Genomic DNA, 56,874 nt, shown 5'->3' with positions numbered 1-56,874 from the left:
GCCGAAAAAGCGCTGGAGCCCTTTGTGGAACGGGTGAAAACGCTGCTGGGTGAGCGGGTTAAAGATGTTCGCCTGACGCATCGTCTGACTGACACACCGGCGATTGTGACCACAGAAGCGAACGAAATGACCACTCAGATGGCGAAGTTGTTCGCTGCGGCGGGCCAGGACGTCCCTAAGGTAAAATACCTGTTTGAACTCAATCCGGATCACGCACTGGTTAAACGTGCCGCGGATACCCAGGATGATGCCCGCTTTGCGGAGTGGATCGAAGTATTACTGGACCAGGCGATGTTTGCTGAACGCGGTACGCTGGACGATCCTAACCTGTTTATTCGCCGCTTAAACCAGTTGCTGCTGGGCTAAAACCTCGCACTTGCCGCCAGAGGACTGGCGGAATGCGTCAGCATTTTGCCCGGGATGCAACAGTCCGGGCGGTAAAGGTCGTCACTGTTCGCCTTTACTGCCCGGAAAAAGGGGCTGAGTGGCATTTTTTCATTATTAAATTCTGTATCAGCCGCCAGAATGCGCAGGACAATCGACGAAAAAGGTGTTTTTACCGGGTTTATGACGTTTATCTCTCTGAAGTCGTTGTAAGGGATAACCACCACGTTCCTTGTGGAGAGCAGACCATGATGGTATGTTCTTGCCCTGGATAACATGAACATTAAAGCAATTCGCAAGGGGATTTACGCAATGCGTATTATTCTGCTCGGTGCTCCGGGTGCAGGTAAGGGGACTCAGGCTCAGTTCATCATGGAGAAATACGGTATTCCGCAAATCTCTACTGGCGATATGTTGCGCGCGGCCGTTAAGGCTGGCAGTGAACTGGGTAAGCAAGCTAAAGAGATCATGGACGCCGGTAAACTGGTGACTGATGAGTTGGTCATTGCGCTGGTGAAAGAGCGAATTGCTCAGGATGATTGCCGTAACGGTTTCCTGCTGGACGGTTTCCCACGTACCATCCCTCAGGCTGATGCCATGAAAGAGGCGGGGATCCGTGTCGATAACGTACTGGAATTCGCTGTTCCGGACGAGCTGATTGTCGAACGCATTGTTGGTCGCCGTGTGCATGCGCCGTCAGGCCGGGTTTATCATGTCACTTTCAACCCGCCGAAGGTGGAAGGGAAAGATGATGTGACAGGGGAAGAGTTAACCACCCGCAAAGACGACCAGGAAGAAACCGTACGTAAACGTCTGGTTGAATACCATCAGATGACCGCGCCGCTGATTGCCTACTACAGCAAAGAGGCTGCTGACGGTCATACTGCGTATCACAAAATCGACGGCACACGCAAAGTGTCAGAAGTCAGCGCCGAACTGGCAAAAATCCTCGGTTAAGATGTTGTGGCCAGGTCAGCCTGGCCCTGTTGTAGCAATTGGTTTTCCCTCCGTCATTTTCCGCTAGAATAAGTCTCGTTTTCATCACCTGATATGCCCGTATAAGGAATAACAATGAGGCAAGACAAACCCGGTGTGCTGCTGGTCAATCTTGGCACCCCAGATGCTCCGACCGCATCAGCGGTTAAACGCTACCTTAAACAGTTCCTCAGCGACCGTCGGGTCGTGGATACGCCACGTTGGTTGTGGTGGCCAATTCTTAATGGTGCCATCCTGCCAATCCGTTCGCCTCGCGTTGCGAAACTCTACGCTTCCGTGTGGATGGATGAAGGCTCGCCGCTGTTGGTTTACAGCAGACGTCAACGCGATGCGCTGGCTGCGCGGCTGGATATGCCGGTCGAGCTGGGGATGAGCTATGGCAATCCGAGCCTGAAGAGCGCCCTCGATAAACTGATGGCGCAGGGGATCACCCGGCTGATCGTGTTGCCTCTCTATCCCCAGTACTCCTGCTCAACCGTGGCGGCGGTGTGGGATGGCATCACCCAGGTTTTTGCCGGTTACCGCAGTCTGCCATCGGTGCAGTTTATTCGTGATTATGCTGAACATCCGGCCTATATCGCCGCGCTGAAAGCCTCTGTCGAACACTCTTTTGCCCAACATGGCAAGCCGGATTTGCTGGTCACCTCTTTCCACGGTATTCCGCAACGTTTTGCCGACCAGGGCGATGACTATCCTCTGCGTTGTCACAACACCTTCGACGCGCTGGTGGCTGCGCTGGGACTGAACAGTCAGCAGGCGATGCTTACCTTCCAGTCGCGCTTTGGTCGCGAGCCCTGGCTGATGCCTTACACCGACGAAACCATGAAGGGACTTCCGGCAAAAGGCATTAAGCATGTGCAGATTATGAGTCCGGGTTTTTCTGCCGACTGCCTGGAAACGCTGGAGGAGATCAGCGGAGAGAACTGCGAATTGTTCCTCCATGCTGGCGGGACGAAATTCGAGTATATACCGGCTCTTAATGACAGCCCGCTGCATATCGATATGATGGTGGAGCTGGTTAACAGTCAGCGCTGAGCCAACCGCAGGGATGCGCACCCAATGGCGCATTCCTGTGTTATCATTTCGTGATTGTTCTCTTTTCTGTCATCTGCATAATGAAATTTCCCGGCCAGCGTAAATCCAAACACTATTTCCCCGTCAGCGCCCGCGATCCTCTCTTACAGCAAATTCAGTCTGAAAATCCGGAAACCAGTAGCAGCTGGATAGTCGGAATTGATCAGACGCTGGTGGATATTGAAGCGAAAGTAGACGATGCATTTATCGCCCGCTACGGCCTGAGTACCGGGCATTCAGTGGTGATTGAAGATGATGTGGCAGAAGCGCTTTACGCTGAGCTGACGCGTGAAAATCTGATAACCCATCAGTTCGCGGGTGGCACGATAGGCAACACCCTGCATAACTACTCTGTTCTGGCCGACGATCGCTCTGTGCTGCTGGGCGTGATGTGCAACAACGTACAAATTGGTGGTTATGCCTACCGCTATCTCTGCAACACCTCAAGTCGAACCGATCTTAACTACCTGCAAGGTGTGGATGGGGCTATTGGACGCTGTTTCACCCTGATCGGTGAGCATGGCGAACGCACCTTTGCCATCAGTCCGGGGATGATGAATCACCTGCACAAAGCAAGCATTCCTGAAGATGTGATTGCAGGCGCAGCGGCGCTGGTGTTAAGCGCTTATCTGGTGCGCAGCAAACCCGGAGAGCCAATGCCGGAAGCCACCATGCAGGCGGTTGCCTTTGCTAAAAAACACAATGTTCCGGTGGTACTCACGCTGGGCACCAAATATGTCATTGCCAGCGATCCGGCTTTCTGGCGTGATTTTCTGCGCGATCATGTGTCGGTGGTGGCGATGAATGAAGAGGAAGCTGAAGCGCTGACCGGGCTGGACGATCCGTTACAGGCTGCCAACATGGCGCTGGACTGGGTGGATCTGGTGCTGTGCACGGCAGGACCCAACGGGCTGTACATGGCTGGTTTTACTGAGGAAGAAGGTAAACGCAAAACGCAACATCCGTTGCTGCCGGGGGCGATTGCCGAGTTTAACCAGTATGAGTTCAGCCGCGCCATGCGCCAGAAAGACTGTCAGCAGCCATTGCGGATCTTTTCGCATATTGCACCCTATATGGGCGGCCCTGAAAAAATTATGAATACTAACGGTGCGGGAGACGGGGCACTGGCGGCAATGTTGCATGACATCACCGCCAATAACTATCACCGGCTCAATGTACCCAATTCCAGTAAGCATGGCCGCCAGTATCTGACTTACTCTTCGCTGGCGCAGGTGTGTAAATACGCCAATCGCGTAAGCTATCAGGTGCTGAACCAGCACTCACCGCGTTTGACCCGTGGCCTTCCGGAGCGGGAGGACAGCCTGGAAGAGTCCTACTGGGAGCGGTGAGGGGCCGCGCTCTGTGATGACGCGGGCAGTCAGATCGGGCACGCTTTCGGAGCCGCATCTGAATCGATTTGCATCAGCGTCAACATGCTGTTGGCAATCTCCCGCTCGCCCATGACCACCTGGTCGGCACCCCGGGCGGTGATGTAGTCCACTTCATCGTCATAATGAGCGCGGGCGATGATATCGATGGTCGGACGTTTCTCTCTGGCTGCGGTGACAATCTCTCCGGCTTCGTAGCCATTCGGAATGGTCAACAGCAGCCAGCGGGCGCAGTCAAGCCGCGCCAGCTCCATCGTTTCAGCGCGCGCGGCATTGCCAAGCACCGCACTGATACCCTGTTCCCTCAATGCTTCCACCCTTGAGCGGCTGTTTTCCACCACCACGATGTCAATGCCGCTCTCCATTAACTTGCGTCCCAGCATGCTGCCGACACGGCCAAAACCTACCACCACGGCATGGTGACAGATATCCACCGGGATCTGCTTTTCTTCCTCTGCTTCCAGTTCAGGCTGTTGTTCGTCGGTAACTGCCGTCCTGTCGGCATAGCGCTGCAACAGAGCAAACAGGACAGGATTCAGCATGATTGACAGGATTGCCCCGGCCAGCACCAGGTTACGCCCTTCTTCTGACAGCAGATTAAGTGAAATGCCAAGCCCGGCAAGGATAAAGGCGAACTCCCCAATCTGCGCCAGACTGACAGAGATAGTGAGCGCTGTGCGCCGCGAGTGGCCAAACAGGCGCACCAGCAGCAGGGCGGCCAGAGATTTACCCAACATAATAATTGCCAGCACACCGGCGACGGCCAGCGGCTCATTCAGCAGGATCATTGGATCAAACAACATACCCACGGAGACAAAGAACAGAACCGCGAAGGCATCGCGTAGTGGCAGGGTGTCATGCGCGGCACGGTGGCTGAGTTCGGATTCATTCAGCACCATGCCAGCGAAGAAGGCACCGAGGGCGAAAGAGACATCAAACAATTCAACCGCGCCAAAGGCGATCCCCAGCGCCAGCGCCAGCACGGCAAGGGTAAACAGCTCACGGGAGCCGGTCGCGGCGCTGCGGGCAAGGATCCAGGGAACGGCCCGGCGGCCGACTACCATCATCAGCACCATAAAGGCCACGACTTTGCCGATGGTGATCAGCAAATCAATCAGGATGTTGCTGAAGGTGGCACTGCCTTCTTCAAACATCCCGGCGATAGCAGGCAGCAGAACCAGAGCCAGTACCATGACCAGATCTTCCACAATCAGCCAGCCGATGGCAATCTGGCCGTTTTTGCTGTCGATCAGCTGACGCTCTTCCAGTGCGCGCAGCAGCACCACGGTGCTGGCGGTGGACAGACACAGGCCAAACACCAGCCCGGTCAGCCAGGACCAGCCCATAGCCCAGGAAAGTGCCATTCCCAACAGTGTGGCAACGGCAATTTGCGCAATCGCACCGGGAATGGCGATCGCTTTCACTGCCATTAAATCTTTCAGTGAGAAATGCAGACCCACGCCAAACATCAGCAAAATAACGCCCAGTTCGGCCAGCTCCGGAGCCAGATTGGTATCGGCGACAAACCCTGGCGTAAACGGCCCGGCCAGCACCCCCGCCAGTAAATAACCCACCAGCGGAGAGATGCGCAGCTTGTTCGCCAGCATCCCCAGCAGGAAGGCCAGAACCAGCCCGCCGACAATGGTGGTAATGAGTGGGGTGGTGTGATGCATATCTCTCTCCCTGGTACGGTAAATGTGTCCGGATGTAATAATTAATTGTATGGCATAACGCCGCCGGTCGCGTGTAAGGATTGGTAAAGATGGCAAAAAAAACAGAACTTCACGCAGAGATGAACTGTGATGTGTATTTTCAGCGGTTATCTGTTTGAGGATTTGATTTATTACAGAAATAATACGGCATGGATATCAGTAATCCATGCCACTGTGGCTTATTTCGGGTGGTTGTCAGGCAGGAATAGGGTGAGAATGCCAAGAAGTGGCAGATAAGCACAAATTTGGTAGACATAATTGATGCTGGTGTGGTCAGCGACAACCCCCAGCACCGCTGCGCCGAGGCCGCCCATGCCAAAAGCAAAACCAAAGAACAATCCCGAGATCATACCTATACGGCCAGGCATCAGCTCCTGGGCGTAGACCAGGATGGCCGAAAACGCTGAGGCAAGGATAAAGCCAATAATTACTGAAAGTACCCCGGTCCACATCAGAGAGGCATGTGGCAGCAGCAGAGTAAAAGGAGCGACACCAAGAATTGACACCCAGATCACCCGTCTGCGTCCCACTTTATCTCCCACCGGGCCGCCGATAATGGTGCCTGCTGCCACGGCAAGCAGAAATGCAAACAGGTGGAATTGTGCATTCTGCACCGACAGGCCGAATTTATGCATCAGGTAGAAGGTGTAATAGCTGCTCAGGCTGTTGAGATAGAAATACTTAGAGAAGATCAGCAGCAGCAGGATGGCGACGGCAAAGGCGACTTTACCGCGTGGCAGGGTGTTCTTTTCCGGAGCGGACTGGCTGGCTTTAGCCACCCGATGCCGGGCCTGATACCAGCGGCTGACCTGTAACAGCAGCACAATAGCCAGTAGCGCGGCCAGAATGAACCAGGCGACGTTTCCGCGTCCATAGGGGGCAATGATCAGTGCCGCCAGCAGTGGGCCGAGAGAGCTGCCAAAGTTACCGCCAACCTGAAAAAGTGACTGCGCCAGACCATGACGACCACCTGAGGCCATTCTGGCCACGCGTGAAGACTCAGGGTGAAACACCGAGGAGCCAGTGCCAACCAGCGCAGCCGCCACCAGAATGGTGTAAAAATTACCGGCCATCGCCAGCAGAGCCAGCCCACACAGGGTAAAGGTCATGCCAATCGGTAAAGACCAGGGCTGGGGATGTTTATCGGTATAATAGCCAATTAGCGGTTGTAATAACGAGGCCGTGACCTGAAACGTCAGGGTAATCAGTCCTATCTGTACAAAACTGAGCGAGAATTCACCCTGTAACAAAGGATAGATGGCGAGGATCAGCGACTGCAACATGTCATTAAGCAGATGAGCCACGCTGATCGCGCCAAGAATGCTGAAAACCGTGCGTTGTGCGGCAACCGGGGAGGAGGGATAAATCTGTTCACTTGCCATTAAGTTAACCTGCCGTTAATTTTGATTATCACTTTATGCTAATAGTTTTTGACGTTTTTTAACAAGGAAAAGATGATGTCGGTTATGAAAAAAAATGCGCTGGCCCTGCTGGCGTTGACCATTTTCACCACGCCGCTGGCTGCACAGGCCTGGGTTAAAGATAAGGTGTATAAATTTACCGTACTGCACACCAACGATCACCACGGGCGCTTCTGGCAAAACGACCGTGACGAATATGGTCTGGCGGCGCAAAAAACCATGATGGACAAAATCCGTTATGACGTTCAGGCACATGGCGGAGCGGTGCTGGTTCTCTCCGGAGGCGATATTAATACTGGTGTGCCGGAGTCTGATCTGCAAGACGCAGAACCGGATTTTCGCGGGATGAATCTGGTGGGTTACGACGCGATGGCAATCGGTAACCACGAGTTTGACAATCCTTTATCCGTACTCCGCCAGCAGCAAAAGTGGGCTAAATTCCCGCTGCTTTCAGCCAATATTTACCAGAAAAGTACCGGTAAACGACTGTTCCAGCCTTATGCATTATTTACCCGCATGGGGCTGAAAATTGCCGTAATCGGTCTGACGACTGATGACACGGCAAAAATTGGCAATCCGGAATACTTCACTGATATGGAATTTCGTAAGCCCGCGACGGAGGCCAAAGCGGTAGTCGAACAGCTCCGTGCTAAGGATAAGCCGGATGTGGTCATCGCCGTCACGCACATGGGGCATTATGACAATGGGCATCATGGTTCAAACGCGCCAGGAGATGTGGAGATGGCGCGTGAACTGCCCGCTGGCTATCTGGATATGATTGTCGGCGGCCACTCTCAGGACCCGGTCTGTATGGCACAGGAAAATGTCAAACAGGTGAATTATGTGCCCGGTACGCCCTGCAAACCGGACCGTCAGAATGGTACCTGGATTGTTCAGGCTCACGAATGGGGCAAATATATTGGTCGGGCTGATTTTACCTTTACTAACGGCAAGCTGACGCTGGAACATTACGAACTGGTGCCGATTAATCTGCGGCATAAAGTCACCAATGCGGATGGCAGCAGCAGCCTGGTGAACTACACCGAAAAGATAGCCAAAAATCCGGCGATGCTGAAATTACTGACACCTTTTCAGAAAAAGGGCGAAGCGCAGCTGGGCGTGAAGATCGGTAGCGTCAACGGGGATTTGCATGGTGAGCGTAATAAGGTGCGTTTCGAGCAGACCAACCTGGCGCGAATGATTCTGATGGCGCAGATTGAACGGACCAGTGCCGATTTTGCGGTAATGAGCGGTGGCGGGGTGCGCGATTCGGTGATGACCGGGCCCATTACCTATAAAGATGTGCTGAAGGTACAGCCGTTTGGCAATACGCTGACTTATGTCGATATGAAAGGCAGTGAAGTGGAAAAATATCTGGCGGTGGTTGCCAACATCAGCGTTGACTCAGGTGGCTATGCGCAGTTTGCCCGCGTCAGTCTGGTGGCTGATGGTAAAGGGGTCAGTGATGTCAAAATCAACGGCGAGCCACTCCAGGCCGACAAAACATACCGCATGGCGACGTTGAGTTTTAATGCCACTGGCGGTGACGGCTATCCGCCGGTTAATCACCTGCCTGGCTACGTCAACACCGGATTTGTTGATGCGGAAGTGCTCAAGCAGTATATCCAGAAGCATTCACCGCTGGATGCTGCGGCCTATGCGCCGAAAGGTGAGATTGTTTATAAATAATTAAATATAAGTGTGGTTTTCTTTCAATGCGATTGAAAACCGCCGGTTTTTAACCTCATTAAAACCCTTCTGCAAAACGGTACGTAAAACGACTGATATCAAACCGCAATGTAAGCATCCCTGTATTCCGCCAGCGGTGGGGATACAAAGGCCTGCTGCCTGAGAATGCCAGCGGCGTTAATTGCACTGACAATGACGCGATGATTGTTGATACCTGCTCAGGGCGGCTGAAACAAAAGCGCCCGGATGAATATGCTTCGTTGGTGGACTACTGCATAAAAGACATTTCAAAGCGGGAGCGGGGCCGAAAGCTGAAGCTGTCACAGGGCATAATCCGCATAAAGTTTCAGATGGCTGAGAGGTTTAACGGCGGGTGTCTGTCGATGCTGGAAGTTGAGCTGAAGATGGAAAACACTTTTTAGAGATGAAAACCCACGCCGTTGTGGGCAGATATTCTAAGATAATACTTTTACTCACCTTAGCATTGACAGGATGAATGCTGATAACAGACAAATCAGGTAAAGCACAGATGCAGTCATCCACATTGCAGATAAATATCTCATCCAGGGTTGAATTTTTAAATTGTTCTCTTCAAAAAAATTATAAGCAGGGTCGTTGTGCCTGAGTAAGAAAATCTTCTTTTTTTTACTCAATTTTATAAAAAATCTGCTCACCTGAAACACACCAAAAAAACCCATCATATAGTTAAATGAGTTTGGAGCAGGGAATGTGTATTTTTCCTTAAAAAGCGAAACTAAATTTTCATAATTATTTTTGTTAGCCAGGTAAAGAAAAAACGATAGAAAAATAAGCCCACTGGCAAACAGACCTAAAAATAATCCTGTCCTGGCTAACAGATGTTCAATCACAAATTTACTCCAAAAACATATTGACCAGTTTCTCGCCTGCTGCGCTACCAGCGTAGCCGCCTGCGATAGATCCGACTGCTGCGCATGCTACGCCACCCACTCCCTCTGTTGCCACCCCTACTGCTGCACAAACCCCAATCATTGCGCTACTGCCCCAGGCACCACCAGCCATACCCCCACCAGTGCTGAAAGCAAACTTTGCATATTCTTTAAAAGCAATTGTCCTACATTCCCCTTCTCGCCCTGTAGTACAGGCATTAATCACCTCATTGGTCGTCCCGGCAAACGAAAACCCAATGCCGATATAGCCCCCGCTTTTAAGGAAACGAGCCGCCCTTGCTGCATTACCCACATAGTACGAATAACCGGGAATACCACCCAGCCCCGCCGTTGACCACTCATGCACAATCGATTTACTGGAGAGGTTTAACGCCCGCTTCAGATTCTCATACTGTCGGAACTTAACAGCATATCGTGCAAGGGATTTTAACAGCGGCTTGTTGACCAGCTCCTTTAACTGATTCAGCAGCCGATTACGCTCAACAAAAAATTGTCGGCTAATCAGCGTTCCCTGAGTGCGGAACTGATTCTGGTAGCTGGCCTCAATCTTTTTTAGCGTTTGCTCTATTGCCCTGAAATAGCGTTCACCGGCATCGCCTGCGGTGCTGAAAATCTTATCTCCGGCACCTGTCAGTGCGGCAATCAGCCCGTAATGCTTCTGCATAAAACTGGCGTCGTCACTATTAACACCGGTAAAGGCGAGGTTGGTTTTGTTCTTCGCCTGCCTGAGCGAATGCAGCATATGCATAGTGAGCTGAGTGGGCGTATCCGGGTCAGCCACAATCAGAATCTGTCCGGGCTTAAGATACTGCGTATCCGTATTGAGTTGCATAAACAGACTGACAGCGGGGGAACGCATATCCCTGAACAGTTCCCGCGCCTGGTAACCCAGCGTACCGGGTCGCTCCACCACACAATATCCGGGGGCTATGTTACGCGCCATGCTTCCGTGCTCCGTTCGTTATTAATTAACGTTGATGATCGCCGTCAATGGCAGTATCAGAGGTGTCGAAAAAACTGCGGTAAATATAAATAATTCCGGTGCGTTACGCAAAAAGTGTCGTCACTCAGCCTGGAGTGGTTGCCACGACACAGCGCTTAACATCAAAACCTTGTCGCTGACGGAGTTTTTGCTTTATTTATAACAGAAAAGTTGCTCCAGCCAGCTCTGACAGAGGCAATTCTGACAGCAGCGTGGGCAGCAGAGAATCCCACTGGGATTGCAATATCGACGGTCAGGGCAATCTGGTAAGGCGTGTTTTCATCAGCGCCAAATTTTTTCGCAACTTCGGCCACCGTTCGCAGCGTATCAGGGCGTGTGTACGGGCCGATAATTACCTTATCGGCAGAGGTTTTTATCGTGTCCATGCTGTGAGCACCAACCACAACGCACCTCGCTTTTGTCAGTTCTGTTGGCTCCGGGGCGATTCAAAGAATCGTAGCCCCGGCCATTTCAATGGCATTCATAATTAGCTCAATACTGCCCAGAGGCGATTACGCATGCCATAAGATTGCTGAGGTTGTCTTTGTTAAAAAATAAATTTAAAGCTTTGTTATTCAACGGAGTTAATGACAGTCAGGCAGCGGCGCTTCACGGCACCAGTAGCCTTCACCGCTGTTAAACCTGTATGCCGCCATCTGACCTTTGTTGCCAGACGGCACTATTCTGAAGAGTGATGAACATGCTGGCTGTCACCGTGTTTATGGCGGATAAATCTGCCGCGCAGCGTGTCATACAACCAGTTGTAGCCGATGGTATAAGGCAGAAAAAACAGAAAAAAAGCCACTTCAACCATAAATGCATGCCACAACGTGATATCCAGCATTCTGGCAGCAATCGGTAAACCGATACAGATAAAACCGCCTTCAAATCCCAGGGCATGAGTAATGCGCAGCGGCCAGCCACGACGGGCGTCTGCTCGTTGGAAAATTCGGTCAAAGGCGGCGTTGTAGATCACGTTCCAGCCCATTGCCACAGTTGACAACATAATGGCTAACGCCCCCATCTGAAAAAGAGGTTTTCCCATAATATATGCCGCCAGAGGTGCCACTAATAAAATGGCTAACACCTCGAAGCCCACTGCGTGACAGATGCGTTCTTTGATTGTCCGGGTATACATATCGACTCCTTAACTGAATCCGCGACTATTTTCTGGCGGTTATCTGCTAAGGTAAAATGAGGTTCTATCTAAAAAAGCGATACATCTGTGCGATATTCACCGGAATCATTGTTAGCATTTGTGCAGACCGTGGAGAGTGGGTCTTTCTCTGCCGCCGCACGAGTGCTGCGTAAAAGTCAGTCCACGGTCAGTACCGCCGTGGCAAATCTGGAAACTGACCTCGGTTTTACCCTGTTCAGCCGTGATTCCCGGCTGCCTGTGCTGACAGAAAATGGTCGTCGGGCACTGGTGCAGGTCAGGGAGATCCTCGCCGCCATTGCGCAGCTGGATGAGCTGGCCGTCAGACTGGCAGAGGAGTCAGAACCCTGCCTGAGCCTGGTGATGTCTGATTTCTGGCAGGCTGATTATCATGAGTCTCTGCTGAAACGTTTTGCCGTACGCTATCCGGAAATTGAGTTTGATTGCATGATTGCCGAGGACAACGATGTCATTGACCTGCTGCTGGCGGGCAGAGCACATGTTGGCATCATCCGCGCGCAACCCGACTATCCGCCAGATATCGTCAGTTCCCGCTTGCAGGTGGAAGCACAAATGGCGTTGTACCTGCGTTATGATCACCCTCTGGCACAACAGCAACAGGTCAGCGAGACCAGTCTTAAACGGGTGCGACAACTCTGTCTGAATACCTGGGTAGAAAATGCGCGTTATCAGCTTGGTAAAGGGGTCTGGTCAGCGCCGTCCTACTTACTTTTGCTGGAAATGGCAGAGCAGGGATTTGGCTGGAGTATTCTGCCGCGCTGGTTGGTGCAGCAGTTCGGACATCAACTGCTGTGCGAACTGCCCGTTAAGGGCTGGCCGCAGCGGATTTCGGTCGACGCCGTCTGGTCACGTCGTACTCCACCCGGACCGGCTGGTCGCTGGATGATCGACCAGTTGCTGGCGCAAAAAGCCGATGAGCCGTGACATGATGGCGCTCAATACAGTGTAGCGTTGCAGTTAATCCCGTCTGGCGATATCACTGAATGAGGCGTTTACCTGCTGCGCCAGCGCTTCAGCGGCCAGTTCAATCTCCAGCCCGCGTTTACCGCCGGAGACAAAAATGGTCGGGAAACTCAGTGCAGAGCGATCAATCACCGTAGGCAGACGTTTTTTCTGACCCAGCGGGCTGATGCCGCCCAGCAAATAACCAGTGGTTCGTTGGGCAATCTGCGGACTGGCCATTTCAACCTTTTTCACTGCGAATGCTTTTGCTACCTGTTTCAGGTCCAACTGTCCGGCAACAGGTGTGACGGCAACAGCCAGCGTTTTATTGTCACCATTGAGGGCCACCAGCAGCGTTTTATAGACCTGGCTGGCATCCTGATTCAGCCGTGTTACTGCCTCATCGCCAAAATGAGTTTCGTTGCTGTCATGCTCATAAGAGTGCAGACGAAAACTGACTTTATGTTTTTCCAGAAGTTTTACTGCTGGCGTCATCAAAACCACCCCGTTGATAATTAACCTGATAAACAGAGTCTTTGTTGTTGAAAAAAAGTACTGGCGAAAATCCAGGCTTTACGCGACAATCTGCTACCGCCAGCAACCTGATTGCCGGTGGCTAACTAAAATCATTAAAAATTTCTCTTTGACAGGCCGATATTCATATTGGCCTTTTTTTTCAGGTTTTTTTCAGCATCTCCGGCAAATTGCCGTCACCGTAGAGATGTAATGCACCCACAGCCACGACATACTTTCCTGGCGGTAAACTTTGCAATATCTGGCACCAGCGCTGATTGCGCTGCAACATCAGTATGTCGTTCAGCCCTGCATTAAAGGTGGCAGGCAGAGCGCTTTGCGGGCGGGATGGGGGACTTTCCAGCCACCAGCCGATCATCATTTGCAGCAGGCGGGCATTGGTGTGCCAGCGTGTCAGCGTATCTTCCAACAGCGAACGGCCATTATCCGGCAACGCTTTCAGCAGCGCCAGCTGGGTTTCCGCACCCTCCAGCTCAATCACTTTTTTTTGCTGCGAACGGGCGGCTTTCAACAGCTGATAATCGATACCACAACCGGCATCCAGTCCGAGTCTCTGCGCCTGCTGTGCCTGAAGCATCAGCGCTATCTGCCAGGCAGGCAGCAGGTCGATTCCTTCACGCTCAATCATCACTTCATTACAGCAGCGGTTCAGGGTCTCCAGCTGTGAGGTGGTAAGACGTTCTGTCAGCGGTGGGCACTGTTGACGCTCACTGAATGGCGACGCGCCTGTAGCGATATCTGCTTCAACAATCAGCGCATCTGCCTGTTCCAGCTTTAAAAGCAGGCCGCGGGGCAACGGCACCATATTTTGCGTACCCATGTGAATACTGCCCACCAGATGCAGCCGCCTTTGCCCGAGGGTGATATCCACTGCCGGCCAGCTGTAGCCTGTCGCAAAGAATTTTTGCCACAGAAAAGCGACCCTACGCCATAGTTTTGCCATACTTTCCGCCTTAGCCGTTGTCGCACTATGCTAACGCGTTAACGGATTGAGGACCAGGCCGCAGCCGCTGGCTGGAATTACTTATCCGACGGTGGCTGGTAGCGAATCAGCCGGTTAGCGTTGCTGACAACAGTGACTGATGACAGGGCCATCGCCGCCCCCGCCACTACCGGACTCAGTAGCGTACCGGTCAGTGGATAAAGCACCCCGGCAGCAATTGGAATACCACAGGCGTTATAGATAAATGCCCCCAGCAGATTCTGTTTCATATTCCTGAGTGTGGCTTTGGCGATGGCCAGACCATCTGCCAGCGCCGTCAGATCGTTGCGCATCAGCGTCATACCGGCGGTTTCAATTGCCACATCGCTGCCGCCACCCATGGCAATACCCACATCAGCCTGGGCGAGCGCCGGGGCATCATTGATGCCATCACCCGTCATTGCCACCTGATTGCCCTGCTGTTGCAGAGTGTGAATCGCCTCTGCTTTACCTTCTGGCAATACGCCGGCAATGACCTTATCCAGTCCGGCCTCATCTGCAATCGCTCTGGCGGTAAGCTCGTTATCACCGGTCAGCATCACCAGTTGATAACCCCGCTGCTTCAGACGTTTCAGCGTTGATACCGTGTCGGCCCTTAACGGATCGCGCACTGAAAACATGGCTTTTATTTCACCATCAGCGGCAAGCAGAACCGGGGTGATCCCTTGCGCAGACTGCGTAGCTATCTGCGCTTCAGCCGCTGTGATGTCAATCTGCTGCTGTAACAGCAGCGTGCTGTTTCCCAGCCACAGTGCGGTGCCGTCTGCCTTGCCGCTGACTCCCAGTCCACGCAGGGTACGAAACTCTGTTATTTCCCCCAGGGGCAGGTCTGCGGCGCGATTGAGGATAGAGCGGGCCAGTGGATGCTGTGAACCCTGCTCCAGCGCGGCAGCCCAGCTCAGCGCCTGCTGTTCGGGGGTGCCGTTGTAGAGTGATATATCCACCACTCTGGGCGTGCCTTCGGTCAGCGTTCCGGTTTTATCAAACACCAGCATGGAAACAGTACTGGCTTTTTGCAGGGCATCGGCGTCGCGGACCAGCACGCCTGCCTCAGCAGCACGTCCAACCCCGGCGATAATCGACATCGGGGTCGCCAGACCCAGCGCACAGGGACAGGCGATAATTAATACCGTGGTGGCGATGACCAGCATATAAACCATCTGTGGTGCCGGGCCAGTGAAATACCAGACGGCGGCGCTGAGCAGGGCAATCGCCACCACGGCAGGCACAAAAATGGCTGAAATCTGGTCTGCCAGCTGGCCTGTTCGGGGTTTGCTGCTTTGAGCCTGACGAACAAGCGTAATAATGCGCGACAGCGTGGTATTTTTTCCCACGGCGCGGGCAGTGAACAACACGCTGCCATCCTGCATAACGGTGCCTGCATGAACGTTGTCTCCGGCAGATTTATGCAGCGGCTGAGCTTCGCCAGTTAACATTGCTTCATCAAACCAGGCTTCACCCTGCGTGATAATGCCATCTACCGGCACTCTGTCGCCGGTGGTCAGGCGCAATGTCATTTCTGGCTGCACTTCGCTCAGGTCGGTAATTTTATCTCCGTCCGCTGTCACCACGCAGGCCGTCGGCGGTGTCAGGTCAAGTAAGCGTTCCAGTGCCTGTGAGGAGCGCTGGCGAGCACGCTGTTCCAGCATATGACCCAGGTTAATCAGCCCGATAATCATGGCGGAGGCTTCGTAATAAAGATGGCGGGATTCTGGCGGGAATGCCCCGGGCCACAGATTAACAGTAATGGAAAAGAGCCATGCGGCTGAGGTCCCCAGCGCCACCAGTGTGTCCATGGTGGATGTGCCTTTCAGCAGGCTGCGCCAGGCACTGCGATAAAAATGTCCCCCAGCGACCACCATCACCAGCAGGGTCAACAGGCCCACTACCAGCCAGCCGTGGCGATTACTGTCAGTCAGCATCATGTGATCGCCTGCCATACCCCAGATCATCAGTGGGATACCCAGCGCCAGTGCCAGCGTCGCCTGCCAGCGGAACCGGCGGATGGCCTTATCCGCCGTCTGCTGCTGTTTTTCCCGGCGCTGACGCTCATCTCCGATAATTTCTGCCTGATAGCCAGCGTTTTGCACCGCCTGAATCAATGCGGAGGGGGAGGGCGCACCCAGCACCAGAGCACTGCGTTCAGCCAGATTGACGCGTGCCTGGCTGACCCCGGACACCTTATGCAGTGCCTGCTCTACCCGACTGACGCAGCTTGCGCAGCTCATGCCATTAATCAACAGATGAAAACTCTCACTCTCCTGTGCCGGAAGCTGATTAATAGCCGCTGTCAGCGCTTCCGGCTGAGGTTCTGATACTGTCAGCGGATCAGGCTTTGGGTGTGAAGCGTCCTGTGCCGGGACGGCGTGGTATCCGGCCTGCTCAACGGTGGCGATCAGATCTTGCTGACTGGCTGCACCGCTGATGCGGGCTTCAGTGGTGGTGACCTCGGCCTGCTCAACGTCGCCACGCTGTTCCAGCGCCTCTTTCACCCGTTTTACACAGTGGCCGCAGGATAATCCCTCCAGCATCAGTACCGTAATCTGTGTCATGGTAAAACTCCTTGCATTCAGGTTTGACCCCAGCGGGGTTTTGGAATAGTTATGGAGCTTAAACCCTCCTTTGAGGGGAAGGTCAAGGAGATAAAATGAATATCAGCGATGTGGCTCGTAAAACCGGGCTGACTGCCAAAGCTATCCGGTTTTATGAGCAAAAGGGGCTGGTTACCCCACCTTTACGCAGCGAAAATGGCTATCGCAGTTACACGGCAAAGCATCTTGAAGAATTAACATTATTACGTCAGGCCCGCCAGGTTGGATTCAATCTGGAAGAGTGCCGGGAAATGGTCTCACTGTTTAACAATCCCCGGCGTCACAGTGCCGATGTTAAAGTCCGTACGCTGAAAAAAGTGGCGGAGATTGAGGCGCACATCCAGGAGCTGACACTGATGCGCCAGCGTTTGCTGGCGCTGGCTGAAAGTTGCCCCGGCGATGAAAGCGCTGACTGCCCGATAATTAATCAGCTGTCAGGATGCGGTAATGATAAAAACTGCGTTTGAGGCCGTTTATATCGTTGAAGGCTGGCCCTGCTATTGTCATCCGCCGACTGCCCGACTGCCCGACTGCCCGACTGCCCGACTGCCCGACTGCCCGACTGCCCGACTGCCCGACTGCCCGACTGCTCAGGGGACGGGACTATGTTCTGCAAACCGGATTATCTGCAGAGTGATACCTTCCACCGCCACCACGACCACCTGCGTGCCCGCCGGGTAATCCTCCGCTGCCTGCACCCGCCAGCTGCTGTCGCCAATTTTTACATGGCCAAACCCGTCAACCAGGGGGTGATCCAGTGTCAGTCTGCGGCCTGTTAACTGACCTCCGCGCTGATTAAGGAAAGAATCAGGCTGTTTACGCTGACGGCTCTTCAGCCAGTAATACCAGCCCAGGGCGGAAAGGACGGTCAGTATGGCAAAGCTGATGCTTTGCCATTCCCATGACAACGGCACCAGCCACACCAGCAGGCTGACCAGCAGGGCTGCCATGCCGCTCCACAACAGATATCCACTGGTGCCCAGCATCTCTGCTACCAGCAGTAGCAGACCGCCGATGGCAAGCCAGAGTAACCAGGGATTTGCGAATAATTCAGCCATCAGCGTTGCCGATCTTTTTTGGTTTCGCTCAGTAGCTCTGATATCCCGGCGATGGAGCCCATCAGGCTGCTGGCATCCAGCGGCATCAACACCATTTTACTGTTATTCGCCGTACCGATATGTTGCAGGGCATCGGTATATTTCTGAGCCACGAAGTAGTTAATGGCCTGAATATCGCCAGCGGCAATGGCCTCTGAAACCATTTTCGTGGCGGCGGCTTCAGCTTCGGCACTGCGTTCCCGTGCTTCGGCCTGTAAAAATGCGGACTGTCGTTCCCCTTCAGCTTTAAGGATTTGTGCCTGTTTTTCCCCTTCGGCACGGAGAATAGCCGCCTGACGTACGCCCTCAGCTTCAAGAATATCGGCGCGCTTGGTACGTTCAGCCTTCATCTGCGCATTCATTGATGCAGTGAGTTCGGCTGGTGGTCGCACATCGCGAATTTCGATACGGGTAATTTTTACGCCCCAGGGATTGGTCGCTTCATCAACAATTCGCAGCAGTCGGGTGTTGATGTTGTCACGCTGCGACAGCATTTCATCCAGCTCCATTGAACCCAGTACGGTGCGCATATTGGTCATGGTGAGATTGACAATCGCCAGTTCCAGATTGCTTACCTCATAGGCAGCCCTGGCTGGATCCACCACCTGAATAAAACAGACGGCGTCAATGGTGACACTGGCGTTGTCCTTCGAGATGATCTCCTGAGACGGTATATCCAGCACCTGTTCCATCATGCTGATCCTGCGCCCCACGCGGTCCATAAAGGGCACCAGCAGATTCAGACCCGGCTGCAACGTTTTGGTATAACGGCCAAAACGTTCCACCGTCCACTGATAGCCCTGGGGAACAATTTTAATGCCTGACCAGACAAGGATTAGCGCCAGGATGATAATAACGGGTATGACAGTGAGCATATAACCTCCGGATTGTTGATATTACAGGCCGAATAACTCCCTTCGGCCGTTTGCTACATATTTTTATTGGCGGGCAGCATGGCTGCTGCCATCCGCTGGGGCAGACAGAGCCTAATAGAGCAGAGAGTAAAGCTGTCGACGATATTTAGCGGCCAGTGCATCTCCTGTACCCAGCGCGGCGAGAATTTCCTGGAGCATTTTACGCGCCTGACCTTCCGCAGCACTCAGATCTTTTTTCAGAAAGCCGAACAGCAGTTCCAGCGCTTCCTCATTACGGCCAACCTGGTGCAGTTGCAATGCCAGCTTTGTCGCCAGTTCAGCGTTTTCAGGCTCCGCTAAAATCTGTTGCTGGAGCAGCTGGATTTCTGGCGTATCAGCCGCCTGCTTCAGCAGATCAATCTGCGCAATCAACCCCTGATAACGGGTATCTTTATCCTGTAAGGGCACCACATCCAGTACGGCCTGCGCCTCATCGCTGCGGTTAAGCGCAATCAGGGCTTCGGCCAGCAGAAAGCCCATCTCGCTGTTCTGCCTGCTTAACTGCCATGCCTCTTTCAACAGCGGCAGTGCTTCCAGCACTTTGCCTTCGTCCATCAGTTGCATCCCCTGACGGGCTTTCAGCTCTTCTTCCTTAGGCAGAACTTTGTGTAAAAGTGCACGAATGGCTTCTTCCGGCTGCGGCCCCTGAAAACCATCCACCGGCTGACCGCTCTGGAACAGATAGACGGTGGGAATTGAGCGCAGACCAAACTGTTGAGCTACCGCAGGTTCAGCATCGCAGTCCAGTTCCGCCAGGATAAACTGACCGGCATATTCCTGCGCCAGCCTTTCCAGCACCGGCGTCAGCTCCTGACAGTGCTGGCTGCGGCCTGACCAGAAATAAAACAGCACCGGAACCTGCATCGACTGTTCCAGCGTCTGATGCAGATTGCTCTCGTTAATGGTGATGATGGCAGCTTGTGATGACATGGATTGGTCTCTTATACAGGGTTTCTTACTCTATTGGGGCAGCGGTCCGTGCTTCAAGGTTTATTCGCGTTATCTGCTTATTTACCGCGCAAAATGCGATCCATTATCCAGCCGGGAAGTAAGCGGCGCAAAAAAGTCATGGCATGAGCGACCAGCGTCACGGGATAACGTAAACGTGCTTTTTTGCTCTCCAGCGCATGACGTAGTTTAGGCAAAATTGCCTCGGGGGGGAGTGAAAAGCGGGCAGCGATGCCGGGATTTTTTACCGGTTTGTCCCGGTGTGCCTGATGCACATTGTTGGTGAAGCGAGTTTCAATTGGGCCGGGTTCAATCAGGCTGACCTGAACGCCGCTGCCATACAGCTCCATGCGCAGGGCATCCGACCATGCTTCCAGCGCGTATTTGCTGGCGGCATAGGTTCCTCTGCCTGGGGTGGAAATCAGTCCAAGCACAGAGCTGGTATTAATAATCCGTGCATTACTACTGGCCCGCAGAGCGGGAAGTAGCAGGGTGGTCAGCTGATGGGTGCCAAACAGGTTAGTGGCAAATTGCTGTTCCATTTGTTCCCGGGTAATGGATTCCAGCGGGCCGTAAACGCCATAGCCGCCGTTGTTAAACAAGGCAAACAGCTGATTGTTACTGAGTTCAAGGATCTGCCGGGCAGCACGCGTCACGCTGTCGGCATCGTTAAGATCCAGCTCAATGCCGGTAAATCCCAGTTGATTCATGCGCTCCACGTCCTGAGGTTTACGGCAGGCGGCGAAGATATGGTAACCGCGCCGTAGCAAATCACTGGCGGCAACCAGCCCAATGCCGCTGGAACATCCGGTTATAACGACTATTTTTTGCATAACTTTACCTGTTGGTTTCCTGCAAAGCGGAGGACTCATGCTTAACTAGTGGAGCCAGTGTTTTTGCCATCAGTTCAGCAATAAATGGCTGGGCGTCGGCAGCAGGGTGAATGCCATCCGGCTGCATCCATTCGGGCTTGAGATAGACCTGTTCCATAAAAAAGGGCACCAAAGGAACGCTAAGCTCCTGAGCCAGTTTCGGGTAAATACCACTGAAGGATTCGGTGTATCGTCGCCCATAGTTGGCCGGCAAACGGATTTGCATCAGCAGCGGCTGGGCGTTGGCCGCTTTTACCTGGCTAATGATTTTACTGAGATCCTGCGCGATATTTTGCGGCGGAAAACCGCGTAATCCATCATTGCCCCCCAGTTCAATCAGTACCCAGCGCGGCTGATGTTGTTTCAGCAGGGCAGGCAGGCGAGCCAGTCCCTGAGTGGCAGTGTCGCCACTTATGCTACCGTTAACCACAGCTGGCGATTTTTGCCATTTATCATTGAGTAATGCTGGCCACGCGGCGCTGGCCGACATCCGGTAACCGGCGCTGAGGCTGTCGCCCAGCACCAGTAACGTATCTGCTGCGGCAGCACGCAGCGTCATCAGTAACATTAAAATCAGGAAAGGGTAATGCCAGCGGAAAACATTGTGGAAGTTCATTGTCTTAGTAAGTCCGTCGGTCAGGGTGAGCATCAGCTTTCCATCCTTACCGGAGTTGAGCTGGTTGTCAAACGGGCGGAAACTCTTGCCCTGATTGGTGAGTCCGGTTCCGGTAAATCGACCCTGCTGGGCATTCTGGCGGGCCTGGATGATGGTAGTGATGGTGAAGTATTTCTGCTTGGCTCGCCGTTACACCAGATGAATGAGGAGCAGCGGGCTGAACTGCGGGCGAAAAATATCGGCTTCGTTTTTCAGTCGTTTATGCTGGTCCCCACACTCAACGCGCTGGAAAACGTGCAGCTTCCCGCACTACTGCGTGGAGAGAGTGACCGCCAGAGTCGTGAGCAGGCCCGTAATCTGCTGGAACAGCTCGGACTGGCAGAACGTCTGACGCACTTGCCTTCGCAGCTTTCTGGCGGTGAGCAACAACGCGTTGCCCTTGCAAGAGCATTCAATGGTCGTCCTGCACTGCTGTTTGCGGATGAGCCGACCGGTAATCTGGACAGAAAAACCGGCGATCGCATTGCCGATCTGCTGTTTTCCCTCAACCGCGATTTTGCCACCACGCTGATTCTGGTCACCCATGATGAACAGCTGGCGGCACGCTGCGATCGCCGACTGCGGGTCCCCGATGGCAAGCTGTGGGAGGAAGCATGATCTGGCGTTGGTTCTGGCGTGAATGGAAATCACCTTCGCTGCTGATCGTCTGGCTGGCGCTGACCCTGGCGGTCGCCTGTGTACTGGCGCTGGGATCGCTCAGTGACAGGATGGAAAAAGGGCTGACTCAGCAAAGCCGTGACTTTATGGCCGGTGACCGGACGTTGCAGAGCCCGCGTGAAGTGCCACAGGAGTGGCTGGACGAAGCACGTAACAGCGGATTGCAGGTAGGTCGCCAGCTGACATTTATGACCATGACCTGGGCCGGAGAGACACCGCAGCTGGCTGCGGTTAAAGCGGTAGATAATGTCTATCCGATGTTTGGCACCCTGGCAACCAGTCCGGCGGGACTGAAACCGGCTGAAGGGACCGTTCTGGCGGCACCGCGCCTGCTGTCATTGCTTAACCTGAAAGCAGGCAACAATCTTGAGGTGGGCGATACAACCTTGCGTATTGCTGGCGAGGTGATTCAGGAGCCGGACGCCGGGTTTAATCCTTTCCAGACCGCGCCCCGGTTGCTGATGAATCTGGCGGATGTGGCAAAAACCGGCGCGATCCAGCCTGGTAGTCGCATTACCTGGCGCTATAAGTTTGGTGGTACGGCAGAACAGTTATCACATTATGACCGCTTTATCGACTCGCACATCAGCGCGGATCAGCGCTGGATAAGTACTGATAATTCGGACGATGCGTTGGGCAAATCCATGCAGCGTGCCAGGCAGTTTCTGCTGCTTTCAGCACTGCTGACCCTGATGCTGGCTGTTGCGGCGGTGACCGTCGCGATGAGCCACTACTGCCGTAGCCGCTATGATCTGGTGGCGGTGCTGAAAACGCTGGGGGCGAATCGTGCTGCTTTACGCAAGCTGATTGTGGGCCAGTGGCTGGCGGTGCTGCTGCTGGCTGTGGTGTCAGGCGGCATCATTGGACAGGCATTTGAATGGCTTTTGTTAAAGATGTTGCAGCCTGTTCTGCCTGGTCAACTGCCTGCTGCCAGCGCGTGGCCGTGGCTGTGGGCGACAGGCTCTTTGTTTGTCATCTCGCTGCTGGTCGGATTACGGCCTTATCGCTTACTGCTGGCGACTCAGCCATTGCGCGTACTGCGACGGGATGTGGTCGCCAGGCTCTGGCCGCTGAAATATTATCTTCCGGTGATGGCACTGATCGTGGTCGGGCTGCTGGCGTTGCTGGTGGGCGGCAGTAAGCTGCTCTGGGCGTTAGTCGGCGGGATTGTGCTGCTCTCACTATTGCTGGCTGGCATCGGCTGGCTGGCACTGATGCTGCTGAAACGCATCAGTTTAAGTAACCTGGCATTCAGGCTGGCTGTAAACCGCCTGCTGCGGCAGCCCTGGACCACCCTGAGTCAACTGGCGGCATTCTCCCTCTCTTTTATGTTGCTGGCGCTACTGTTAGTGATGCGTGGCGATCTGCTGGATCGCTGGCAGCAGCAGCTTCCTCCGGGAAGTCCGAATTACTTTTTGCTGAATCTGACTCAGGATCAGGTGCCGCAGGTGAAAGCCTTTCTCCAGCAGCAGCGAATTGAGCCACAAACCTTCTACCCGATTATCAGGGCACGACTGACGGAGATTAAGGGTAAGCCCGCCGATCCTACGCTGGATAATTCACTTAACCGTGAACTGAACCTTACTTGGCAGGCCGCATTGCCAGATCACAACCCGTTGACTGCCGGTAGCTGGCCGCCGCAGAAAGGTGAAGTATCAATGGAGGCGGCGCTGGCTGAGCGGCTTGGCGTTAAACCGGGCGATAAGCTGACTTTTACCGGCGATACACAGACGTTTTCGGCCACCATTACCAGCCTGCGCAAAGTTGACTGGGAAAGCCTCAAGCCCAATTTCTTTTTTATCTTCCCGCCGGGGGCGCTTGATGACCAGCCACAGACCTGGCTGACCAGCTTTCGTCTTGATGATAACAATGCGTTGCTGGCGCAACTGAATCGCCAGTTTCCGACGCTCAGCCTGCTTGATGTTGGCAGCATTTTGCGACAGATAGGTCAGGTGCTGGCTCAGGTCAGTCAGGCACTGGAGATTATGGTGGTGCTGGTAACTGCCTGTGGTGTGCTGTTGTTAATGGCGCAGGTGCAGGTCGGAATGCGTCAGCGTCGGCAGGAACTGATCGTCTGGCGCACGCTGGGCGCGGGTAAAAAACTGCTGCGTGGCACTCTGTGGTATGAGTTTGCCCTGCTGGGGCTGGTGTCAGGCATTGCTGCTGCCATTGGCGCAGAAGCGGCTTTATGGGGATTGCAGCGCAAAGTGTTTGATTTTCCCTGGCAGCCGGATGTGATGTTATGGCTGACGCTACCCTTAACCGGGGCGCTGTTACTGTCGCTCTGCAGTGGCTGGCTGGGTATCCGGTTACTGAAAGGGAAAGCGTTGTTCAGAAATTATCACGCGGAGTAGCTTCATCGCGTCCCTCACCAGTTAGTGAAGGACGCGCAGGCTTTTTAAACCGGGCCGGGAGTCAGTGAAACTGTGCCACGGAGGCGATTTTAGTGGTTTATCAATCCAGGCGGGCATCCTGTAGTTTTTCGACCGCCCAGCCAATACCACTGGCATATTCTTCCGGCAGTTGAGGTAGCAGGTCATGAAGCGTGGCCTGCAATGCGTCCGAACTGACATCTGACAGGTTCAGGTGACCAACTTTACGCCCCGGACGGACCTCTTTTTCATACCAGTGCAGATGGACCAGCGGCAGGCTCAGCCAGTCGCGGTTGACCGCTGTGCCAATCAGATTAACCATCACCGAAGGCGTGCTGACCACCGGCTGCGGCAGCGGTAAATTCAGAATGGCCCGCAGGTGCAGTTCAAACTGGCTGATGGATGCGCCATTTTGCGTCCAGTGGCCGCTGTTGTGCACACGGGGAGCCAGCTCATTGATCAGCAAACCTTCCGGAACCACGAAGCACTCCACCGCCATCACGCCGACATAGTTCAGTTCGTTCATAATGGCTGAAAGCATGGTTTCAGCCTGCTGTTGCTGAGTCTTGTCCGGATGGGGGAATGCCACGCTGGTGCGCAGAATGCCTTCCTGGTGCAGATTATGAGTCAGCGGATAAAACACCGTGTCGCCATTATGTCCACGAGCACCCACCAGCGACACCTCAGCGGAAAAATTGATCCCCTGCTCGACGATGCATTCACCGTAACACTCGGCTGGCAGTGAGCTGCTGTCATTTTTGCGCAGACGCCACTGGCCGCGTCCGTCGTAGCCGCCAGTACGGCGCTTGACGATAGCCAGTTCACCCAGCGTGGCGAATACCTGTGACCATTCACTGCTGTCCGCCAGCAACTGCCAGGGCGCGGTGGGTAAGCCCAGTTGATCCAGCAACTGTTTTTGTGTCAGACGATCGGCAAGACGAGGAAAAATATCGCGGTTAACAAAGGCGTTGTGATCGGCCAGTTCACGGGTCAGGGCGGTTTCCGGCCAGCGTTCGATCTCTGCGGTGATCACGCTTTGCTGGATCGGTAGTGCTTCGGGTTCGGCATCCAGCCCGACCGGATGGACAGTGATACCCAGCGGTTCCCCTGCCTGGCGCAGCATCCTGCCCAACTGTCCGTTACCTAATACGCAAACCGGCTTCATGCTTCCTCCTGCGGATCGGGATTATTCAGCACTTCATCCGTCTGCTTTTGCCGCCAGTCGTCGAGGCGGGAGGCCAGTTGGTTGTCATGCAGTGCCAGAATTTGTGCTGCCAGCAGCGCGGCGTTGGCGGCGCCCGCTTTGCCAATTGCCAGCGTCCCGACCGGAATACCGCGAGGCATCTGCACAATGGAGTAGAGACTGTCGACACCGCTCAGCGCTGCACTCTGAACCGGCACGCCCAGCACCGGCACCAGCGTCTTCGCCGCCAGCATGCCCGGCAGATGTGCTGCGCCACCCGCGCCTGCAATGATCACCTGAAAACCGTTTTCAGCTGCCTGTTCGGCAAAACTGAACAGTTTGTCTGGCGTGCGGTGTGCTGAAACCACTTCACAATGAAAAGGCACGGCCAGGTTGGTGAGAATGTCGGCGGCAAATTGCATGGTTGCCCAGTCACTTTTGGAACCCATAACAATGGCAATACGGGCCGGTGCAGCATTGGAAGACATGCGGGTGAGACTCCTGTGATTGTACAAACGTCATCTTCAGGTCGGTTACGCCATCAGATGGGAAGGGCAGAGAGAATACCATGACTGCACGGTGAGGAAAACGGTTGCGTGGGCGTCAGTAAAGCAATCGCGCGGCTCTTTATTTCTCAAAAGGAAAGGAAATCAGCGTGGTTTCGCTTTCGCTTACGCGGATTAACCAGCCTTCGTGATGCCATGCGCCGGATACCAGCCTTTGGGCGGGTTGTCCGTTGACCGTCAGTTGATGGATCGCGGGGCGATGTGTGTGGCCGTGAATCAGATAGTGCACATCATGGTGGGTCATGGTGCGGATAACCGCATCCTGATTCACGTCCATGATGGCCGAATCTTTGCCACGATTGGCCTGCTTGCTGTCAGCCCGCATTCGGGTGGCTATACGCTTACGAATAAACAAAGGCAGGGTAAGAAACAGCTTTTGCAGCCAGCGCTGATGAACTTTGCGGCGAAAGCGTTGGTAGGCCAGATCGTCGGTGCACAATGTATCGCCGTGCATAATCAGAATACGTTTGCCGTAGAGAGCCAATACTTTTTCTTCTGGCAGCAGTGTCATCCCGCAGGCAGCTGCATAATTTTTACCCAGCAGAAAATCACGATTGCCGTGGATAAAGTAACAGGGAATACCGGCCTGGGTTAATGCTGACAGAGCAGTGGCGATTTGGGTATGTAGCGGTTGGGCAAAATCATCACCAATCCAGGCTTCAAACAGGTCGCCAAGAATATATAAGGCTTCTGCCTGACAGGCTTCACGTTGCAAAAAGGCAAGAAAACCGGCGGTGATTGCCGGTTCTTCTTTACACAGATGGAGATCTGCGATGAACAGCGTATGAGGCATTATTCGCTGACGGTAACGTTCTGAATGACCACGTCATCTTTTGGCACATCCTGATGCATGCCGCTGCGACCGGTTGCCACCGCTTTGATTTTTTCTACCACGTCCATGCCTTCAACCACTTCAGCAAACACGCAGTAACCCCAGCCTTGCAGGCTTTCATCACGGAAGTTCAGAAAATCGTTATCTGCCACGTTGATAAAGAACTGTGCGGTTGCAGAGTGTGGTGCCTGAGTACGGGCCATTGCCAGCGTACCTTTGGTGTTTTTCAGACCATTATTGGCTTCGTTGCGAATTTCTTCTTTGGTTGCTTTCTGATTCATACCCGGCTCAAAACCGCCGCCCTGAATCATAAATCCGTTAATGACACGGTGGAAAATGGTGTTGTTGTAAAAACCTTCACGGCAATAGTCCAGGAAGTTTTTGACGGTAGCCGGTGCTTTATCATCAAAGGTTTTGATAACGATATCGCCATGATTAGTCTGGAAAGTGACCATATTTTCATCCTGTCCGGGTTCAAGTAATTAATGGTTAGCCGGTGCCGCCTGATTGCTGGCGTGGCACATTTCAGCAGACCGTTCTTATATCACAAAATGTGATGACGAGTCAGCATTGCTGCATAAAGCCCTGACAGCACAACCTTGTTTTGCATGGCGCTTGCGTTAACAATGCGTCAGAATAGACGTTTCACACGTCATCCCCGCACACGCTAAAAAAAACGGAATGTGTCAATGCTTAAGATTTTCAACACCCTGAGTCGCCAGAAAGAGGAATTTAAACCGATCAATGCCGGACAAATCGGTATGTACGTGTGTGGCATTACCGTTTACGACCTTTGTCATATTGGCCATGGTCGCACTTTTGTCGCCTTCGATGTGGTGGCCCGCTATCTGCGCTATCTGGGCTATTCGTTGAAATATGTCCGTAATATTACCGACATTGATGACAAAATTATCAAGCGCGCCAGTGAAAATAAGCAAATTATTCAGCAGCTTACTGATGGCATGATCGCTGAAATGCACAAGGATTTTAAAGCGCTGAACATTCTGCCGCCGGATCTTGAACCCCGCGCCACTCAGCACATTAACGACATCATTGAACTGGTCAGCAAACTGATTGATCGTCAACACGCTTATGTCGCCAGCAACGGCGACGTGATGTTTTCGGTTGAAAGTGATGCCGACTACGGTTTGCTCTCCCGTCAGGATCTTGAGCAGTTACAGGCTGGTGCCCGGGTTGAAGTCAGCGCCGAGGTGAAGCGTAATCCAATGGATTTCGTGCTGTGGAAAATGTCGAAAGCGGGCGAGCCATGCTGGCCTTCACCCTGGGGAGACGGTCGCCCTGGCTGGCATATTGAGTGTTCAGCGATGAACTGCAAACAGCTGGGAACACATTTCGATATTCACGGCGGGGGTTCGGATCTGATGTTTCCGCATCATGAAAACGAGATTGCCCAGTCATCCTGCGCCCATGACGGCCCGTATGTGAATTACTGGATGCATTCCGGGATGGTGATGGTTGACCGCGAGAAAATGTCCAAATCGTTGAATAACTTTTTTACCGTGCGCGATGTGCTGGCGCATTACGATGCGGAAACCGTGCGCTATTTTCTGATGTCGGGTCATTATCGCAGTCAACTGAATTATGGCGAAGATAATCTGAAGCAGGCCCGCGCTGCACTGGAACGTCTGTATACCGCGTTGCGCAATACTGACGCTGCCGCGATGGCTGCGGGTGGTGAAGACTTTGAAGCCCGCTTTCGCGAAGCAATGGATGATGATTTCAATACGCCAGAAGCCTATTCCGTGCTGTTTGACATGGCGCGTGAAGTGAATCGCCTGAAAAGCGAAGATGCGGCGGCGGCGAATACGCTGGCTGCAAAAATGCGTCAGCTGGCAGCGGTACTGGGCCTGCTGGAGCAGGACCCGGATCTGTTCCTACAAAATGCGCATCAGAATGATGATGATGACAGCCAGGTTGCTGAAATTGAAGCGTTGATCCGGATGCGCAATGATGCCCGAAAAGAGAAAAACTGGGCGCAGGCAGATGTGGCACGCGACAAGCTGAACGAGCTGGGAATTGTTCTCGAAGACGGCCCGCAGGGAACCAGCTGGCGTCGCAGATAACAACGGATATCCGCTTTTCAGCCGGGCAAATGCAGCAAAGCCGCCCTCATCAAAAGGCGGCTTTGCTTTAGTGTGATATGGCGGGGTGGCAAACACCTGATGGTGCTGTTTCCACTTGTGCAGGTTCTGCACAGAAAGGCCTCGGCGCCAGAACCTCACCACCTGGCGTTATATCAGGCTGTCACCTTAACTGACATACTGTTGAAGCTGACCTGCTGACCCGCGGTAATTTTACAGCGTTTGCGGGTTTCAACGTTGCCATCAACTTTTACCAGACCGTCAGCAATAACCTCTTTTGCTGCACCACCGCTTTCCACCCAGCCTTCCAGTTTCAGCAGGTCACAGAGATCGACATGGGGATGTTTGCCCAGAGAAAACGTTGCCATTACTGTGTTCCTCCATCGTGAAACTCTTCACAGGCTTGCATCGTGTTCTGAATCAGCGTGGCCACCGTCATTGGGCCCACACCGCCGGGCACCGGCGTTATCCAGGCCGCGCGTTTTTCTGCTGCATCAAAATCGACATCGCCCACCACTTTGCCATTGTCCAGACGATTGATGCCAACATCGATAACGATTGCGCCCGGCTTAATCCAGTCACCCGGAATAAAGCCGGGTTTTCCTACCGCCACGACCAGCAAATCGGCATATTCCACATGATGACGCAGATCTTTGGTGAAGCGATGAGTCACGGTGGTGGTACAGCCTGCCAGTAACAACTCCATGCTCATTGGCCGACCCACGATGTTGGAGGCCCCAATCACCACGGCGTTAAGGCCGAAGGTGTCGATGTTGTATCGTTCAAGCAGAGTAATGATGCCGCGTGGGGTGCAGGGACGAAGCCTGGGCGCGCGCTGGCACAGACGGCCAACATTGTAGGGATGGAAGCCATCAACGTCTTTCGACGGTGAAATATGCTCCAGCACTTTGACGTAATCAATTCCTGCCGGCAGCGGCAACTGAACGAGGATCCCGTCAATGGTGTCATCGTTATTCAGGCGTTCGATCAGCGCCAGAAGTTCAGCTTCGCTGGTGGATGCGGGCAGATCGTACGAGCGGGAGACAAACCCCACTTCCTCACAGGCGCGGCGTTTGCTACCAACATAAATTTCTGAAGCGGGATCCTGACCGACCAGAATAACCGCCAGTCCGGGCGCACGCTGGCCAGCTGCAAGGCGTTGCTTTACTTTTTCGGCAACCTCTTGTCTCACCTGCTGCGCAATCGTTTTACCGTCAATAATCTTAGCTACCATCAGAAAGGGGATCCATCTGTGTTGAGTTGAAACGGGGAATGGTGGCTATTTTGTCAGAAGCAGGCTCTGCTGTCAGGCACAGTTTCAGCGGGAGTTGTTCAATAGTAGAGCAACAGGACGTTTTACCCGGTAAAATCGTTGACTCGTTGGGTTCGCACCGTATAATTCGACCCACGCAGTATCCCGTGCGCCCTTAGCTCAGCTGGATAGAGCACCGGCCTTCTAAGCCGTAGGTCACAGGTTCGAATCCTGTAGGGCGTGCCAAATTCATATCAAGAGACGTCAATCGACGTCTTTTTTTATGCCTAAAATTCAGTAAATTAGCGCTATATCAAGCATTCAAATTCAACCTGAGTCTATCGACATAAACCCACATCAAGTAATCTTTGTTGGTATATGTGTTGGTACAGGCCCGTTCAATGACTTTTTGTACCAACATCTAGTGATGGAGAGCAGCCAATGGCGCTAACAGATGTAAAAGTCAGAAGTGCGAAACCTACCGATAAAGCCTTTAAGCTTACCGATGGGGAAGGAATGCATTTGATGGTGCACCCGAACGGCTCTAAATACTGGCGGCTGCAGTACCGCTTCGATGGCAAACAGAAAACGTTGGCATTAGGTGTTTATCCTGAGATCTCGCTTTCTGAAGCCAGACAACGTCGTGATGAAGCTAAACGGAAGATTGCCAACGGCATCGATCCGGGTGAGCAGAAGAAGGTTGATAAGCAAACACGTAAAATTGCCATTGAGAACAACTTCAAAGCACTTGCTCTGGAATGGCATGAGTACAAGCTTCCGGGATGGTCAAAAGGCTATGCCGATGATCTAATGGAAGCGTTGGAGAATGACATCTTTCCGGACCTTGGCAAACGTCCCATCGCTGAAATCAAACCGCTAGAGATGCTGACGACGCTGCGCAAGTTAGAGAAGCGAGGCGTGCTGGATAAACTGCGTAAAATTCGGCAAGCCTGTAAGCAGGTGTTTACCTATGCCATCGTCACGGGTAGGGCGGAGACCAATCCAGTCGCCGATCTAGCCAGTGCGTTAGCTACCCCAAAACCTCAACATTTCCCTCATCTACTCGCTGATGAGCTACCAGCGTTTTTACAGGCATTGGAGAATTACAGCGGCAGTCCAATTACCCGACTTGCTACGCGTATTCTGATGTTAACTGGAGTTCGAACCATTGAGCTGAGGTTGGCTGAGTGGAGTGAGTTTGATCTCGATAAAGGGATTTGGGAAGTGCCGAAGGAGCGCATGAAGATGCGACGTCCGCATATCGTGCCTTTGTCTACTCAGGTCGTTAAGGCGTTGCGAGAGATTCAGGCTGTTACAGGGCGTTATTCATTAGTATTTCCAGGGCGGAACGATGCGGCTAAGCCCATGAGTGAGGCGAGCATAAATCAGGTGTTAAAGCGGATTGGATATCATGGCAAAGCGACAGGACATGGATTTCGGCACACGATGAGTACCATCTTACATGAGCAAGGGTACAACACGGCGTGGATTGAGCTGCAGTTAGCGCATGTGGACAAAAACACGATTCGCGGGACGTATAACCATGCGCAGTACCTGGAACAGAGAAGAGAGATGTTGCAGTGGTATGGGGATTATGTAGATGGACTATGACAAATAAATAGTATTTTGTGGCATAAAGTTCTTTAAACAACAAGTATCGGTTTGAGTATCCGGCTTTTGACCACTCGAAAATTAGTAGACGTTTCAATGCAAACGTTCAAACGGAAGGTTTCATCATGTTTCCATTCAATGATACTTTAGTGTCACATATGTATTAACCATTCTTTTTGAGCTTGTTTAGGTAGTGCATCTAGTCAACTGGTTGAATTTAATGATATTATGGCTGGTGTTTAATTTTTAATCCATTTAACTGTGTCAATAAGGATTAACCTTATGGGATTTAGAATTGCAGCAAGAGCACTGAGGCAATTAGGAGCCGAACTGATTACTTCAGATCATATCGCATTGAATGAATTAATTAAAAACGCTTTAGATGCAATGTCTAAAAGAGTTCGTATAAATGTAGAGAATCCTTTTCTTGTAGGAAAAGATGCTTTAGCTAATAAATTGGTTATTTTGCGGCCAGAAGAGCATGGTTCTCAGATAGAATTAAATATAACCAATAGAAATCAAGATATATTAGATAAATACAGTTCTCATTTTAAAAAAATACTTAAAAGAAATAAAATTGAGTTAAGTGATTTCATAACTTTAAATAAATCAATTCAGAAGGACTATATAACAAAAGCATTGGATTTACTCTATAACGATTTCTGTGTTATGGATATAGAGGATCAAGGGAATGGAATGGACTCTAAAACGTTAGAGAATGCTTTTCTGGTCATTGGTACTCCTAATAAATGGTTAGCAAATGATACAGATACACCTCTGTTAGGCGAAAAAGGTGTTGGTAGGTTATCAATGATGAGGCTAGGCCGTTATGCTTCAGTCATGTCAACGGTTTCTGGAAGTGCCGATCAATATTTAATTAATTTTGACTGGGAGAAATATAATGATCCAAGTCTTTATCTTGATGATATAAAAATTGATATTGAAGCTTTGGAAGATAGTGTTGAAGAAGATGAAAAAGGCACGAATATAAAAATAAGAGGATTATATGATTTTTGGGATGAGAAAAAGTTAAAGCTATTTATTAATGAATATTTACGCCGTCTTCAAAACCCTTTTAGCAAAGGAAAGAAAAGATTTCCTATTGACATTGTGCTGAATGGAAAGAGGCTGGAAATACCGACGTTATACAAATGGTTTATAGATGCAGCAAATATATATGCAGAAATAGATTTTAACACAGATGAAAAAATAACACTTACCAGAAAATTGAAATGGCGAGGAAATGAGTCATTCGATCCTAGAGAATGGTCAGAAAACGAATTGCTTGAAATATTCGACTCAACACAAGAGAAATTTAAAAATTTGGGAAGTTTTAAACTATGTTTATTATGGTTTAACCGTAGTGATATAAAAAATGATCTGCTAGACCATAGTGTTACTGAGGTTAAGACCGAATTAAATTTATGGTGCGGCGGCTATGCTATTTACCGTGATAATTTTAGAATCGGTTTAACTGGAAGCTTAGAAGATGACTGGCTAAAAGCAGATAGTGGTTCATTACGTTCTCAGGGGTTCAGCTTCAATCGGTATCAGACTGTGGGCGCACTGGATATTACGAAAAAAGGAAATCCAAAGCTAATCGATGCCGCAAATCGAGAGAAATTAGTTAATTGTGAAGAGTTGGATTTACTAAAAGAAATATTAACCTATATTAACGTAAAAGATATTAAATCCAACATTGAGTTTTATAAGGAAAATGAAAAGGATAAGCTTTCAGCAGAATTCACTGCGGAGGAAACTTTAAAGAATGCGAAAAAAAGATTAGATGATGCCTTAAAAAACACATCAATACTTGAGAAAGGGGCTACGAAAAAAGAAGATAAGGAGATCATAGCTGAAATAAAAAGCGTTTTGAAATCCCAGACTGAAAATATAAGAAAATATGAAAGGAGTTTGAAATTAGCTGAAGAGCAAAGAATGGAAGTCTTAGAACTGGCAGGGCTGGGTATGGTTGTAGATAAAATAGTGCATGAATTGGCAAGAATGAGCCGGACCACAATATCTAGCCTTGATATTATTGAAAAGAACAAGTCTAGTGAAGATATTAGCATTCAAATAAAAATCATTAAAGAACAGATAAAATCAATTGATAAAAGAATTAGAACTGTTGATACGTTAAGTCCTAGTGGAAGGCATCGTAAAGAAAACTTCAAAGTGTATGATGTGATAAAATCAACATTGTTAGGATTTGAAGGGCGATTTAAAAACCATAATATAATCTATTCAATTACCATTAATGGTAGTTCTAATGGAGATGAAAATTTCCAAGTCAATATGGTTATGGGACTATTGGCCTTAGCCCTTGAAAATTTAATCAGTAACTCTATCTATTGGCTTAACCATGTCACAACAAAGCAAAGAGAGATTCATATTGATATAGATACATTTTCTTTTGCTATCTCATTTACTGATAATGGTCCTGGCGTTGACCCGAGATATAAGGATGAAATATTTAAACCGTATTATACCACTAGTAGAAATGGAAAGGGATTAGGCCTATTTATTTCTAAGGAAATAGCGGAGTATCATCAAGCATCAATATATTTAGACTCTGCTCAAAATGAAAAAGGTCGGTTAAATACATTTATTCTAGAGTTACCTAAAGAGAAAAAATAAAATGAAAATCGCAGCAATTATTGATGATGAATTAAAATACCCAGCATTACCTGAAGATATTTTACGTGTTTTTTCAGATGATACATCACCGGAATATGAACAGCTAAGTTATTTTTTACTTTCTTCTGAAATCGTAGGAGATGAAAATGCAATATCCGATTTCATTTCCAGTAGTGGATTTATTGAAAACTGTTTACTTAGCGATAAATTTGTGGATGGTTTCAAAGCAGATTTCAAGAGTTCTTTATTAGCTTATCAAGATAATTATAATAACATCATGGAGAAATTAAATTTAATCTCCAAAGTGTTGAGAGATAATGGCTTTGAGGTGGAGTTGTTATCTAAAAGACCAGAGGATAATTCGGATTTAGAAAAGTACAATGTTATTTTTATGGATTTTTATATGGGGGATGATAATGACAATGTTGATAGATTATCGAAATATCTTGGCGGTATAAAGGGAGAGCCATTAATCTTTTTAATTTCGTCTCGTACAGAGTTAAATGACCTTAAAATAAAGTTTAGAAAAGAGGAAAAAATAAGTTCATTAGCATTTTCTATTCATAGCAAGGATATTTTATCTCAAGGTAATTCTGAGGTTAAAATAAACTTAATCTTACGGCAAATGATTGAATCAGTGAAAGAGGCTTCATCTTTTAAAAAATTAATATCGGCCTTTGAAAAGGCACATACAGATTCACTTATTAAAGTAAATGATTGTTTCTGGAATTTAGATTATTCATTTATACAAAAATTAAAATCAAGAACGGATAACGAAAACAATTCATTTTCGTAACATCTTTTATCTTTGTTAAGCCATTATAATAACTATCATCTTGAGAATAATGAAGACTTGTGTTCATCAATCGATGAATTAGAGACTGTGTTGAAAAAACCAAATAAGCTGGCTTGCTTTTCATCCGATTCTGAGATCTTATCACATGATCTTGATTCATCACTATTCCTAAGTGGAAGAAAACCCAAGATAAAGAGCTTTGATGCTTATAAGTCTGTAGAAGCTGTAGAAGCTGTAGAAGCTGTAGATGAAAAAAACTCTATAGATATTAATATTGCTGATATCTTACCTTTTGGGTCATTATTAGTTGATGGTGATAATAATGCTTTAATACATTGTACACAACAGTGTGACCTATCAAGAAACATTAAAAGAGATGACATTAATTTAATTTTTATTAACGCTTCTATTTTTAATGGGAAAGAAAACATCCGGAAAGAATCAAGTTACTCAACAGTACCTTTACCATCAACTATCTTCAATAAAAACAGTCAGTTGTGCATCAATCATAAAAAGATACTCGCAATACCGGCGGATGAAGCGTTGAGTTATTTGGGAATGAAAAATTATATTAATAAAGCAATCCTTAGAGAGGGAGCCGTCAGGCAGTATAGAGAAAAAATGTTTGATGAAATGTCACGGTTTGAAGCTCCTATCAGGAGTGGTAGTTTTTTGAATGTTTCCCTTAAAATCGAAAAAAGTGGCATTGAACCAATTGAATTCTTGAATGAACTTCGTGAAAATAGAGTTGTATTGAACGAGTTTATGACCGAAGGTAAACCAACGTATCATTTAATTGAGCAAAGAAATATTGAAGTCATTTGGTGGTTGAAGTCCAACTTAGATTTGGATTTGCTAGGACTGGACATATATCGACTTGAGGAAATATTAAAAGATCAATTACCTACCAAAAATAAACTAAACGATACGTATGTAGAAAGTAAAAAATTTATAATTTGCTTTGATAAAGATGTTAAGCCTCAAGGGCGAGACGTAATACTCAAGATAACCACTATTTAATAAAATGACGTCCGGGTAGCAGCCGGACGCTAGAAGTTTACTTATGACAGATTAAACATGCACTTCCACCCTCATCTTCTCCATATATATCATCAATATCATCTGGAGTGTTACGTTTGGGCCTTAATACATTGACAGGAATGCTTTTGGCCATTCTTTCTCTGCGAATTTCATATTCCTTTTTAATTTGTTGCATCCTGTCTGGTTGCTCTAATTGTGATAAAGATTCGCCTTTTGACCATGTAAACGGTGAGCCGTGCTCAAGAGAATCTTTCTCAAGGGCCTTCGCAGCTTCAAAAGCATTCGGATGCTTTTCTTTCAACCTGACCCATTCTATCTTCTGCTGGAAAAAGCAAAAAGTGCACCCACTGCGTGAACGCCATTCATAGTACTTAGGATAGCCAAGTCCTGATGATTCCAGAATGTCAATAACACCTGGTTTATCTATTCCAAAATCACGAAAAGGCAGCTTGATTTTTAAATTAGATGATTTTGATGTATAGCCTTCTCGGTAGTCTTCATCTGCACGTATTGCAACATATGATGTCACGTCATCCCCGGCAATTAACCAAGGTTTAATCCATTCTTCAAATGGCAACAATTTTAATTGTCTTGTACACCACCGGGTCTGGGGGCTTGGGAGAAAATGATTGTACTGCTTCAGCCAAAATCTAAAATCTCGACGAGGATTAAGGCGAGTAATAGGCTTGCCTAAGTAACCTTCCAGTCTACCTAGGAATTCATATACTTCAGGTAACTCCTCTCCAGTGTCTGTAAAAAAATAATCTATATCAAGATTGGGATAGGCATCACGCATGTATACTGCTAATGCAGCACTATCCTTACCTCCTGATAAACCTAGAACATGCCGTTCAGCCATTTACTCCTCCCGTTCACTTACAACCAGCTCCATTCCTACCTTGGCGATGATGGCCAAAGCCACTTCGGTATTTAGATTCTCATTTTGCAATATCGAAAAAATCTCTTCAAATTTTGAATGTATAGTTTTCTGATGGCCTTCGGAAATAGCAAAGGAGCGAGAAACAGTAACTGTTTCAGAACCAGTTCCCAGCACTAATGCTATTGCTTCGCTATGCGACTCTCTCCCCTGAACAGAAGCGAAAGCTTCCGCTTCACGAAAACGCCGAGCTAATTTACTTAGTTCTAAAATTGCTGAGTCGATATGACGGTCAACCCATCCTTTTGGAGGCGTTTCGACAGCAAAACTAATCAAACCTTCGATACATTCCGTTTTATTTTCGAAATTGGCTAATCGACCAGCAAAAGCATCTAGTTTCATATCGCCTAAAATTCCGGATACAGCATTAGCCCTAGCCTTAAGAGATGCAATATCATTTATGTTAGCATCTAATGCTAGGAAAAGTTTTTCTTTTACTTTGGATAACTCTTTATCATAGGCATCGAATAATTCACTAATTGTTGTTTTTAAAATATCGAAATAATCTTTACCTTCAGAAATATTTAATAGGGATACAAGATCAACAAATAGCACTTTATGTGGATCATTTGCTTTCAAAAGCATATCCCGAACAGACTTTGTGACAGAGCTAATTCTCTGCGTTTTCCGTGTCCAATCTGGTAGGCCATAAACCATACCAACAAGGCCTCTTGCTGCATCCAGAGGATCTATGGTGGTTTTATTGCTACAAACATCACTCAATATTTTTGAAATTCCTTCTAATATGCTGTTTTTATTTTTATTTAAAGCAATCCATCGTAATGAGAATCTAGCTGGTGATTGTAAGCACTCATCAATATCTGCATCATCAAGGTATGGCATAAACATGCCGTCTTTATAAAGTGCTATAGTGGATTTGTGAGCTAAAATAAATGCAATTAAAATAATAGGCATTAAGCCTTTTTTGATGCCAAATGGAGGTAAGCTCCAGCAGTCATAAACTTTTTCTACCGGAACTCGATTTTCTTCATTTGAGAAAAGCTTTTCTGTTGCATTCCACAAGTCACTTAAATGGCTGCTCGAATCTGCTTCTGGTGAAAGGAATGCTAATTCACCATTTTCATTTTTTCGATGTATACCAGTTTGGTTTAAGAGCGTATCGTATAGCCCTCTTTCTGCAGGATATCCTGAGAAACCAATAAATTCATCTTTCTCGTAATTAACCATTGCGTGTAATAATAATCGTCGGGCCTTAACACTGCTGCTTGAAATATTATCTCTATTTACCAATTCACTGTAAATATTAGGCGAAGAGTGATACACCTTATCTGCGAAATCGGATGCTAGTGTGGCGATTTTTTTATATTCAATCGGATTGTCATCTTGCCCATCATACCAAGATGTTTTCAACAAAGCAGACTGAAGCTGATGCTCAAGATCGGCACTTGTTGCAGATAATAAAGCATGAACTTCTCTACGAGCAATCCTATCACCTTCTAATGAACTATAATTTTTGATGTTTTCAAGAACAACAAGCTTTTCTGCCAATGAGTTAATACTTTTAAAATTATCTGGTATTCCAATAACGACAGGGAAAGGAGAGAATCGAGAATACTCCTTTGCAATTTTCCTTGCATTATTTTCTGCAGTTCTGCTATTTGGTACTGCAAGTATAAAACAACCAAACTCACCTCTTGTAGGATTAAAATTTTTAGCATGATTTTTAATTTCTTCAATATCGCTAAGAACAACTTCCATCCATCGCATAGTCCCAGTTTTGTGGTAATGTCTTTTAGCCACAACAGGATGCAGGCCCATGATCTTTGATAATTTCTTAAAGTTTATACCTGACAGTTTTGCCATTTCCTGAGACATGGCATTATCAATGTCAAAATCACTACCTTCAAAAATAGACCATGCATCCAAATAGCTTTTAAATATAGTGACTTTAAGGGAAGATAATTCATCTAATGCTTTAGATAGTTCATGATGATTTTTTTCAGGGAATAAGGATGCAAGAACTTTATTATTTGAAACTAAACCTGAACCACTTCTAAACAGATCTATAATGGCTATAGATTTAATTAAATCAACCAGAAATATATTGAAGGTTTTGGACTCAGTTCTTTCAACTGCATCAACAGCTTGTGTCCAGCGGTGACCATCTGAAGATGCTAATATACTTGGTTCAAGATTGGCTCGTAAGTAGTCCCAATAATCGCTTGCTCCATAATGTTCAAACTCATTGATTTTAGTCGTATTTAAATAATGCAAGAATCCTGATGGCTCTACTGAAGAAATAAAACCAAAGACGCTACGTTCATTCTGACCAAACTGCCGTTTTGAAATTGGACCAAGTAAGATTGCCATAATTGGATGTAATGGCCAGCACTTTATTAATGAGGCGGTAAGCTGCTTTTTAATACTTGTTCTCTTGTGTGTCAAAATATTTTCTACGGCATATGACGCGTCAGACACCCAAGCTGGAATCTCATTGGATTGTATTGCTTTACCTAGTAGATCAACAATTTCATCACTGGCTGCAATAAATGGTAGGTCAATATATCGGCCTTGAATTTTAGACCAATCATCTTTCGTGTTTATGCCTAGCCTCGAGGCATACTGTGAAAATGACTGATGTAAGATGCCAATAATTACAAGTTTTCCCTCAGAGCGAGCGGCAGCTTCTGCCAGTTCTTGGAAAAAGAATACATCATCTCCAATCTCAAGAGCTGCGGCTTCAAGGTACTTACCCATTTCATCAATTAAGATTATTACACCATCCTCATTCTTTTGCGATGCGAGAGAAAGTAATTCATCTATTAGTTCGGAAGAAGATGTTTTTTTATTTTTTTTTCTTCCTAGTGTTTTGTTAAGTGCTGTGTAAAGGTCTGACACAACACTTCCACGTCTACCAACAAGAGGAAGAATGCTCCAGCCATTTTTTACCGGAAATGCTTTGTCAAAACCGTTAATATGCTCAGTATTTAATGCATTGCGGGCCTTATTTCTCACTATAACATTTGAATGCAAAGCACTTCCTAGAACAACGGCAAGAGAAGATTTTCCACCGCCAAAAGGACCTGTTAAGGTAAAGCTACGCTGACTTGTACTCAAAATTTGATTGCATATATTTTCAATAACAGATAAGGCTGTGTTGTGGCAATAATAGCCATCTAAAGCTTCAAGTTTTCCCATATCCGAATCAACACGAATTGATCTTTGATATTGTGAGGATATGCTTACCACGTCAGATAGTAGCTTTTTTGATTTGTTATTTATCATACGCCCACCTAATCATTTTTTCTTTGAATTTTTCTTGTTCTATTTCTGTTAGAACTTTTTTGTGTATTTGCCTTAGTCCTGCCGAGTCAGTCCAGACCAACACGCCCTCAGAAAGATCAGATAGTTCGGTCAAATAATGGGCAACCGACTCTTCATCGAGTTTGAAAACTCTTCCGGGGGAGCCTTCGGTATAGATGATATTTTCAAAAGATAGGGAGCTCAAACCACATGCTATCTGTTCCCAAAAATCCAGCAATGCAAAAGCGAATATTCCTTTGTGCAATGATGCTTTTGGCCCACGGCGAAAAGCGTATTGCCCTTTGTGTATTTCCTGTAAAAGGCCTATTTCACCTAGTAAGGGCTCAGCATAATCTTCAGGGGAACCACCCGAAGAGCGCGGGGCGTAGCTACGAAGGCATACTTCCAAATCCCTCTCTAGTGTTGCAGGTGAAAGACGATGCCCAGGAACAATTTCTTTAGCATAATTAGCCAATACTCCTTCTAGATCTTTGCGAGTAAAAGCTGGCATCGTGACATGATTGAAGAGCCAATACCAAGTTGTTGAACGTAAACATTTGCCGGCAAGATACCAATGGATTAACCAAGCTGTTGATGGATGTTCAGCATAAGAATCAAAGCCGCTATCACTAAGGATTGAAGATGCAAGCTTTGTTAAGCTGAATTCTTTTGGAGTTGCATCTTCAATGATCCCACAAGCCAGAGCCCAATGGCGAATTGAGCTCACCATATTTTTACCAACACCAAAAGTGGCAATAGCATCTTTGTCAGTAAAGACAGACTTAAGTACCAAACCTTCTTTAGTTGATTGATCTACAAGCTTTTTTAACCACATTTGACGCAAGGGAAAGGTCTCATGTCCGGAGAAATGAGCTGGAACCTTACGATTACTCTCTGAAGTACTTTTCATTTTATTGCCTAACGATCTGTGGACTGGTGAATACTACCAGTTAGATCAATTAGGCACCATAACTCGGCAACTTCGTAGCAGTTGCTTTGGACATTTTTTTTTGAAATTTGTTTTTTACATAGGAGTCACTGTTTTAACTTGTTGATATTAAATTATATTGTATGTTTTTCCTGATTGAGATTTCCTCTATCAAGTTACATTTAATCACTATAAGGGATTTCTGGCCTGCCCCTCGTTGCTCTCTGATGCATCACCAGCCGCTCAAAAAATTGATCGGTAAAAACGATCGATAAAGATTTATCGATCTATCAAAACGATTATCTTTGCCACCGTAGCGTTGTTTATCCTTCTATTCCTTAACCTGCAGCATCGGCTCTGTGCCCGCCAGCACTGTGCGGATGCCACATCCTCAGGAATGCCTACATGAAACGCTGCGAGCGTTGCAATAAAAAGCGCGGTTTCATTGAGCGCCTGCTGTCCACGGATAAAACGCTCTGTGAAGAGTGCATGCATGATTTGATGCGCGAAGTCCGGGAGAAAACATCAGTGCCAGTCAGGCCACGCAAACGTTGAGAAGTGTTGACACTACTATGCCAAACACCATTGATGTCAGCGTTATTATCCCTGCATGGAATGCAGCCGATACCATTGGCGCATTGCTCCAGCAACTGCTGACCGAACACAACGTCAGCATGGAAATCATTGTGGTGGACGACGGTTCCACAGATGACACCCGCCACATCGTTGCCAGTATTGAGGACCCGCGCCTTGTATTCGTGACTCAATCGAACCTGGGCGTTTACGCTGCACGAAACGCAGCTCTGGCAATTCACAGGGGTGACTGGCTGCTGTTCCTCGATGCTGATGATGAGGTGAGCGACGGGTTTGTGTATAACCGTTGGCAGAAAGTGCAGGCAGCACAGGCCGATGTGATGGTAAGCAACGGCTGGCGGATTGAGCCAGATGGTCGAAGCAGAGCGATACATACCCGGCAGCCTTACGGGCAGCAGTTATCGGGCCATGACTGGATACATTATTGCGTAACCCAACGTGAGTGGCCGCACTATCTGTGGCTGCAGATTGCACGCTCATCTTACATCCGCTTGCATCAGTTGTGGTTTCATCCCGGCAAAAGCCATAAAGACATTCTCTGGACGATTGAACTGGCACTGAGTAACGCACGGTTCTACATCGCTGAGGATAAAGATTACGCCTATCGAATTAACACGGCCTCCATTACTAACCGTGCTGATTATTACGATGTCAGAGCGCTGAGCTATCTGGATGTGATTGCGGAGATTATTCGGTTCAGTGAGCAACCTGAGCATCAGGCCGTACGCAGGTATCTGCTCCGGCACGCACTGGTAGAGTCCCGCCACTTTCTGGGACTCTACCGCAACAATGTTCGCGACAGAGCAGCAATGCGGCACAGCTTCCGCGTGCGGATCTCCTCCGGCTGCTTGTTTCATGGCATAAGTAATTTCAGCGATCTGTGCTTTTATCTGAAGCTATGGCTGAGGATGCGTGGGTAGGTGGATCCATGCGGTTTGCTGCCTCTATGCTATAAATTCCGTCTCTGCAGTTAGCGCAAAACTTGCTTCCTGAATAGTAGGTTGAGCAATAAACGCAGTACCACTCGGTAATCGACTCCATAGCATCCAGATATCTGACGGTGTGCTTTAGTTTGCTGATGCGCTCTTCTTCCCTTACCGCTGGGTCAAGATGAGGACAGGATTTAAGTTTTCCGGAAGGCACACTCAGTTGATCGTGCTCAAACCAGGCACGTGCGCTTGCCGTTGCCGGATGCCATACCAAGACACAGCTACAGGAGGTGCAGTACAACTTATCCGGGAAGGACTGCATCGACTGGTTTGCTCTCCATAATTTATGCCGGTGGTCATGTGCAAGAAAGCATTTCATCATCCGAAAGCCATTGCGATGTTCAGATGCCGCAATCTCTTCAGCGCGTGTAACCGGTTCGGTTTTATCTGGCTGAATGAAACGACACGGTCGAAGTTTCATACTGGCGAGAGCCTTTGGGTCATGATCGAACCAGGCTTTACGGTGGGCGGATACCGTGCGCAAAATCAGCGGGCAACTGCAGTCTGCACAGTACCAGCGCCCACGTGGATAGCGCCGGGCGTATTCCGCGTTGATCAGCTCGTCTCTGCCTGTCCGTGCTACATCACATTTTTCCATCAGGCAGCCCCCTTAGCCCGCAAGGTGATGCTGTGTGCTCCTGTCCGGCAAGTTATGCAATAGAACTCACCGTGATAGTCATTACCACACGCCGTGCAGTGCCAGTCACCTTTGAAAATCATCGGCCAGATTTTGGGGACTGAGACACGCAGCATTTGAATCAGCTCGATTTCAGCGGGGTCGGGATGCACATAGGGGCAGTGTTGACGCCCATTTTCGGTCAGGTGCGTTTCAACATGTTCGAACCAGGGTGGGCTGGCTCGATGGTGAAGGCGTAAGCGGCTGTTACACAGGTGGCAGGTGTAATGAGCTTCTGGGTGATTCAGTGCTGAGGAGGCCGCAATTAATTTTCCATTGGCGTCATGAGCCATAAAAGATTGTGCATACATAGATAATTCCTTTTCGCTGAGTAGCACTCAGGCGTAATCCGTCCCATGGGCAGATTGGCGTGGTGTTACTGGCGGTGATGAGTCAGATGAGGGGAAGGGCGTTATTTACGGGACTGGTCGATGCGTTGTTGCAGCCAGGACTCTACTTCGCTTTGCAGCCAGCGGGAGCTGCGACTAAATTTGACTGGCTTGGGGAATTGCCCCTTGTTTATCAGGAAATAAAACCATTTGTCACTCAGACCGGTTAACTGGCAGATAAACGCCATATCGACGAACTGATCGCTGAGAATGCTGTAGCTGGGGTTATTCATCGTTTGTTCTCCATGTGAATTCAGGGAGAAGAAGTCAGGAGATAATCTCGCGTACTTCTTCAAACGAATCCGCTGGAACCTCAAATTTTATTGCTTAGCGTTATGCTGTGCCGATATAGCCAGTTTACGCCGTCTGCCATTACGCGCAGGAGGCGGGATGTCACTCCAGTGACCAATGGCTTTGCCGTTCTTCTGGTCTGTTTTACTGAGATAGCTCAGGATGTACTGCATATCCTGACGACCGTTGTAATCGTTATATGCCGTGACGCGCTCTCCCTGCACTTTGTAGTAATCCTGCGGCGCACAGTGAAATGCCAGCCCTTCGCCTGCGGTAACCTTCTCCCAAATCTCACGTAGCCGTTTAAATACAGGCCATGCCTTACGGCGTTTCTGACCGTTGAGGTAGAACGCTGTGTGAACGTGATAGCCGTGACCTTCGGTATGCTCCAGTACCCATGCATAACCCGCCATGTTGCTTATCGCCGTACTCCGTTGCATGAGTTCAGTGATATGTCCCACCAGCGTGTATATATCGGCCTGGGTACGCAGGGTACTGCCAGTCAGGTATGAGAAATCCACCCGAAGCATGAGCAGTCGAGAGTAGCGTTCAAATAAATGGTTCTGGTGATGCCGGAGATGTCGTCTCAACGTGCGGCACTGGAGGTAGTTCAGATTAGTGTCGGTGTGAACTGAATGCTGCAAGGAAAATTCCTCATGATGGTGATAGTCATGGGAATGGAAATTGGAGTCAGTTTTTACAGCGGTTTTTTGCCGCTCTGGTGGGTAACCGCCATCAGCAGTGTCTCGATGATGGCCAGACGGTGACGAGGGAGGGTAATCGTGCTCTCTTCATTAGAAACAGTATTAATTAAGCTTAATGACCCGATTAGAAGTCAGGTTTCATCGAGTTAAAACGTGGTCGGAAGTGGTTCTGAATCTTCGTTGCCCTATGGGCCATTTACTGGTAATCCTGGCTCGATTTTCAACGACAGGCTAATGCCTTCAGCGGAGTTAAGAAGAAGCATACCGCTTCAGCAAGGGTGTGGACGGGGAGTTTTCGACACCACTCCTTGACAGACATGGCGTTAGTGCATCTTTTAAAAATAAAAAACCATAATTTGTTTTTTAAATTTCTATAAAAAAAAATTATAAAACCACTATTTTTGTGTTAAAAATAGTTGAGTATCATGCTTTGAATGACAGACGTCTATGACATCTGATAATGGACTTTGCAGCTATGGCGGCAGGAGAGAATGATGAGCATATGGGACGATCTGAAGGCGTTTAAACTGCGGCGTGAGGATGAGGCTTACCAGAGCACCCTTCGCTATGGTGACATCAGCGACCGGTACTTGTTTGTCAGGATAGAACCGAAAAAGGAAGCGGAAGTTGAGACGAAAACGCCTGAAAAAGATGAGCCGAAATCGTCTGAGAGAGTGGAGCCGAATACACCTGAAGAAGCGAAAAGCCGTAAGCGTGAAAAGGTGTCATTACACGTTAGTGACCTGCTGGATACGGTTTATAGCGATCAAAAACGCAGCGGCGGTCGTGACTACATCAAACTGAATATGGGCATTAGAAACTCTGCCAGAATACAGGGTGATCGTATCTCCGAGAAGGTGAAAAAGACTCTTGCCAACGCTATTGGAGAGAAAGAGAGGACACTGAAGTACCTGCATGATCACTACCTCGACATTGCTAAACAGCATAAGCAGGTTGAGATGGTAACGCTGTCCTTTCACCTGCCCCGTGGCTGGCTGGACGATCAGCCCAGAGAACGGGATGTCAGGCTTTTCGCTGCCCTGGACGAGCTTGGACAACGTTTTGTAAGATTTAAGAAACTCATCACATCAGACCCCCTCTACAAAGCGGCTTGTGGCTACATCCGGTTGACTATGATGAACGCGAATTTTGAGCCATTTTATCTGGTCAATTTTTTCATAAAAAAATCACCTGAAGTTAAGATCGCCCCCTCACTGGTGCTTGATATTGGCAAAAAGTGGACTGGAGTAGTTGAAGATGAAGAGCCTGAACCGCAATGCGTCAGGTACTATCGGCTGTCAGGTGGTGCGGCACCTGACCGCGATGCTGATGAGCAACTGCTAACCTTATCTGCTTATAAAATTACGGATGTGGGACAGATTAAAAACAAAACAGAAAAGATCCTGGAGGTAAAAACCACCCGGAGACTTGTCATTGATAACAGCCGGAAAGGATATCTCACTCTGTTTCGTCTCCAGTCACAGATCCATAATCTCATTCCCGGTGTCAGGACGCTCACAAGTTCTAATGACTTCACTTACATAAATACCGAAGTCAGAAAACGAAGAAAAAACCAGAAAGCATCGATAGGAAAACCATCGAAGCCTGCAACACCAGACGCTGAAAGTCTTGAAAAAGAAATTACGGGTCTACGTACCACCACAGAAAGCACAGTTACCCAGTTGGTAAAGATGGAGGTAGAAGATTTTGATGACATTGCGATCTCAAATCTGCATGAGCACCTACCATGGTTTTATGATATGTCGAAAAATTTTGACGAGCACGTCGAGGGAGTTGTCACGAAGAATAAGCCTTAGTACTCCCGGGTGTTTTTTGTGGAGAGTGTCATATTTGTGTGGTGGTACGATGTCTGCTTTGAGCAAGGAGCGGGCATGATGCTTAGAACAGAAATGAAATTTCGGTTAGCGAATAGACGCAAAGGGCGCCGTTAACTAGGGGATTTTTTTTCAAAAAAAACCAATATGTTCTTGCGACTATAAAGTTACTAGTAAATACTAGACTTACTCAGTAATTACTCACCTAGGTATAAATGATCATGGCAAAAGTTACTAAACCACCCAGCAATCTCCCAGCCAAGCCGCTGCCAGCACCACCAGTGATCAAGGTTGAAAATTTGATGGCGAATCTAAATCTCGGGGCCAGTGAGCTGAGAGATTACACTATTACTCAAAAACCAGGTCATACCACTATTACCGCTACAACGACTGACGGACAGCACGTTCGTGTTGAAAAATATAATGGCAATAATGGGTTCACTGAAGGCTCAATGTCAGTATTTGTGCCTGGGAGTATCGAGGAACGCCGGGTTGAAGCCAGACGCCTTAAAGATAAGGGGCTCTCGCAAACAGCGATAGCTGAGAGACTGGGTGTCTCTCAGAAAACAATCAGCAATGACCTGACAAAATAAAGTCAGAGCTTTGCGGTTCTGGCAGTCCCATTGGGGCGTTTTTTTGTTTTGTAGCATATGGGCAGCATATAAATAATGCTGGATGCGCTTAACGCACAGCAACTATACCCTATATGACGGCTTTTGGAGTTCTGTCCGATCCAGAATGGTAAAAATAACTTTTTATTGAGGCTGTTGGGGATGATTGATGTCCGGCTCATGGCACATAGCAGACATCGATCTCGTACCACTAGCTCGAATCAGTTAATTGCTAAGGCGGCTGACCCGATGTAACTCTAAAAGTTTTTCAGATATATATCACCTTACCGAATCCCCTTCCGTATGACTTTTTCAGGCCATCCACACCGGATGGCCTTTTTTATGCTGAGAAGCCTATGAAAAAATCTTCAGGTTATGCCCTTATCCGCCGCCACTTACGGCGCTATCCAAGATCACTGCGTAGTAAACTCATTCGGGAATTAAACCAACTTGTCACCTATCAACCCGTGATTGGCATCATGGGCAAAACCGGTGTTGGCAAATCATCGCTTTGCAACGCGCTATTCCGCAGTGAAGTCTGTGGCGTGAACGCGGTGGAAGCCTGCACCCGACAGCCACAGCGCCTGCGGTTACGGTTTGGTAACCACTATCTGACACTCGTGGATCTCCCCGGCGTTGGTGAAAGCCAGCAGCGCGATGGCGAATACCGTGATATCTACCGCCAGCTTTTGCCCGAGCTGGACATGGTGATCTGGGTGTTCAAAGCTGATGATCGCGCTTTCTCCATTGAGGAACAGTTTTATCGTGAGGTGTTCCAGCAGTTCAGTGGCCCACTTCCACCCATTATCTGGGCGCTGAATCAGGTGGATAAAATCGAGCCCGCTGAGCAGTGGCGCTGGCCGTCTGCGCAGCCCTCACCTTTACAGGCGGATCACATCGCTCTGAAACAACAGGCGGTTGCCCGGCAGCTTGGTCTGGCAGAGAAAGATATCATCCCGGTTTCAGTGCGCGGACGTTACCGCTTACCCTCACTGGTTGAAAACATCATCACGAATCTCCCAAAGCAGGCCCGCAGTCCGCTGGTGCCGCACCTGCATTCGGGCTACCGCACCAGCAGCGTTATCAGCACAGCCCGCAACAGTTTTGGCGAGGGCGTCGTGGAGGTTATAGACCGTGTGATTGATCTGGCTCCATTACCTCAGTTAGCTCGCAGTGCGCTCCAGGCCGTCACGCATACAGTTGCCAGCGTGGCGGGTTCAGTCTGGTCATTTTTCTTCAAATGACGATCAGAATTGCCGATCGATACGATCGGTTATCTTCATTATCCCCCACCAGCTCTGGATTATAGAATCCGGCTGGCATTACCCCATTATTAAATTTAACCATTAAATATCAATGTGATGATTCACAGGGATTGTCACGCCCGGAGAGAACATGAAAAAGATAGTCACAGCAGCGCTGGTCGTTTGCGCAGCGTTTGTTGTTATGCCTGCGCACGCAGCAGATGAGGATAAATATCCCATCAAAGTTGATATCACCAAAAGCGGCTGGGAGTGCAATGACTGCGTCTATGTCACGGTGACAGCAAAAGTGGACAACATCCGCATTGAGAAGATTGACGTGAATCGCGGTAAATGCCCGCAGCTTAAACAGGGTGTAACCACCATTCAGGGGCGGCGGATGGAAGGATGGTGGCCGAACAAGGAAGCGTTTACACCGCGCAAAATGCAGTTCGCTGAAAGCCTGACGTGGCGCTTCGGCAACACGCTGTGGCAGCAGGGGATCGTCTGCAAAGTGATTGAGGCGCGGATTTATACGAACCAGGGCATGTTTACTTACGGCTAATTTTGCCCACCAAGCAGTATCACCACCTACCGCTAAATCCTATCTGAGAGAAACATCATGACTGAATTATTTACCCGACGTGCAGTGTTCGCCGCCCTGTGCCTGCCGCTGGCGTTCTCCTCCGCCGCAGCTCCAGCAGACGGAGGCGCACAGCTCATTACCGATGAACAGGGCTATATGGTGTGCCATCTGTGTGGGCCTGACAAAACCGACCGTAATCTGATGGCTGACTACCCGAAAGGTGCGAAGGAAAAAGCCGCCAACTATACCCGCGCCGGAGAGACGCGCCGATACGCCATTCTGATGTCATCCGATGCACCCGAAACAGCTGCAAATCAGACGCCGGATTTCTGGTATATCGATAAGCAGGCTGATTCTCCGTCCCTCACCAGCATTGTTTTCGACGACGACAATTCGAATCTGTCCCGTGCAGAAAATATCACCGTCGATGACGAGGCTGGTGTTAGCCGCCTCAGCGTTATCTGGGCTAACGGCAAACATAATGAATTTGCGCTGCCCGACTGAAGACTCATCCCCCTGACATCACAATTGCAGACGCCCCATTCGAAAGAACGGGGCTTTTTGCTTTATGCCAAGAAGGAATCACCATGAATCAAACCAAATCACCCGTCACCGCATCACCCGTACCGGACAGGCAGCGTCTTAACTTCTGGCCGAAACACTTCGGCAAAATCCCCCAGTGGATGCTGCTGGAGCCTCGCGCCTTCGCGTGGATGGCTCGCCTGTGCGAAGCCTACAACGGCGGATACTGGAATTATTACACGCTCAGCAACGATGGTGCCTTCATCGCACCCGACAGTGAAGATAACTGGGCCATGTTCAACAAACTGAATGGCAACAGCGCGGAGATGAGCAGCGAAGCCGCTGGCATCTCAGTCTGCCTGCTGAACTGGAGCCACCATGCCTGCAGAACCGGCAGCCCTGCCATGAGTGAACACTACTATCGCCTGCGCGAATTTGCGCTGAGCCATCCTGAAAGCAGCGCCATCATGCACATCATCGACTGACGCCGGAGGACATAATGGAAACGACTGCATTACCTCATCCACTCAATTCACACCGCACCATAAAACGCGCCCTGACGCTTATCGAAAATCACCTGCGTGAACCGGGCGTGTCGTTTACCTCAGCATCACTCACCCGCGACTGGCTGCGTCTGAACCTCGCAGGGCTGGAGCGGGAAGTATTCATGGTGGTGTTTCTGGACAATCAGAACCGGCTGCTGGCGCATGAAACGCTATTTCACGGCTCTATTACCAGCACGGAAATTCATCCCCGCGAAGTGGTTAAAGCCGCACTGCGGCACAACGCCGCTGCGGCCATCTTTGCCCACAACCATCCGTCCGGATATGCCGAGCCCAGCGATGCCGACCGGCGCATCACCGAACGGCTGAAAAAAGCGCTGGCGCTGGTTGAGGTGCGCGTGCTGGACCATCTGATTGTTGGCAGCAAAGAGATTGTCTCGTTCGCCGAACGCGGCTGGTCATAAAGGAGGACTTATGCATTCTCAACAATGGGGCCTGATGTGCGATAAAACGCCGTGCTTTGGTGCCAGGCTGGTGCAGGAAGGCAACCGGCTGCACTTTCTGGCTGACCGGGCTGGATTTACCGGCGACTTCAGCGACGATGAAGCGCTTCGCCTTGACCAAGCTTTTCCGCTGATAATGAAACAGCTGGAACAGATGCTGTCAGCCGGTGAACTAAATCCCCGCCATCAGCAACGCGTTACCCTGCGTCACATTGGGCTAGTTTGCGAAGCTGATACGCTCGGTTCACACGGTTACGTTTACATTGCGGTTTATCCCTCCCCGGCAGTCACCGGCTGACGCGCCGCATCTGACAACAGGATCACACCACATGCAAAATTTACCCTTACCCGAACCACGGGCGGCTGAACCCTGCCCGTCGCCCGTGCAAGTCTGACAGTTGCTGCTCACACATCTGCTGGATAAGCACTACGGCCTCACGCTCACCGACACGCCGTTTGGCGACGACAGCGTGATTCAGGCGCACATTAATGCCGGTATTTCCCTGTGTGATGCTGTCAATTTCATTGTGGAAAGGTATGAACTGGTGCGTACCGACCACAGCAGTTCGGACCTGAGCGAACGCTCTTCACTGATTGGTGCCATCGACATCCTGCGTGCCCGACGTGCAACTGGTCTGATAGTAAGCAGCGGCTACAGCACCATAACCCGCATCACAACGGGCCGGTATCGGGAGGGAAAAGAACAGTGAAAATCGCCCTGAACCTTTGCGCTGACAGTATCAGCGTGTTGGCGCTGAATATGGGCAAAATCGCGGTCGATGTTGACGGTATCGAGATCGCTGAGCTGATAGCTGCCGTTAATGCTCAAGGGCTTACGTTGCGTATCGCGGAGGAACCCGGCGAGGTGATTGTCGAACCCCCATTGCCTGCAGGCTCCAGCCTGGCTGGCGTCTGTTGCAGCACAGCCCATATCACCAGCGAGGATAATTCGCTGCTGTATACGCTTTCTCACCAGACGCAGGAATACAGCGATGCGGAGTGGATACATTTTACCGGCTCAGGATATCTCATCCGGCTGGATGCCTGGTCATTTCCGCTGCTGCGCCTGAAGCGACTGGGGCTGTCTAAGGCCTGCCGACGGCTTGTGGCTACGCTGAGAAGCCGTTACGGCATCGGTCTGATTCATCTCGATGCATTTGGCGAACTGCTGCCGGGATTTGGCACTTTTGATTGGTAACAGTGCTTGCCCAATCCTTTCATATTCCTTATCACATCAACACATGCACCCGCCCCTTAAACCGGCGGGTGTTTTCATTTAGGGAGACAACATGCAACCGGAATCAGACGTGCTAACCGACCATACCGATATTATCTGTTCCACCAGCATCGAGCGCATCGTCACCGGACGTGATGTAGCGCTGGCGCAGATTGAACAATTGATTCAGCAGCTCAACGCCATTTCTCAGCTCACTGCCGGAATTGGTGGTGGCAACACCTCTGACTGGGCGATGAAGCAGGGGCACCGCTATGACTGCTGGCTGATGGAAAAACCGGAGAAAGCGTTGCCAGTGATCACCCGCAATATTGACCGCAGCCTGTGGCGCGATCTGATGCTGAAATCTGGCATGCTATCGCTGATGGACGCGCAGGCCCGTACTCAGTGGTATCAGAATCTAGAAGACGGCGATCTACCGGTCATCAGTGAAGCCAATATTCTTAGCACCTTTGAACAGTTACATCAGAGCAAAGCGGACGTGTTTGAGCGGGGCATCATTAACGTATTCAAAGGACTGTCATGGAATTACAAAACGAACAACCCGTGTTTCTTCGGCAAGAAGATCATTATCAATAATCTGGTGACGCATAACCGCTGGGGATTCAGCCTGACGTGGGGATTCAGACGTGATCAACTAGCCGACCTTGAAAGAATGCTGTATTTGCTTGATGGCAAAGCGATACCTGACAATCGCGCAGACATTTCCATCAACCTGATGGACCACATCCGTGATAACCCCGGCAAAGACGTTTATGAGGATACGTATTTCTCCATCTGCTACTTTCAGAAGGGCACTGCGCATCTCACCTTCAAGCGCCCTGAGTTAGTGGAGAATATGAACAACATCATTGCTAAGCATTATCCAGGGATGTTGGCGTCTAGATAGTGAGGCGATACAATGGCTACTGCCTGAGGTAGTAAGCCGCACGGCAGACTTAACTAGCAAAACCACGCAAAACAATGTGTTGGTATATTCGTTGGTATATATTTTTTCGAACACGATTTTGTGGTTTTTAGTCAATGGTTTAGGGGGTTAATTTGAATCCTGTAGGGTCTATTAACATCCTTTCTGGTCTACTTTTTCCTTTTAAATCAGAATATAACACTTATCTATGGTCCAGTTTGGTCCAATGTGACCTATTGCGTTCTTGTTTCGATTGGGGGCAGGATAGGGGGCATTGCCAGGTTCAGTGAAATGGATGCCCCCATATGAATTTGACAGCTCGACAAATTTGTAAGTATCCCAGCTTTATTTCTACTCACTTTTTGAGATTTCCGATTTCTCCGCCATCAGCCGGTATTCCTCCGGCGTCAGATTATTCAGGGACTCATGAGGTCGCTCGCTGTTATATTCTGTCAGCCAGCGATCTGTGATCTCCCGTGCTTCATTCAGTGTTCTGAACAGATAAAAATCCAGTATTTCAGTCCGGTATGTACGATTAAATCGTTCGATAAAGACGTTTTGCCTCGGTTTGCCCGGCCTGATAAATTCCAGCATTACGCCGTGGTCTTCAGCCCACTCAGCCAGAGCCAGTGATATCAGCTCCGGCCCGTTATCCATATGCATCTTCAGCGGATAACCACGGTTTGCCACTATTCTCCAGCACCCGGACGACACGCTGTGCCGGGATACTCAGGTCAATTTCGATAGCCAGAGCCGCGCGGTTAAAATCATCCACGATGTTGAAAGTCCGAAAATGTCGGCCACATGTCAGCACGTCGTGCATAAAATCAATCGACCAGTTCTGGTTGAGTGCTTCCGGCGTTGCCAGCGGAGCCGGATTGCGCACCGGCAGGCGTTGTTTTCCCTTCGACGAAAATTCAGTTTCAGCAGACAGTAAATCCGGTGAACACGCTTGTGGTTCCAGACGTGGTCCTGCCTGCGAAGCACCTGAAAAAGCGTCTTAAATCCGTAGCGGGGGAAGCGTCAGCCACCTCAGTCAGCCTCTGGATCACTGCTTCATCACGTCGCGTATACGGCTGATAACGAAACACCGTCTTGCTCAGCGATAACGTCCTGCATGCCTGGCGTATGCTCATCGTAAACTGCGTGGTCAGATAGCTGACGAGCTCACGCTTTATCGCTGGTTTTAAAGTTTTTTTTCGATGACGTCTTTCAGCGCCCTGCATTCCAGACTCAGGTCGGCAAACATGTGCTTCAGACGACAATTCTCGTCTTCGGGATCTTTCATCTTTTTGATATCTGAAGCCTCCATCCCACCGTACTTTGCTTTCCAGTTGTAATAGCTGACTTCGGAAATACTGGCTTCTCGACAGACATCTTTAACGATACGTCCGGCTTCGACAGACTTCAGCGGCGATTATCTGGTGCTCGGTGAATTGTGCTTTGCGCATGGCGATCTCCTCCAGGAACATAGTCAGTATGCCGGAGGATCTCTAAAAGTGAATGGGCCGTTTTATCGGGATACTTAAAGAACTTAAGCTGGGATACTTACAAGTTCTGGCTGTCCATCTGCATGATACGGGTCTGATTTTTCTTTATCAGTTGCGGTTCGAAGGTGCTTTCCCAGTCGCATGGCGTGCTGATTTCAATTTCTCCGTCATCACAGAACAATTTTTCTGACGAGTAGCCATTGCGGGTATTGGAGCCTGTTTTAGATGCGTTCCTCTCATGCCGATGTGGTCAGTCAGCTCAGCATTGAGCGCTGTTTCAACAGTGAGTTTCGTCAGCATGCGAGAAAACTGGTTGAGGTCGGCTTCGGTTTTAAGGCCCTTAGCCAGTTCAGCAGCAAGGGCTTTAAGTTTCTTTTCGTCCATAATTGCCCGTCTCTGTAGTTGAAGTGAACATATCAAAAACAGGCAGATACACAATTTAAATTACAAACTCCAGATAAAAGCTGAAAAAGACGCCAATTATCCTTGATTCGTCTTTCCTATTTCTTTTCAACTTTTACTTTACCATCTGGTGTTAAGGTGTATGTATTCTTGTCTATATTTATATAACTTTTTCTATTAAGGCTTCCTCTCACAACAATTGCTATGTTGTTATACACACATTTCTTGTGCTCGCCATTAGTATCATCAAAGCAGGTATAGTCATCAATTGAACCATCTCTGGTTCCTTTTGGTAATTTTTCATAACCGCCGAAATCCATTACGATAACTGTGTAATTATCTGGGGTATTGATAACATGATATTTTTTCTGAAGTGAATCTTTGTTTTTCAACCACCAATTTAGTTTTCCTTCAGTAGTCATTGGTAAGTGTTCTACAAAAACTGCACCATTATCAACTCTGACTATTTTGGTTGGCCTTATAGCAATCCATATGCAGTATGCTATTATAAAAAAAATTAAGATTGCTCCAATCCTTTTATAGTTAAACATTGTTTTCTCCTGTCAATGTTATAGTAGCCTCGAAATTTGTGAAAAATGGCTTTTGAGCAAAATGCTTTGCTCTCTGTATAACGAACCATATTCTAAAGAAAGTAATAGAGTTAAATTTAGCCTTTAAGATATCTTCTTTATCTAAGCCAAAATGATCTTGTGCTCTATATTTAATAGTCGCAGTATATTTATTGCCCTGGAAGGTCAGGCTTTCTATAGATATTTCTGTGCTGTTTATGTCATGGACGGTAATGCCCATTCCATTGACGAAATCTTTCCATCTTATGTATTTGGGTAAATGACTTTTAGATAACTCGCTCGAAAAATGTTCTTTCGTCAACTGTGATTTATTAAAATCAAATTGCTCGATGGTGTTTTTAATTATGGATAATGTGCTGTCGATAGAGTTGTCACTCAAAATGAGATTTTTGTATGCATTGTTCATAAATGGATGCTGAAAATCATTTCCATTACTACGTTGCATGTGATTGAAAAGATTTATGATCAAGCCTTGGTATGGTCCTCGGAAAGAAAAGGCATAGGACTGAGATCGTAGCTCATCATATAACATCGCAATGGCTTTTTCTCTACTAACTGACTGTATAGACTTTGTAGCAGGATGCTGACAGGAGGGGCCAAAAGTAGTCCAGTCGATGAAAGTTGATACTTGCCCGAGATGATAATGTTTTTTCAGTAAATCAACATCCATGTCGCCACTTTGCATGTCATCGGCATTTCTGTCATTAAATCTTTTTTTTGTAGTGAAGATAATCAGTTTTTTGTCGATTCCTTTCATTTAAAATTAATCCATTTTAATCAAATGATTAAGTATTATACATTTTTTGTTTGTAAGGTAGATTGAGAATTTTCTTAACATTTACTATGTTCAGAGTCATTTACGCCCACACAATCATGCAGTGATGAACCTCAGCCGTGAGAGTAGTCATTTTCTAAGGGGGCATATCTGGGGGGCAGAGCACAAATTGAAATGAAAAAAATCACATATAGAACAGATGACTGGCCAGAAGGTTAGAATACTATATTTTTATCAATTAGTTACGCTAATTTTAATCACGCCTGATTCCCTCATTGTGTCATATTTGTGTCGTAACCCCCTAAAAGCGAGTCAATTTTACATACAGGTTCTGTTCACGTTTGGCCCATCAAACAAATGGAATGATCTGGCCGAAAGCACAGATGCCGATAAGCTTTTAAAGGGGTTCCTTCAGGTGCTCCACTCGAGCATGCTGGTAAGTTTCGCGATAGCTGGAAGTATGAGTTGAATGGACTGGAAGCGATTGTTGGTTAAAAGGATGAAAGGACTGAATGGTTCGAATTCGGCACATCGAAAATGCCGCCG

At 49.0% G+C, this 56,874-nt stretch carries 58 protein-coding genes, 1 tRNA gene and 2 pseudogenes (1 of these 61 running past the window's edge); 29 read left to right on the top strand and 32 right to left on the bottom strand.

Features of this window, described 5'->3' with window-relative positions; all coding sequences use genetic code 11:
• On the top strand, positions 1–366 hold the 3' end of the coding sequence (gene htpG, locus AC3RPL_RS14665; protein WP_490740543.1) for a molecular chaperone HtpG. 1,506 nt of this gene lie to the left of the window's left edge; the window shows 366 of its 1,872 coding nt (coding positions 1,507–1,872); its start codon lies off the left edge, out of view; its stop codon occupies positions 364–366.
• Here the strand turns inward: htpG and AC3RPL_RS14660 are convergent.
• A complete protein-coding gene (locus tag AC3RPL_RS14660) occupies positions 363–668 on the bottom strand; it encodes a hypothetical protein (RefSeq protein ID WP_490740542.1) in 306 nt (101 codons plus the stop codon). The genes htpG and AC3RPL_RS14660 overlap by 4 nt on opposite strands.
• A 28-nt stretch (positions 669–696) precedes the next feature.
• On the opposite strand from AC3RPL_RS14660, the gene adk reads away from it, so the two are divergent.
• The 3 genes from adk to AC3RPL_RS14645 all read left to right on the top strand — a co-directional run bounded on the left by adk (position 697) and on the right by AC3RPL_RS14645 (position 3,803).
• On the top strand, positions 697–1,341 hold the full coding sequence (adk, locus tag AC3RPL_RS14655) for an adenylate kinase (RefSeq protein ID WP_034937533.1): 645 nt from the start codon (positions 697–699) through the stop codon (positions 1,339–1,341).
• Between the two features lie 114 nt (positions 1,342–1,455).
• On the top strand, positions 1,456–2,415 hold the full coding sequence (gene hemH / locus AC3RPL_RS14650) for a ferrochelatase (protein ID WP_034937530.1): 960 nt from the start codon (positions 1,456–1,458) through the stop codon (positions 2,413–2,415).
• Positions 2,416–2,495: 80 nt separating this feature from the next.
• Entirely contained in the window at positions 2,496–3,803 is a 1,308-nt protein-coding gene (locus tag AC3RPL_RS14645) for an inosine/guanosine kinase (RefSeq protein WP_367168373.1), read from the top strand.
• Between the two features lie 29 nt (positions 3,804–3,832).
• On the opposite strand, the gene ybaL is transcribed toward AC3RPL_RS14645, so the two are convergent.
• Together ybaL and AC3RPL_RS14635 are read right to left on the bottom strand one after the other, a co-directional pair.
• Positions 3,833–5,515, bottom strand: coding sequence for a YbaL family putative K(+) efflux transporter (ybaL, locus tag AC3RPL_RS14640; RefSeq protein WP_490740541.1), 1,683 nt, complete (start codon positions 5,513–5,515; stop codon positions 3,833–3,835).
• A gap of 218 nt (positions 5,516–5,733) precedes the next feature.
• Positions 5,734–6,936 (bottom strand): MFS transporter, encoded by a 1,203-nt coding sequence (locus tag AC3RPL_RS14635; RefSeq protein WP_490740540.1) that lies wholly within the window; start codon positions 6,934–6,936, stop codon positions 5,734–5,736.
• An 84-nt stretch (positions 6,937–7,020) separates the two neighbouring features.
• On the opposite strand from AC3RPL_RS14635, the gene ushA reads away from it, so the two are divergent.
• Positions 7,021–8,664 carry a bifunctional UDP-sugar hydrolase/5'-nucleotidase UshA gene (gene ushA / locus AC3RPL_RS14630; protein ID WP_490740712.1) on the top strand — a complete coding sequence of 548 codons (1,644 nt, stop codon included), beginning with the start codon at positions 7,021–7,023 and terminating at the stop codon, positions 8,662–8,664.
• Between the two features lie 92 nt (positions 8,665–8,756).
• Positions 8,757–9,086, top strand: coding sequence for an antiterminator Q family protein (locus AC3RPL_RS14625; RefSeq protein WP_490740711.1), 330 nt, complete (start codon positions 8,757–8,759; stop codon positions 9,084–9,086).
• A gap of 51 nt (positions 9,087–9,137) precedes the next feature.
• On the opposite strand, the gene AC3RPL_RS14620 is transcribed toward AC3RPL_RS14625, so the two are convergent.
• From AC3RPL_RS14620 to AC3RPL_RS14605, 4 genes are all read right to left on the bottom strand, one after another.
• Positions 9,138–9,533 (bottom strand): hypothetical protein, encoded by a 396-nt coding sequence (locus AC3RPL_RS14620; RefSeq protein WP_490740539.1) that lies wholly within the window; start codon positions 9,531–9,533, stop codon positions 9,138–9,140.
• 4 nt (positions 9,534–9,537) lie between these two features.
• The gene (locus AC3RPL_RS14615) at positions 9,538–10,536 is read right to left on the bottom strand and encodes a hypothetical protein (RefSeq protein ID WP_490740538.1); all 999 of its coding nucleotides are present in this window, start codon (positions 10,534–10,536) and stop codon (positions 9,538–9,540) included.
• Between the two features lie 161 nt (positions 10,537–10,697).
• Positions 10,698–10,961 (bottom strand): hypothetical protein, encoded by a 264-nt coding sequence (locus tag AC3RPL_RS14610; RefSeq protein ID WP_490740537.1) that lies wholly within the window; start codon positions 10,959–10,961, stop codon positions 10,698–10,700.
• Between the two features lie 293 nt (positions 10,962–11,254).
• Complete coding sequence (locus AC3RPL_RS14605; protein ID WP_490740536.1) at positions 11,255–11,713, bottom strand: multidrug/biocide efflux PACE transporter; 459 nt, start codon at positions 11,711–11,713, stop codon at positions 11,255–11,257.
• An 87-nt stretch (positions 11,714–11,800) separates the two neighbouring features.
• On the opposite strand from AC3RPL_RS14605, the gene AC3RPL_RS14600 reads away from it, so the two are divergent.
• Positions 11,801–12,676 carry a LysR family transcriptional regulator gene (locus tag AC3RPL_RS14600; protein ID WP_490740535.1) on the top strand — a complete coding sequence of 292 codons (876 nt, stop codon included), beginning with the start codon at positions 11,801–11,803 and terminating at the stop codon, positions 12,674–12,676.
• A 33-nt stretch (positions 12,677–12,709) separates the two neighbouring features.
• On the opposite strand, the gene ybaK is transcribed toward AC3RPL_RS14600, so the two are convergent.
• The 3 genes from ybaK to copA form a co-directional block, all read right to left on the bottom strand.
• Complete coding sequence (gene ybaK, locus AC3RPL_RS14595) at positions 12,710–13,189, bottom strand: Cys-tRNA(Pro)/Cys-tRNA(Cys) deacylase YbaK (RefSeq protein ID WP_490740534.1); 480 nt, start codon at positions 13,187–13,189, stop codon at positions 12,710–12,712.
• A gap of 181 nt (positions 13,190–13,370) precedes the next feature.
• A complete protein-coding gene (locus AC3RPL_RS14590; RefSeq protein ID WP_490740533.1) occupies positions 13,371–14,171 on the bottom strand; it encodes a TraB/GumN family protein in 801 nt (266 codons plus the stop codon).
• A gap of 77 nt (positions 14,172–14,248) precedes the next feature.
• Complete coding sequence (copA, locus tag AC3RPL_RS14585) at positions 14,249–16,762, bottom strand: copper-exporting P-type ATPase CopA (RefSeq protein WP_490740532.1); 2,514 nt, start codon at positions 16,760–16,762, stop codon at positions 14,249–14,251.
• A 95-nt stretch (positions 16,763–16,857) separates the two neighbouring features.
• Between copA and cueR the strand changes: the two genes are divergently transcribed.
• The gene (gene cueR / locus AC3RPL_RS14580) at positions 16,858–17,268 is read left to right on the top strand and encodes a Cu(I)-responsive transcriptional regulator (RefSeq protein ID WP_490740531.1); all 411 of its coding nucleotides are present in this window, start codon (positions 16,858–16,860) and stop codon (positions 17,266–17,268) included.
• Between the two features lie 123 nt (positions 17,269–17,391).
• On the opposite strand, the gene AC3RPL_RS14575 is transcribed toward cueR, so the two are convergent.
• From AC3RPL_RS14575 to tesA, 5 genes are all read right to left on the bottom strand, one after another.
• Positions 17,392–17,859, bottom strand: a complete 468-nt coding sequence (locus AC3RPL_RS14575; protein WP_490740530.1) for an NfeD family protein — start codon at positions 17,857–17,859, stop codon at positions 17,392–17,394.
• Entirely contained in the window at positions 17,859–18,773 is a 915-nt protein-coding gene (locus AC3RPL_RS14570) for an SPFH domain-containing protein (RefSeq protein ID WP_034937504.1), read from the bottom strand. Before AC3RPL_RS14570 ends, AC3RPL_RS14575 begins: the two co-directional genes overlap by 1 nt.
• Before the next feature lie 111 nt (positions 18,774–18,884).
• Entirely contained in the window at positions 18,885–19,742 is an 858-nt protein-coding gene (locus tag AC3RPL_RS14565; RefSeq protein WP_490740529.1) for a co-chaperone YbbN, read from the bottom strand.
• Positions 19,743–19,819: 77 nt separating this feature from the next.
• Entirely contained in the window at positions 19,820–20,593 is a 774-nt protein-coding gene (locus AC3RPL_RS14560; protein WP_490740528.1) for an SDR family oxidoreductase, read from the bottom strand.
• A gap of 4 nt (positions 20,594–20,597) precedes the next feature.
• Positions 20,598–21,248: a multifunctional acyl-CoA thioesterase I/protease I/lysophospholipase L1 gene (gene tesA / locus AC3RPL_RS14555; RefSeq protein ID WP_490740527.1), complete on the bottom strand. Its 651-nt coding sequence runs from the start codon at positions 21,246–21,248 to the stop codon at positions 20,598–20,600.
• On the opposite strand from tesA, the gene ybbA reads away from it, so the two are divergent.
• Positions 21,219–21,905, top strand: coding sequence for a putative ABC transporter ATP-binding protein YbbA (gene ybbA, locus AC3RPL_RS14550; RefSeq protein WP_490740526.1), 687 nt, complete (start codon positions 21,219–21,221; stop codon positions 21,903–21,905). The genes tesA and ybbA overlap by 30 nt on opposite strands.
• Entirely contained in the window at positions 21,902–24,319 is a 2,418-nt protein-coding gene (ybbP, locus tag AC3RPL_RS14545; protein WP_490740525.1) for a putative ABC transporter permease subunit YbbP, read from the top strand. Before ybbA ends, ybbP begins: the two co-directional genes overlap by 4 nt.
• 100 nt (positions 24,320–24,419) lie before the next feature.
• Here ybbP and purK read toward each other — a convergent pair whose 3' ends face one another.
• The 4 genes from purK to ppiB form a co-directional block, all read right to left on the bottom strand.
• The gene (purK, locus tag AC3RPL_RS14540; protein WP_490740524.1) at positions 24,420–25,502 is read right to left on the bottom strand and encodes a 5-(carboxyamino)imidazole ribonucleotide synthase; all 1,083 of its coding nucleotides are present in this window, start codon (positions 25,500–25,502) and stop codon (positions 24,420–24,422) included.
• Positions 25,499–26,008 (bottom strand): 5-(carboxyamino)imidazole ribonucleotide mutase, encoded by a 510-nt coding sequence (gene purE, locus AC3RPL_RS14535; protein WP_490740523.1) that lies wholly within the window; start codon positions 26,006–26,008, stop codon positions 25,499–25,501. The genes purK and purE overlap by 4 nt, the downstream gene beginning before the upstream one ends.
• Positions 26,009–26,147: 139 nt before the next feature.
• Positions 26,148–26,879 carry a UDP-2,3-diacylglucosamine diphosphatase gene (lpxH, locus tag AC3RPL_RS14530; RefSeq protein ID WP_490740522.1) on the bottom strand — a complete coding sequence of 244 codons (732 nt, stop codon included), beginning with the start codon at positions 26,877–26,879 and terminating at the stop codon, positions 26,148–26,150.
• Positions 26,879–27,373, bottom strand: coding sequence for a peptidylprolyl isomerase B (gene ppiB / locus AC3RPL_RS14525; RefSeq protein WP_034937481.1), 495 nt, complete (start codon positions 27,371–27,373; stop codon positions 26,879–26,881). Before ppiB ends, lpxH begins: the two co-directional genes overlap by 1 nt.
• A 234-nt stretch (positions 27,374–27,607) precedes the next feature.
• On the opposite strand from ppiB, the gene cysS reads away from it, so the two are divergent.
• Positions 27,608–29,002, top strand: a complete 1,395-nt coding sequence (gene cysS / locus AC3RPL_RS14520) for a cysteine--tRNA ligase (protein WP_490740521.1) — start codon at positions 27,608–27,610, stop codon at positions 29,000–29,002.
• 173 nt (positions 29,003–29,175) lie between these two features.
• Here the strand turns inward: cysS and ybcJ are convergent, their stop codons facing one another.
• Together ybcJ and folD are read right to left on the bottom strand one after the other, a co-directional pair.
• Complete coding sequence (gene ybcJ, locus AC3RPL_RS14515; RefSeq protein WP_034937477.1) at positions 29,176–29,388, bottom strand: ribosome-associated protein YbcJ; 213 nt, start codon at positions 29,386–29,388, stop codon at positions 29,176–29,178.
• On the bottom strand, positions 29,388–30,254 hold the full coding sequence (gene folD / locus AC3RPL_RS14510) for a bifunctional methylenetetrahydrofolate dehydrogenase/methenyltetrahydrofolate cyclohydrolase FolD (protein WP_490740520.1): 867 nt from the start codon (positions 30,252–30,254) through the stop codon (positions 29,388–29,390). Before folD ends, ybcJ begins: the two co-directional genes overlap by 1 nt.
• Before the next feature lie 187 nt (positions 30,255–30,441).
• Between folD and AC3RPL_RS14505 the strand changes: the two genes are divergently transcribed.
• The 5 genes from AC3RPL_RS14505 (at position 30,442) to AC3RPL_RS14485 (ending at position 36,336) form a co-directional block, all read left to right on the top strand.
• Positions 30,442–30,518: transfer RNA gene (locus AC3RPL_RS14505), tRNA-Arg, on the top strand.
• Between the two features lie 195 nt (positions 30,519–30,713).
• Positions 30,714–31,883, top strand: a complete 1,170-nt coding sequence (locus AC3RPL_RS14500; protein ID WP_490740519.1) for a tyrosine-type recombinase/integrase — start codon at positions 30,714–30,716, stop codon at positions 31,881–31,883.
• Positions 31,884–32,165: 282 nt separating this feature from the next.
• Positions 32,166–34,520, top strand: coding sequence for an ATP-binding protein (locus tag AC3RPL_RS14495; protein WP_490740518.1), 2,355 nt, complete (start codon positions 32,166–32,168; stop codon positions 34,518–34,520).
• 1 nt (position 34,521) lies between these two features.
• Complete coding sequence (locus tag AC3RPL_RS14490) at positions 34,522–35,316, top strand: hypothetical protein (protein WP_490740517.1); 795 nt, start codon at positions 34,522–34,524, stop codon at positions 35,314–35,316.
• Between the two features lie 87 nt (positions 35,317–35,403).
• Positions 35,404–36,336 carry a hypothetical protein gene (locus AC3RPL_RS14485; protein ID WP_490740516.1) on the top strand — a complete coding sequence of 311 codons (933 nt, stop codon included), beginning with the start codon at positions 35,404–35,406 and terminating at the stop codon, positions 36,334–36,336.
• Positions 36,337–36,373: 37 nt separating this feature from the next.
• Here AC3RPL_RS14485 and AC3RPL_RS14480 read toward each other — a convergent pair whose 3' ends face one another.
• The 3 genes from AC3RPL_RS14480 to AC3RPL_RS14470 are packed head-to-tail and all read right to left on the bottom strand — an operon-like array spanning position 36,374 to position 41,468.
• Positions 36,374–37,216 (bottom strand): phosphoadenosine phosphosulfate reductase domain-containing protein, encoded by an 843-nt coding sequence (locus tag AC3RPL_RS14480; RefSeq protein ID WP_490740515.1) that lies wholly within the window; start codon positions 37,214–37,216, stop codon positions 36,374–36,376.
• Entirely contained in the window at positions 37,217–40,540 is a 3,324-nt protein-coding gene (locus AC3RPL_RS14475) for an ATP-binding protein (protein WP_490740514.1), read from the bottom strand.
• The gene (locus AC3RPL_RS14470) at positions 40,530–41,468 is read right to left on the bottom strand and encodes a DUF4007 family protein (RefSeq protein ID WP_490740513.1); all 939 of its coding nucleotides are present in this window, start codon (positions 41,466–41,468) and stop codon (positions 40,530–40,532) included. The genes AC3RPL_RS14475 and AC3RPL_RS14470 overlap by 11 nt, the downstream gene beginning before the upstream one ends.
• Positions 41,469–41,891: 423 nt before the next feature.
• Between AC3RPL_RS14470 and AC3RPL_RS14465 the strand changes: the two genes are divergently transcribed.
• Positions 41,892–42,041, top strand: a complete 150-nt coding sequence (locus tag AC3RPL_RS14465; RefSeq protein ID WP_490740512.1) for a hypothetical protein — start codon at positions 41,892–41,894, stop codon at positions 42,039–42,041.
• A 17-nt stretch (positions 42,042–42,058) separates the two neighbouring features.
• A complete protein-coding gene (locus tag AC3RPL_RS14460; RefSeq protein WP_490740511.1) occupies positions 42,059–43,000 on the top strand; it encodes a glycosyltransferase in 942 nt (313 codons plus the stop codon).
• Here AC3RPL_RS14460 and AC3RPL_RS14455 read toward each other — a convergent pair.
• The 4 genes from AC3RPL_RS14455 to AC3RPL_RS14440 all read right to left on the bottom strand — a co-directional run bounded on the left by AC3RPL_RS14455 (position 42,951) and on the right by AC3RPL_RS14440 (position 45,069).
• A complete protein-coding gene (locus AC3RPL_RS14455) occupies positions 42,951–43,667 on the bottom strand; it encodes a putative zinc ribbon protein (RefSeq protein ID WP_490740510.1) in 717 nt (238 codons plus the stop codon). The genes AC3RPL_RS14460 and AC3RPL_RS14455 overlap by 50 nt on opposite strands.
• Complete coding sequence (locus AC3RPL_RS14450) at positions 43,667–44,056, bottom strand: putative zinc ribbon protein (RefSeq protein ID WP_490740509.1); 390 nt, start codon at positions 44,054–44,056, stop codon at positions 43,667–43,669. The genes AC3RPL_RS14455 and AC3RPL_RS14450 overlap by 1 nt, the downstream gene beginning before the upstream one ends.
• Before the next feature lie 101 nt (positions 44,057–44,157).
• Positions 44,158–44,367: a helix-turn-helix transcriptional regulator gene (locus AC3RPL_RS14445; protein WP_490740508.1), complete on the bottom strand. Its 210-nt coding sequence runs from the start codon at positions 44,365–44,367 to the stop codon at positions 44,158–44,160.
• A gap of 87 nt (positions 44,368–44,454) precedes the next feature.
• Positions 44,455–45,069, bottom strand: coding sequence for a YagK/YfjJ domain-containing protein (locus AC3RPL_RS14440; RefSeq protein WP_490740507.1), 615 nt, complete (start codon positions 45,067–45,069; stop codon positions 44,455–44,457).
• A gap of 554 nt (positions 45,070–45,623) precedes the next feature.
• Here AC3RPL_RS14440 and AC3RPL_RS14435 point away from each other — a divergent pair.
• From AC3RPL_RS14435 to AC3RPL_RS14385, 11 genes are all read left to right on the top strand, one after another.
• Positions 45,624–46,946 carry a hypothetical protein gene (locus AC3RPL_RS14435; protein ID WP_490740506.1) on the top strand — a complete coding sequence of 441 codons (1,323 nt, stop codon included), beginning with the start codon at positions 45,624–45,626 and terminating at the stop codon, positions 46,944–46,946.
• 239 nt (positions 46,947–47,185) lie between these two features.
• Positions 47,186–47,557 carry a helix-turn-helix domain-containing protein gene (locus tag AC3RPL_RS14430; RefSeq protein ID WP_490740505.1) on the top strand — a complete coding sequence of 124 codons (372 nt, stop codon included), beginning with the start codon at positions 47,186–47,188 and terminating at the stop codon, positions 47,555–47,557.
• A gap of 374 nt (positions 47,558–47,931) precedes the next feature.
• Positions 47,932–48,819 (top strand): GTPase family protein, encoded by an 888-nt coding sequence (locus tag AC3RPL_RS14425; RefSeq protein ID WP_490740504.1) that lies wholly within the window; start codon positions 47,932–47,934, stop codon positions 48,817–48,819.
• Positions 48,820–48,970: 151 nt separating this feature from the next.
• Positions 48,971–49,381, top strand: a complete 411-nt coding sequence (locus AC3RPL_RS14420; protein ID WP_490740503.1) for a hypothetical protein — start codon at positions 48,971–48,973, stop codon at positions 49,379–49,381.
• A gap of 57 nt (positions 49,382–49,438) precedes the next feature.
• Positions 49,439–49,906, top strand: coding sequence for a hypothetical protein (locus AC3RPL_RS14415; protein ID WP_490740502.1), 468 nt, complete (start codon positions 49,439–49,441; stop codon positions 49,904–49,906).
• 83 nt (positions 49,907–49,989) lie between these two features.
• Positions 49,990–50,409, top strand: coding sequence for an antirestriction protein (locus AC3RPL_RS14410; protein WP_490740501.1), 420 nt, complete (start codon positions 49,990–49,992; stop codon positions 50,407–50,409).
• A gap of 14 nt (positions 50,410–50,423) precedes the next feature.
• A complete protein-coding gene (gene radC / locus AC3RPL_RS14405; protein WP_490740500.1) occupies positions 50,424–50,891 on the top strand; it encodes a RadC family protein in 468 nt (155 codons plus the stop codon).
• A gap of 10 nt (positions 50,892–50,901) precedes the next feature.
• Positions 50,902–51,228, top strand: a complete 327-nt coding sequence (locus AC3RPL_RS14400) for a type IV toxin-antitoxin system YeeU family antitoxin (RefSeq protein WP_490740499.1) — start codon at positions 50,902–50,904, stop codon at positions 51,226–51,228.
• 100 nt (positions 51,229–51,328) lie between these two features.
• Positions 51,329–51,640 carry a TA system toxin CbtA family protein gene (locus AC3RPL_RS14395; RefSeq protein ID WP_490740498.1) on the top strand — a complete coding sequence of 104 codons (312 nt, stop codon included), beginning with the start codon at positions 51,329–51,331 and terminating at the stop codon, positions 51,638–51,640.
• Positions 51,637–52,128 carry a DUF5983 family protein gene (locus AC3RPL_RS14390; RefSeq protein ID WP_490740497.1) on the top strand — a complete coding sequence of 164 codons (492 nt, stop codon included), beginning with the start codon at positions 51,637–51,639 and terminating at the stop codon, positions 52,126–52,128. The genes AC3RPL_RS14395 and AC3RPL_RS14390 overlap by 4 nt, the downstream gene beginning before the upstream one ends.
• A 91-nt stretch (positions 52,129–52,219) precedes the next feature.
• Positions 52,220–53,053 (top strand): DUF4942 domain-containing protein, encoded by an 834-nt coding sequence (locus AC3RPL_RS14385; protein WP_490740496.1) that lies wholly within the window; start codon positions 52,220–52,222, stop codon positions 53,051–53,053.
• 369 nt (positions 53,054–53,422) lie between these two features.
• Here the strand turns inward: AC3RPL_RS14385 and AC3RPL_RS14380 are convergent.
• From AC3RPL_RS14380 to AC3RPL_RS14365, 4 genes and pseudogenes are all read right to left on the bottom strand, one after another.
• A pseudogene (locus AC3RPL_RS14380) lies at positions 53,423–54,522 on the bottom strand (IS3 family transposase).
• A gap of 100 nt (positions 54,523–54,622) precedes the next feature.
• Positions 54,623–54,945 (bottom strand): annotated as a pseudogene (locus AC3RPL_RS14375) (transposase); the annotation flags it as partial.
• Between the two features lie 116 nt (positions 54,946–55,061).
• On the bottom strand, positions 55,062–55,514 hold the full coding sequence (locus AC3RPL_RS14370; RefSeq protein ID WP_490740495.1) for a DUF943 family protein: 453 nt from the start codon (positions 55,512–55,514) through the stop codon (positions 55,062–55,064).
• Positions 55,507–56,310: a DUF3289 family protein gene (locus AC3RPL_RS14365; RefSeq protein WP_490740494.1), complete on the bottom strand. Its 804-nt coding sequence runs from the start codon at positions 56,308–56,310 to the stop codon at positions 55,507–55,509. The genes AC3RPL_RS14370 and AC3RPL_RS14365 overlap by 8 nt, the downstream gene beginning before the upstream one ends.
• Positions 56,311–56,874: the final 564 nt, after the last annotated feature.

Source organism: Erwinia papayae (genome assembly GCF_058241465.1).
This window is presented reverse-complemented; position numbering and strand designations above follow the sequence as displayed.

Bases quoted from the DNA above. Each gene is read 5' to 3' on its own strand.
- AC3RPL_RS14415 (WP_490740502.1), top strand. From the start codon at position 49,439: ATGACTGAATTATTTACCCGACGTGCAGTGTTCGCCGCCCTGTGCCTG.
- folD (WP_490740520.1), bottom strand. From the start codon at position 30,254: ATGGTAGCTAAGATTATTGACGGTAAAACGATTGCGCAGCAGGTGAGA.
- AC3RPL_RS14470 (WP_490740513.1), bottom strand. From the start codon at position 41,468: ATGAAAAGTACTTCAGAGAGTAATCGTAAGGTTCCAGCTCATTTCTCC.
- AC3RPL_RS14455 (WP_490740510.1), bottom strand. From the start codon at position 43,667: ATGGAAAAATGTGATGTAGCACGGACAGGCAGAGACGAGCTGATCAAC.
- tesA (WP_490740527.1), bottom strand. From the start codon at position 21,248: ATGAACTTCCACAATGTTTTCCGCTGGCATTACCCTTTCCTGATTTTA.
- ybbP (WP_490740525.1), top strand. From the start codon at position 21,902: ATGATCTGGCGTTGGTTCTGGCGTGAATGGAAATCACCTTCGCTGCTG.
- AC3RPL_RS14490 (WP_490740517.1), top strand. From the start codon at position 34,522: ATGAAAATCGCAGCAATTATTGATGATGAATTAAAATACCCAGCATTA.
- AC3RPL_RS14365 (WP_490740494.1), bottom strand. From the start codon at position 56,310: ATGAAAGGAATCGACAAAAAACTGATTATCTTCACTACAAAAAAAAGA.
- AC3RPL_RS14575 (WP_490740530.1), bottom strand. From the start codon at position 17,859: ATGGCTGAATTATTCGCAAATCCCTGGTTACTCTGGCTTGCCATCGGC.
- ybcJ (WP_034937477.1), bottom strand. From the start codon at position 29,388: ATGGCAACGTTTTCTCTGGGCAAACATCCCCATGTCGATCTCTGTGAC.
- purE (WP_490740523.1), bottom strand. From the start codon at position 26,008: ATGTCTTCCAATGCTGCACCGGCCCGTATTGCCATTGTTATGGGTTCC.
- AC3RPL_RS14645 (WP_367168373.1), top strand. From the start codon at position 2,496: ATGAAATTTCCCGGCCAGCGTAAATCCAAACACTATTTCCCCGTCAGC.
- AC3RPL_RS14560 (WP_490740528.1), bottom strand. From the start codon at position 20,593: ATGCAAAAAATAGTCGTTATAACCGGATGTTCCAGCGGCATTGGGCTG.
- AC3RPL_RS14460 (WP_490740511.1), top strand. From the start codon at position 42,059: ATGCCAAACACCATTGATGTCAGCGTTATTATCCCTGCATGGAATGCA.
- AC3RPL_RS14475 (WP_490740514.1), bottom strand. From the start codon at position 40,540: ATGATAAATAACAAATCAAAAAAGCTACTATCTGACGTGGTAAGCATA.
- AC3RPL_RS14635 (WP_490740540.1), bottom strand. From the start codon at position 6,936: ATGGCAAGTGAACAGATTTATCCCTCCTCCCCGGTTGCCGCACAACGC.
- AC3RPL_RS14565 (WP_490740529.1), bottom strand. From the start codon at position 19,742: ATGTCATCACAAGCTGCCATCATCACCATTAACGAGAGCAATCTGCAT.
- ushA (WP_490740712.1), top strand. From the start codon at position 7,021: ATGAAAAAAAATGCGCTGGCCCTGCTGGCGTTGACCATTTTCACCACG.
- ybaL (WP_490740541.1), bottom strand. From the start codon at position 5,515: ATGCATCACACCACCCCACTCATTACCACCATTGTCGGCGGGCTGGTT.
- AC3RPL_RS14370 (WP_490740495.1), bottom strand. From the start codon at position 55,514: ATGTTTAACTATAAAAGGATTGGAGCAATCTTAATTTTTTTTATAATA.
- AC3RPL_RS14400 (WP_490740499.1), top strand. From the start codon at position 50,902: ATGCATTCTCAACAATGGGGCCTGATGTGCGATAAAACGCCGTGCTTT.
- AC3RPL_RS14660 (WP_490740542.1), bottom strand. From the start codon at position 668: ATGTTCATGTTATCCAGGGCAAGAACATACCATCATGGTCTGCTCTCC.
- AC3RPL_RS14420 (WP_490740503.1), top strand. From the start codon at position 48,971: ATGAAAAAGATAGTCACAGCAGCGCTGGTCGTTTGCGCAGCGTTTGTT.
- radC (WP_490740500.1), top strand. From the start codon at position 50,424: ATGGAAACGACTGCATTACCTCATCCACTCAATTCACACCGCACCATA.
- cueR (WP_490740531.1), top strand. From the start codon at position 16,858: ATGAATATCAGCGATGTGGCTCGTAAAACCGGGCTGACTGCCAAAGCT.
- AC3RPL_RS14495 (WP_490740518.1), top strand. From the start codon at position 32,166: ATGGGATTTAGAATTGCAGCAAGAGCACTGAGGCAATTAGGAGCCGAA.
- AC3RPL_RS14430 (WP_490740505.1), top strand. From the start codon at position 47,186: ATGGCAAAAGTTACTAAACCACCCAGCAATCTCCCAGCCAAGCCGCTG.
- copA (WP_490740532.1), bottom strand. From the start codon at position 16,762: ATGACACAGATTACGGTACTGATGCTGGAGGGATTATCCTGCGGCCAC.
- AC3RPL_RS14410 (WP_490740501.1), top strand. From the start codon at position 49,990: ATGAATCAAACCAAATCACCCGTCACCGCATCACCCGTACCGGACAGG.
- cysS (WP_490740521.1), top strand. From the start codon at position 27,608: ATGCTTAAGATTTTCAACACCCTGAGTCGCCAGAAAGAGGAATTTAAA.
- AC3RPL_RS14605 (WP_490740536.1), bottom strand. From the start codon at position 11,713: ATGTATACCCGGACAATCAAAGAACGCATCTGTCACGCAGTGGGCTTC.
- AC3RPL_RS14615 (WP_490740538.1), bottom strand. From the start codon at position 10,536: ATGGCGCGTAACATAGCCCCCGGATATTGTGTGGTGGAGCGACCCGGT.
- hemH (WP_034937530.1), top strand. From the start codon at position 1,456: ATGAGGCAAGACAAACCCGGTGTGCTGCTGGTCAATCTTGGCACCCCA.
- AC3RPL_RS14570 (WP_034937504.1), bottom strand. From the start codon at position 18,773: ATGCTCACTGTCATACCCGTTATTATCATCCTGGCGCTAATCCTTGTC.
- ppiB (WP_034937481.1), bottom strand. From the start codon at position 27,373: ATGGTCACTTTCCAGACTAATCATGGCGATATCGTTATCAAAACCTTT.
- AC3RPL_RS14610 (WP_490740537.1), bottom strand. From the start codon at position 10,961: ATGGACACGATAAAAACCTCTGCCGATAAGGTAATTATCGGCCCGTAC.
- adk (WP_034937533.1), top strand. From the start codon at position 697: ATGCGTATTATTCTGCTCGGTGCTCCGGGTGCAGGTAAGGGGACTCAG.
- purK (WP_490740524.1), bottom strand. From the start codon at position 25,502: ATGAAGCCGGTTTGCGTATTAGGTAACGGACAGTTGGGCAGGATGCTG.
- AC3RPL_RS14385 (WP_490740496.1), top strand. From the start codon at position 52,220: ATGCAACCGGAATCAGACGTGCTAACCGACCATACCGATATTATCTGT.
- AC3RPL_RS14425 (WP_490740504.1), top strand. From the start codon at position 47,932: ATGAAAAAATCTTCAGGTTATGCCCTTATCCGCCGCCACTTACGGCGC.
- AC3RPL_RS14465 (WP_490740512.1), top strand. From the start codon at position 41,892: ATGAAACGCTGCGAGCGTTGCAATAAAAAGCGCGGTTTCATTGAGCGC.
- AC3RPL_RS14500 (WP_490740519.1), top strand. From the start codon at position 30,714: ATGGCGCTAACAGATGTAAAAGTCAGAAGTGCGAAACCTACCGATAAA.
- lpxH (WP_490740522.1), bottom strand. From the start codon at position 26,879: ATGCCTCATACGCTGTTCATCGCAGATCTCCATCTGTGTAAAGAAGAA.
- ybbA (WP_490740526.1), top strand. From the start codon at position 21,219: ATGCCAGCGGAAAACATTGTGGAAGTTCATTGTCTTAGTAAGTCCGTC.
- AC3RPL_RS14450 (WP_490740509.1), bottom strand. From the start codon at position 44,056: ATGTATGCACAATCTTTTATGGCTCATGACGCCAATGGAAAATTAATT.
- AC3RPL_RS14480 (WP_490740515.1), bottom strand. From the start codon at position 37,216: ATGGCTGAACGGCATGTTCTAGGTTTATCAGGAGGTAAGGATAGTGCT.
- AC3RPL_RS14590 (WP_490740533.1), bottom strand. From the start codon at position 14,171: ATGGCAAAACTATGGCGTAGGGTCGCTTTTCTGTGGCAAAAATTCTTT.
- ybaK (WP_490740534.1), bottom strand. From the start codon at position 13,189: ATGACGCCAGCAGTAAAACTTCTGGAAAAACATAAAGTCAGTTTTCGT.
- AC3RPL_RS14445 (WP_490740508.1), bottom strand. From the start codon at position 44,367: ATGAATAACCCCAGCTACAGCATTCTCAGCGATCAGTTCGTCGATATG.
- AC3RPL_RS14435 (WP_490740506.1), top strand. From the start codon at position 45,624: ATGAGCATATGGGACGATCTGAAGGCGTTTAAACTGCGGCGTGAGGAT.